57 protein-coding genes and 1 tRNA gene (2 of these 58 only partly in view) are annotated in these 56,475 nt (G+C 72.5%); 21 read left to right on the top strand and 37 right to left on the bottom strand.

Translation table 11 applies throughout. The features are described 5' to 3' along the window. The 3 genes in view from KU893_RS09380 to KU893_RS09370 are tightly spaced (at most 36 nt apart) and all read left to right on the top strand, a layout consistent with a single transcriptional unit that may run on beyond the window. Positions 1-60, top strand: partial view of a hypothetical protein gene (locus KU893_RS09380; protein ID WP_218234066.1) — the 3' end only. 306 nt of this gene lie to the left of the window's left edge; the window shows 60 of its 366 coding nt (coding positions 307-366); its start codon lies beyond the left edge, outside the window; it ends in the stop codon at positions 58-60. Between the two features lie 36 nt (positions 61-96). Then, a complete protein-coding gene (locus KU893_RS09375) occupies positions 97-381 on the top strand; it encodes a TFIIB-type zinc ribbon-containing protein (protein ID WP_218234065.1) in 285 nt (94 codons plus the stop codon). Positions 382-415: 34 nt separating this feature from the next. After that, the gene (locus KU893_RS09370; protein WP_218234064.1) at positions 416-1,804 is read left to right on the top strand and encodes a class II fumarate hydratase; all 1,389 of its coding nucleotides are present in this window, start codon (positions 416-418) and stop codon (positions 1,802-1,804) included. A 10-nt stretch (positions 1,805-1,814) separates the two neighbouring features. Here the strand turns inward: KU893_RS09370 and KU893_RS09365 are convergent, their stop codons facing one another. Continuing rightward, the gene (locus tag KU893_RS09365) at positions 1,815-2,126 is read right to left on the bottom strand and encodes a GlsB/YeaQ/YmgE family stress response membrane protein (RefSeq protein WP_218234063.1); all 312 of its coding nucleotides are present in this window, start codon (positions 2,124-2,126) and stop codon (positions 1,815-1,817) included. 131 nt (positions 2,127-2,257) lie between these two features. On the opposite strand from KU893_RS09365, the gene KU893_RS09360 reads away from it, so the two are divergent. Then, a complete protein-coding gene (locus KU893_RS09360) occupies positions 2,258-3,694 on the top strand; it encodes an acyl-CoA synthetase (protein ID WP_218234062.1) in 1,437 nt (478 codons plus the stop codon). Positions 3,695-4,112: 418 nt separating this feature from the next. Here the strand turns inward: KU893_RS09360 and KU893_RS09355 are convergent, their stop codons facing one another. The 10 genes from KU893_RS09355 to KU893_RS09310 all read right to left on the bottom strand — a co-directional run bounded on the left by KU893_RS09355 (position 4,113) and on the right by KU893_RS09310 (position 15,243). Then, positions 4,113-4,775, bottom strand: coding sequence for an aggregation-promoting factor C-terminal-like domain-containing protein (locus KU893_RS09355; RefSeq protein WP_218234061.1), 663 nt, complete (start codon positions 4,773-4,775; stop codon positions 4,113-4,115). Positions 4,776-5,033: 258 nt separating this feature from the next. Next, complete coding sequence (gene phoH2, locus KU893_RS09350) at positions 5,034-6,365, bottom strand: RNA 5'-3' helicase PhoH2 (RefSeq protein WP_218234060.1); 1,332 nt, start codon at positions 6,363-6,365, stop codon at positions 5,034-5,036. A 229-nt stretch (positions 6,366-6,594) separates the two neighbouring features. After that, a complete protein-coding gene (gene trmB, locus KU893_RS09345; protein ID WP_218234059.1) occupies positions 6,595-7,317 on the bottom strand; it encodes a tRNA (guanosine(46)-N7)-methyltransferase TrmB in 723 nt (240 codons plus the stop codon). Between the two features lie 90 nt (positions 7,318-7,407). Beyond that, positions 7,408-8,601 carry an elongation factor Tu gene (gene tuf / locus KU893_RS09340; RefSeq protein WP_218234058.1) on the bottom strand — a complete coding sequence of 398 codons (1,194 nt, stop codon included), beginning with the start codon at positions 8,599-8,601 and terminating at the stop codon, positions 7,408-7,410. A 116-nt stretch (positions 8,602-8,717) separates the two neighbouring features. Next, positions 8,718-10,841 carry an elongation factor G gene (fusA, locus tag KU893_RS09335; protein WP_218234057.1) on the bottom strand — a complete coding sequence of 708 codons (2,124 nt, stop codon included), beginning with the start codon at positions 10,839-10,841 and terminating at the stop codon, positions 8,718-8,720. 83 nt (positions 10,842-10,924) lie between these two features. Further along, positions 10,925-11,395: a 30S ribosomal protein S7 gene (gene rpsG / locus KU893_RS09330; RefSeq protein ID WP_203048417.1), complete on the bottom strand. Its 471-nt coding sequence runs from the start codon at positions 11,393-11,395 to the stop codon at positions 10,925-10,927. 1 nt (position 11,396) lies between these two features. Further along, positions 11,397-11,771: a 30S ribosomal protein S12 gene (gene rpsL / locus KU893_RS09325; protein ID WP_203048413.1), complete on the bottom strand. Its 375-nt coding sequence runs from the start codon at positions 11,769-11,771 to the stop codon at positions 11,397-11,399. A 238-nt stretch (positions 11,772-12,009) separates the two neighbouring features. Further along, complete coding sequence (locus KU893_RS09320; RefSeq protein ID WP_218234056.1) at positions 12,010-13,467, bottom strand: NCS2 family permease; 1,458 nt, start codon at positions 13,465-13,467, stop codon at positions 12,010-12,012. After that, entirely contained in the window at positions 13,464-14,804 is a 1,341-nt protein-coding gene (locus KU893_RS09315; RefSeq protein WP_257440697.1) for an MFS transporter, read from the bottom strand. The genes KU893_RS09320 and KU893_RS09315 overlap by 4 nt, the downstream gene beginning before the upstream one ends. Beyond that, positions 14,764-15,243 (bottom strand): MarR family winged helix-turn-helix transcriptional regulator, encoded by a 480-nt coding sequence (locus KU893_RS09310; protein ID WP_246592263.1) that lies wholly within the window; start codon positions 15,241-15,243, stop codon positions 14,764-14,766. The genes KU893_RS09315 and KU893_RS09310 overlap by 41 nt, the downstream gene beginning before the upstream one ends. A 58-nt stretch (positions 15,244-15,301) precedes the next feature. Here KU893_RS09310 and KU893_RS09305 point away from each other — a divergent pair, with 58 nt between their 5' ends. Both KU893_RS09305 and KU893_RS09300 read left to right on the top strand, forming a co-directional pair. Then, positions 15,302-15,595, top strand: coding sequence for a DUF2530 domain-containing protein (locus KU893_RS09305; protein WP_218234054.1), 294 nt, complete (start codon positions 15,302-15,304; stop codon positions 15,593-15,595). Then, the gene (locus KU893_RS09300; RefSeq protein ID WP_218234053.1) at positions 15,588-16,223 is read left to right on the top strand and encodes a class I SAM-dependent methyltransferase; all 636 of its coding nucleotides are present in this window, start codon (positions 15,588-15,590) and stop codon (positions 16,221-16,223) included. The genes KU893_RS09305 and KU893_RS09300 overlap by 8 nt, the downstream gene beginning before the upstream one ends. Before the next feature lie 266 nt (positions 16,224-16,489). On the opposite strand, the gene KU893_RS09295 is transcribed toward KU893_RS09300, so the two are convergent. After that, positions 16,490-17,266: a DUF3027 domain-containing protein gene (locus KU893_RS09295; RefSeq protein WP_257440695.1), complete on the bottom strand. Its 777-nt coding sequence runs from the start codon at positions 17,264-17,266 to the stop codon at positions 16,490-16,492. Between the two features lie 59 nt (positions 17,267-17,325). Here KU893_RS09295 and KU893_RS09290 point away from each other — a divergent pair, with 59 nt between their 5' ends. After that, the gene (locus KU893_RS09290) at positions 17,326-18,777 is read left to right on the top strand and encodes an MFS transporter (RefSeq protein WP_218234052.1); all 1,452 of its coding nucleotides are present in this window, start codon (positions 17,326-17,328) and stop codon (positions 18,775-18,777) included. Between the two features lie 10 nt (positions 18,778-18,787). Here the strand turns inward: KU893_RS09290 and KU893_RS09285 are convergent, their stop codons facing one another. Next, a complete protein-coding gene (locus KU893_RS09285) occupies positions 18,788-19,183 on the bottom strand; it encodes a cold-shock protein (protein ID WP_218234051.1) in 396 nt (131 codons plus the stop codon). 94 nt (positions 19,184-19,277) lie between these two features. Here KU893_RS09285 and KU893_RS09280 point away from each other — a divergent pair, with 94 nt between their 5' ends. Continuing rightward, positions 19,278-19,874, top strand: coding sequence for a GNAT family N-acetyltransferase (locus KU893_RS09280; RefSeq protein ID WP_218234050.1), 597 nt, complete (start codon positions 19,278-19,280; stop codon positions 19,872-19,874). A 22-nt stretch (positions 19,875-19,896) separates the two neighbouring features. Here the strand turns inward: KU893_RS09280 and KU893_RS23200 are convergent, their stop codons facing one another. Genes KU893_RS23200 through KU893_RS09265 form a run of 3 tightly spaced genes read right to left on the bottom strand, consistent with a single transcriptional unit; the run spans position 19,897 to position 23,397 of the window. Then, positions 19,897-21,042 carry an RDD family protein gene (locus KU893_RS23200; protein WP_218234049.1) on the bottom strand — a complete coding sequence of 382 codons (1,146 nt, stop codon included), beginning with the start codon at positions 21,040-21,042 and terminating at the stop codon, positions 19,897-19,899. Positions 21,043-21,070: 28 nt separating this feature from the next. Continuing rightward, positions 21,071-22,561: an FHA domain-containing protein gene (locus tag KU893_RS09270; RefSeq protein WP_218234048.1), complete on the bottom strand. Its 1,491-nt coding sequence runs from the start codon at positions 22,559-22,561 to the stop codon at positions 21,071-21,073. Next, positions 22,558-23,397 carry a PP2C family protein-serine/threonine phosphatase gene (locus KU893_RS09265; protein WP_218234047.1) on the bottom strand — a complete coding sequence of 280 codons (840 nt, stop codon included), beginning with the start codon at positions 23,395-23,397 and terminating at the stop codon, positions 22,558-22,560. Before KU893_RS09265 ends, KU893_RS09270 begins: the two co-directional genes overlap by 4 nt. A 51-nt stretch (positions 23,398-23,448) precedes the next feature. Between KU893_RS09265 and KU893_RS09260 the strand changes: the two genes are divergently transcribed. Both KU893_RS09260 and KU893_RS09255 read left to right on the top strand, forming a co-directional pair. Further along, a complete protein-coding gene (locus KU893_RS09260) occupies positions 23,449-25,737 on the top strand; it encodes a helicase-associated domain-containing protein (protein WP_218234046.1) in 2,289 nt (762 codons plus the stop codon). 9 nt (positions 25,738-25,746) lie between these two features. Beyond that, on the top strand, positions 25,747-27,405 hold the full coding sequence (locus tag KU893_RS09255) for a DNA repair helicase XPB (protein WP_218234045.1): 1,659 nt from the start codon (positions 25,747-25,749) through the stop codon (positions 27,403-27,405). 73 nt (positions 27,406-27,478) lie between these two features. On the opposite strand, the gene lon is transcribed toward KU893_RS09255, so the two are convergent. The 4 genes from lon to KU893_RS09235 all read right to left on the bottom strand — a co-directional run bounded on the left by lon (position 27,479) and on the right by KU893_RS09235 (position 32,469). Then, the gene (gene lon / locus KU893_RS09250; RefSeq protein WP_218234044.1) at positions 27,479-29,815 is read right to left on the bottom strand and encodes an endopeptidase La; all 2,337 of its coding nucleotides are present in this window, start codon (positions 29,813-29,815) and stop codon (positions 27,479-27,481) included. An 80-nt stretch (positions 29,816-29,895) separates the two neighbouring features. Beyond that, the gene (locus tag KU893_RS09245) at positions 29,896-30,435 is read right to left on the bottom strand and encodes a Uma2 family endonuclease (protein ID WP_218234043.1); all 540 of its coding nucleotides are present in this window, start codon (positions 30,433-30,435) and stop codon (positions 29,896-29,898) included. An 18-nt stretch (positions 30,436-30,453) separates the two neighbouring features. Next, positions 30,454-31,668 (bottom strand): DUF2786 domain-containing protein, encoded by a 1,215-nt coding sequence (locus KU893_RS09240; protein ID WP_218234042.1) that lies wholly within the window; start codon positions 31,666-31,668, stop codon positions 30,454-30,456. A gap of 348 nt (positions 31,669-32,016) precedes the next feature. Further along, positions 32,017-32,469: a MarR family winged helix-turn-helix transcriptional regulator gene (locus KU893_RS09235; protein WP_218234041.1), complete on the bottom strand. Its 453-nt coding sequence runs from the start codon at positions 32,467-32,469 to the stop codon at positions 32,017-32,019. A 64-nt stretch (positions 32,470-32,533) separates the two neighbouring features. On the opposite strand from KU893_RS09235, the gene KU893_RS09230 reads away from it, so the two are divergent. Beyond that, positions 32,534-32,875: a hypothetical protein gene (locus KU893_RS09230; protein ID WP_218234040.1), complete on the top strand. Its 342-nt coding sequence runs from the start codon at positions 32,534-32,536 to the stop codon at positions 32,873-32,875. 474 nt (positions 32,876-33,349) lie between these two features. Here the strand turns inward: KU893_RS09230 and KU893_RS09225 are convergent, their stop codons facing one another. Beyond that, entirely contained in the window at positions 33,350-33,652 is a 303-nt protein-coding gene (locus KU893_RS09225) for a chorismate mutase (RefSeq protein ID WP_203045803.1), read from the bottom strand. Positions 33,653-33,718: 66 nt separating this feature from the next. On the opposite strand from KU893_RS09225, the gene KU893_RS09220 reads away from it, so the two are divergent. After that, positions 33,719-35,077 carry a TrpB-like pyridoxal phosphate-dependent enzyme gene (locus tag KU893_RS09220; protein ID WP_218234038.1) on the top strand — a complete coding sequence of 453 codons (1,359 nt, stop codon included), beginning with the start codon at positions 33,719-33,721 and terminating at the stop codon, positions 35,075-35,077. Between the two features lie 52 nt (positions 35,078-35,129). On the opposite strand, the gene KU893_RS09215 is transcribed toward KU893_RS09220, so the two are convergent. Continuing rightward, on the bottom strand, positions 35,130-36,539 hold the full coding sequence (locus tag KU893_RS09215) for an MFS transporter (RefSeq protein ID WP_218234037.1): 1,410 nt from the start codon (positions 36,537-36,539) through the stop codon (positions 35,130-35,132). A gap of 62 nt (positions 36,540-36,601) precedes the next feature. On the opposite strand from KU893_RS09215, the gene KU893_RS09210 reads away from it, so the two are divergent. The 3 genes from KU893_RS09210 to KU893_RS09200 all read left to right on the top strand — a co-directional run bounded on the left by KU893_RS09210 (position 36,602) and on the right by KU893_RS09200 (position 39,070). After that, complete coding sequence (locus KU893_RS09210) at positions 36,602-37,093, top strand: PadR family transcriptional regulator (protein ID WP_218234036.1); 492 nt, start codon at positions 36,602-36,604, stop codon at positions 37,091-37,093. A 119-nt stretch (positions 37,094-37,212) separates the two neighbouring features. After that, the gene (locus tag KU893_RS09205; protein ID WP_218234035.1) at positions 37,213-38,394 is read left to right on the top strand and encodes an RtcB family protein; all 1,182 of its coding nucleotides are present in this window, start codon (positions 37,213-37,215) and stop codon (positions 38,392-38,394) included. A 58-nt stretch (positions 38,395-38,452) separates the two neighbouring features. Then, positions 38,453-39,070 (top strand): HD domain-containing protein, encoded by a 618-nt coding sequence (locus tag KU893_RS09200; RefSeq protein WP_257440693.1) that lies wholly within the window; start codon positions 38,453-38,455, stop codon positions 39,068-39,070. Between the two features lie 144 nt (positions 39,071-39,214). Here the strand turns inward: KU893_RS09200 and KU893_RS09195 are convergent, their stop codons facing one another. Then, positions 39,215-39,964, bottom strand: coding sequence for a hypothetical protein (locus KU893_RS09195; RefSeq protein WP_218234034.1), 750 nt, complete (start codon positions 39,962-39,964; stop codon positions 39,215-39,217). Beyond that, positions 39,961-40,275: a hypothetical protein gene (locus KU893_RS09190; protein ID WP_218234033.1), complete on the bottom strand. Its 315-nt coding sequence runs from the start codon at positions 40,273-40,275 to the stop codon at positions 39,961-39,963. The genes KU893_RS09195 and KU893_RS09190 overlap by 4 nt, the downstream gene beginning before the upstream one ends. 94 nt (positions 40,276-40,369) lie before the next feature. Here KU893_RS09190 and KU893_RS09185 point away from each other — a divergent pair, with 94 nt between their 5' ends. Beyond that, positions 40,370-40,735: a DUF8819 family protein gene (locus tag KU893_RS09185; RefSeq protein ID WP_218234032.1), complete on the top strand. Its 366-nt coding sequence runs from the start codon at positions 40,370-40,372 to the stop codon at positions 40,733-40,735. A 55-nt stretch (positions 40,736-40,790) separates the two neighbouring features. Continuing rightward, entirely contained in the window at positions 40,791-41,408 is a 618-nt protein-coding gene (locus KU893_RS09180; RefSeq protein ID WP_218234031.1) for an alpha-ketoglutarate-dependent dioxygenase AlkB, read from the top strand. Between the two features lie 16 nt (positions 41,409-41,424). On the opposite strand, the gene KU893_RS09175 is transcribed toward KU893_RS09180, so the two are convergent. The 6 genes from KU893_RS09175 to KU893_RS09150 form a co-directional block, all read right to left on the bottom strand. Then, entirely contained in the window at positions 41,425-41,823 is a 399-nt protein-coding gene (locus KU893_RS09175; RefSeq protein WP_218234030.1) for a VOC family protein, read from the bottom strand. A 47-nt stretch (positions 41,824-41,870) separates the two neighbouring features. Further along, positions 41,871-42,683, bottom strand: coding sequence for a hypothetical protein (locus tag KU893_RS09170; RefSeq protein ID WP_218234029.1), 813 nt, complete (start codon positions 42,681-42,683; stop codon positions 41,871-41,873). 14 nt (positions 42,684-42,697) lie between these two features. Then, positions 42,698-43,489, bottom strand: coding sequence for a 3'(2'),5'-bisphosphate nucleotidase CysQ (locus KU893_RS09165; RefSeq protein WP_257440687.1), 792 nt, complete (start codon positions 43,487-43,489; stop codon positions 42,698-42,700). 199 nt (positions 43,490-43,688) lie between these two features. Beyond that, positions 43,689-44,291 (bottom strand): aminoacyl-tRNA hydrolase, encoded by a 603-nt coding sequence (gene pth / locus KU893_RS09160; protein WP_218234027.1) that lies wholly within the window; start codon positions 44,289-44,291, stop codon positions 43,689-43,691. A 95-nt stretch (positions 44,292-44,386) separates the two neighbouring features. Continuing rightward, positions 44,387-44,986, bottom strand: a complete 600-nt coding sequence (locus KU893_RS09155; protein WP_218234026.1) for a 50S ribosomal protein L25/general stress protein Ctc — start codon at positions 44,984-44,986, stop codon at positions 44,387-44,389. 202 nt (positions 44,987-45,188) lie between these two features. Then, complete coding sequence (locus KU893_RS09150; protein ID WP_218234025.1) at positions 45,189-45,629, bottom strand: MarR family winged helix-turn-helix transcriptional regulator; 441 nt, start codon at positions 45,627-45,629, stop codon at positions 45,189-45,191. 78 nt (positions 45,630-45,707) lie between these two features. Between KU893_RS09150 and KU893_RS09145 the strand changes: the two genes are divergently transcribed. After that, positions 45,708-46,337, top strand: coding sequence for a maleylpyruvate isomerase family mycothiol-dependent enzyme (locus tag KU893_RS09145; RefSeq protein ID WP_218234024.1), 630 nt, complete (start codon positions 45,708-45,710; stop codon positions 46,335-46,337). 69 nt (positions 46,338-46,406) lie between these two features. Next, positions 46,407-47,570 (top strand): ATP-binding protein, encoded by a 1,164-nt coding sequence (locus tag KU893_RS09140; protein ID WP_218234023.1) that lies wholly within the window; start codon positions 46,407-46,409, stop codon positions 47,568-47,570. A 250-nt stretch (positions 47,571-47,820) separates the two neighbouring features. Here KU893_RS09140 and KU893_RS09135 read toward each other — a convergent pair whose 3' ends face one another. After that, positions 47,821-48,801 (bottom strand): ribose-phosphate diphosphokinase, encoded by a 981-nt coding sequence (locus KU893_RS09135; RefSeq protein WP_257440685.1) that lies wholly within the window; start codon positions 48,799-48,801, stop codon positions 47,821-47,823. A gap of 34 nt (positions 48,802-48,835) precedes the next feature. After that, the gene (gene glmU, locus KU893_RS09130) at positions 48,836-50,338 is read right to left on the bottom strand and encodes a bifunctional UDP-N-acetylglucosamine diphosphorylase/glucosamine-1-phosphate N-acetyltransferase GlmU (protein WP_218234021.1); all 1,503 of its coding nucleotides are present in this window, start codon (positions 50,336-50,338) and stop codon (positions 48,836-48,838) included. A 182-nt stretch (positions 50,339-50,520) separates the two neighbouring features. Here glmU and KU893_RS09125 point away from each other — a divergent pair, with 182 nt between their 5' ends. Continuing rightward, the gene (locus tag KU893_RS09125) at positions 50,521-50,733 is read left to right on the top strand and encodes a DUF5999 family protein (RefSeq protein WP_306811457.1); all 213 of its coding nucleotides are present in this window, start codon (positions 50,521-50,523) and stop codon (positions 50,731-50,733) included. Between the two features lie 5 nt (positions 50,734-50,738). Here KU893_RS09125 and KU893_RS09120 read toward each other — a convergent pair. From KU893_RS09120 to cysS, 5 genes are all read right to left on the bottom strand, one after another. Beyond that, positions 50,739-50,817: transfer RNA gene (locus KU893_RS09120), tRNA-Gln, on the bottom strand. A gap of 101 nt (positions 50,818-50,918) precedes the next feature. Then, the gene (locus KU893_RS09115) at positions 50,919-51,347 is read right to left on the bottom strand and encodes an LppU/SCO3897 family protein (protein WP_218234019.1); all 429 of its coding nucleotides are present in this window, start codon (positions 51,345-51,347) and stop codon (positions 50,919-50,921) included. A gap of 205 nt (positions 51,348-51,552) precedes the next feature. Then, positions 51,553-53,073 (bottom strand): metallophosphoesterase, encoded by a 1,521-nt coding sequence (locus tag KU893_RS09110; RefSeq protein ID WP_257440681.1) that lies wholly within the window; start codon positions 53,071-53,073, stop codon positions 51,553-51,555. Then, positions 53,070-54,044 (bottom strand): 23S rRNA (guanosine(2251)-2'-O)-methyltransferase RlmB, encoded by a 975-nt coding sequence (rlmB, locus tag KU893_RS09105; RefSeq protein WP_218234018.1) that lies wholly within the window; start codon positions 54,042-54,044, stop codon positions 53,070-53,072. Before rlmB ends, KU893_RS09110 begins: the two co-directional genes overlap by 4 nt. Positions 54,045-54,124: 80 nt before the next feature. After that, positions 54,125-55,537: a cysteine--tRNA ligase gene (gene cysS, locus KU893_RS09100; RefSeq protein ID WP_218234017.1), complete on the bottom strand. Its 1,413-nt coding sequence runs from the start codon at positions 55,535-55,537 to the stop codon at positions 54,125-54,127. Positions 55,538-55,831: 294 nt separating this feature from the next. Here cysS and KU893_RS23560 point away from each other — a divergent pair, with 294 nt between their 5' ends. Further along, positions 55,832-56,475 carry the 5' portion of a C39 family peptidase gene (locus KU893_RS23560; protein ID WP_218234016.1) on the top strand. It continues 616 nt past the right edge of the window, so the window shows 644 of its 1,260 coding nt (coding positions 1-644); the start codon lies at positions 55,832-55,834; the stop codon falls past the right edge of the window.

Below are 56,475 nucleotides of genomic sequence, written 5' to 3'. Positions count from 1 at the left end.
CGGAGCCACCTGGCGAAGTACTACCGCAAGATGGACGACCGCCCGCCCTGGGAGGACTGAGGGAACCCTCGGCCCACGCGGTCCGTTGGACCAGGCATGCGTTGCCCCATCGACGAGACCACGCTGGTGATGAGCGAGCGGAACGGCATCGAGATCGACTACTGCCCGCAGTGCCGGGGCGTGTGGCTCGACCGCGGCGAGCTCGACAAGATCATCGACCGCTCCGTCGGCATGCCGCAGCCGGCAGCCCAGCAGCCGACCGCTCCGCAGCCGACCGCGCCGTACGACGCCTACCGCGCCCCCCACCAGCAGTACCCGCCCCAGCAAGGGCACTACAAGAAGCGCAAGCGCGAGTCCTGGCTCAGCGAGCTCTTCGACTGACGCGGGCTGCGCGCGGGGTGCGTAGGCTCGTGGTGTGAGCGACGCAGCCTTCCGCACCGAGCACGACTCCATGGGCGAGGTCCTCGTCCCCGCCGCGGCCTTGTGGCGCGCGCAGACCCAGCGCGCCGTCGAGAACTTCCCGATCAGCGGTACGCCGATCGAGCCCGCGCTGGTCCACGCCCTCGGCCACGTGAAGGCGGCCGCGGCCCGCGCCAACCTGACCCTGGGTGTCCTCGATCCCGAGGTGGCCGAGGCGATCACGACCGCGGCGCAGGCGGTCGCCGAGGGCGCGTACGACGACCAGTTCCCGATCGACGTCTTCCAGACCGGGTCCGGCACCAGCTCCAACATGAACGCCAACGAGGTGATCGCCTCGCTGTGCGCGCGCGACGGCGTGACCGCGCACCCCAACGACCACGTCAACGCCAGCCAGTCGAGCAACGACACCTTCCCCACGGCGATCCACGTCGCCGCAGCGCTCGCCGTCGCCGACGAGCTGGTGCCGGCACTCGACCGGCTCGCCACCTCGCTGGAGGCCAAGGCGAGCGAGTTCGCCGACCTGGTGAAGTCGGGGCGGACGCACCTGATGGACGCGACCCCCGTGACCCTGGGCCAGGAGTTCGGCGGCTACGCCGCGACGGTCCGGTACGGCGCCGAGCGGCTGGGCGCCGTACTCCCCCGGGTGCGGGAGCTGCCGCTCGGCGGGACCGCGGTCGGCACCGGCATCAACACGCCGCCCGGCTTCGCCGCCGCTGCGATCGAGGCGCTGAGCGTGGCGACCGGGCAGGTGTTCACGGAGGCGCGCAACCACTTCGAGGCACAGGGCACGCGGGACTCGCTCGTCGAGCTCAGCGGCGTGCTGAAGACGATCGCGGTCGGCCTGACCAAGATCTGCAACGACCTGCGCTGGATGGGCTCGGGGCCGACCACCGGACTCGCGGAGATCCACCTGCCCGACCTGCAGCCGGGCTCGTCGATCATGCCCGGCAAGGTCAACCCGGTGCTGCCCGAGGCGACGTTGATGGTCTGCATGCAGGTGATCGGCAACGACGCCGCGGTCACCGCCGCCGGCGCGAGCGGCAGTTTCGAGCTCAACGTCGCGATGCCGGTCCTGGCCCGCAACGTGCTGGAGTCCGTGCGGCTGCTGTCGAACGCGTCCGTGACGCTCGCCGAGCGCTGCGTCGACGGCATCACCGCCGACGCCGAGCGGATGCTGCGCTACGCGGCCTCGTCACCCTCGGTGGTCACGCCGCTCAACAAGCACATCGGCTACGAGGCGGCCGCCAAGGTCGCCAAGCAGGCGCTCGCCACGGGCAGCACCATCCGCGAGACGGTGCTGGCGATGGGGTACGTCGAGCGGGGCGAGCTCAGTCTCGAGGAGCTGGACGCCGCGCTCGACCTGGCGTCGATGACCCACCCCTGAGGGGGCGGGCTCAGGCCTTCCTGCGCCCGGTGAGGGCCGCCGCCACGATCACCGCGACGGCGGCGACGACGACCTGCCACAGGTGACGCATCCAGTCGATGCCGTTCGTGGCGTTGTCCCAGGTGGCCGCGTGCCCGTCGAAGCGCCCGTTGTCGTTCCCGGCGATCCCCCAGTAGAGGAAGCTGCCGAGGAGCATCCCGACGATGCCGCACAGCACGGTCAGCCAGAACGGGAACTTCGTCCGGTCCCCCGGGGCGACGGCCTTGCCGATCACGCCGATGATCGCGCCACCGACGATCGTCACGATGATGGTCCACAGCATGGCGGGCTCCTCACGTCGCACGGGACACCCGCGTCCCGTCCCTGACCGCATCATGCACCCGCCGGGCGGCCAGGACGCGCACCGTGGACTCCGGGCGTCGGCGTGGCGCGGGGCCGGGAGAGAATGCTCCTGTGACCGATCTGTGGGGCGCCCTGGCGCAGGCTGATGGCCGAAGCGTCACCGTGGGCGGTACGACGCTGTCTCCTGCCGACCTCCTCGGCGCCGCGGCTGTCGTCGCCGGGCGGCTGCCCGACGTCGAACGGGTCGCGGTGCACGCGACCCCGACGATGGAGACCGTCGTCGCCGTGGTCGGTGCCCTGCGCGCCGGCCTGACGGTCGTCCCCGTGCCGCCGGACTCCGGTGTCGCCGAGGTGCGGCACATCCTCACCGACGCCGCACCCTCGTGCTGGGTGGGCGAGCCTCCGGCAGACCGCCACGGGCTCGACCACGTCGCGGTCGACCTGACCGCGCGGTCGTCGTACCCGCCTGCGGAGCGGGACGGCGAGCACATCGCGTTCGTCTTGTACACCTCGGGCACCACCGGACTGCCCAAGGGCGTGCTGCTGCCACGCCGCGCCCTGGTGGCCGGTCTCGACGGCCTCGCCGAGGCGTGGTCCTGGACGGGCGAGGACGTCTTGGCGCACGGTCTGCCGCTCTTCCACGTCCACGGCCTGATCCTGGGTGTGCTCGGGCCGTTGCGGCTGGGCGCCGGGCTGATCCACGTCGGTCGACCGACCCCTGAGCACTACGCCGACGCGGCGCGGGCGGGGGCGACCTTGTTCTTCGGCGTCCCGACGGTGTGGAGCCGGATCGCGGAGGCGCCCGAGCACGCCGCCGCCCTGGCGAGCGCCCGGCTGCTGGTCTCGGGCAGCGCCGCGCTGCCCGTCCCGGTCTTCGAGCGGATCGCGGAGCTCACCGGGCACCGCGTCGTCGAGCGGTACGGCATGAGTGAGACCCTGATCACCGTCGCCACCCGCGCCGACGGCTCGGCCCGCGCCGGTTGGGTCGGCACGCCGGTGCGCGGCGTCGAGACCCGGCTGCGCGGCGAGGACGGCACCGACGTCCCGCACGACGGCGAGTCCGTCGGCCGGCTCCAGGTCCGCGGCAGCACCCTGTTCGCCGGCTACCTGAACCGTCCCGAGGCGACCGCCGAGTGCTGGACCGAGGACGGCTGGTTCCGCACCGGCGACGTCGCCGCGATCGACGCCGACGGCCGGCACCGGATCGTCGGGCGCGAGTCGGTCGACCTGATCAAGTCGGGCGGGTACCGGATCGGGGCGGGCGAGATCGAGTCCACCCTGCTCGGCCACCCGACCGTCGCCGAGTGCGCCGTCGTCGGCCTTCCCGACCTCGACCTGGGCCAGCGGATCGTCGCCTACGTCGTCCTCCGCGACCCGGCGGCCGCCGACGACGACCTCGCCACCGAGCTCACGGCGTACGTCGGCGCGGAGCTGAGCGCCCACAAGCGCCCGCGCGAGATCCGCTTCGTCGCCGCGCTGCCCCGCAACGAGATGGGCAAGGTGCAGAAGTCACGGCTCCAGGCCGTTACGAGGAACGACGAGGGCTGAGGAACGAGCGACGCGCTCGCGCCGGCACGTCCACGGGGCGGTCATCGCGGGAAGCGAGGGCGACGGAGCGCAGAGAGCGACGAAGGAGCGACCGGAGCCGACGAGGGTGGCGCTTTCCGCGGCGCCGAACGGCGGCCGCCGCGAGAAGCCGACCTCTACACGAGCCAACCGCGTGCGCGGCAGCGCGGCGCGAGGAACGAGCGACGCGCTCGCGGCATCGGGGCATCACCACAAGGCCACCGCGGAGACGCCGCACGAGGAGGCGCAGAGAGCGACGAAGGAGCGACCGGAGCCGACGAGGGTGGCGCCTTCCGCGGCGCCGAACGGCGGCCGCCGCGAGAAGCCGACCTCTACACGAGCCAACCGCGTGCGCGGCAGCGCGGCGCGAGGAACGAGCGACGCGCTCGCGCCATCGAGCTCAGTACCAGCCGTGGCCCTGGGAGTGGCCCCACGCGCCGCAGGGGCTGCCGTAGCGGGACTTGATGTAGCCCAGACCCCAGCGGATCTGGGTCTCCGCGTTGTGTGCCCAGTCGGGCCCGGCGGAGGACATCTTGGAGCCGGGGAGCGCCTGCGGGATGCCGTAGGCGCTGGAGCTCGGGTTGTCGGCGTTGACCCGCCAGTTGGACTCGCGGGTCCACAGCGAGTCGAGGCAGCCGAACTGGCTCGACGAGAACCCGAACTCGCCGAGCAGGGCGCGGGCGATGTCGCGCGGGTCGGAGTCGGAGAGCTCACGGCGCTCGGTCATCGCGGCGGTGCGGGAGCCGGCGAGGTCGATCGACTTGGCCAAGACGGCCTCGGGCCGGCGGTCGTCGCGGGAGACGACGGGCTCGCGGCGCTCGGTGGACTCGGTCGGCAGGGCGCTGGCGCCGACGTTGGTGAACGCGTCGATGTCGGCGGCGCCCGCGGCGGGCGGCGTGGTCTGCTGGCCGGCGACACCGGCGGCGACGGATGCCCCCGTGACCGCCACGGCGACCGAGGAGAGCACGACGACGTTGCGGGCGGCCTTGCGCGGCGCCTGTGCGATGTGGGCGTGCTTCGGCGCACCGCGGTGCTTGGGCGCCGGCTTCGCGTGTTTCGACAAGTGCTCGTCTTCAGGCTCGACAGCAGGGGGGGTGCGGCCACCGCCCGATCGGGCCCGACTTCGCTGTCGTCACCGCCAGCGGCCAGCGCCCACCATGCCTGACCAGGAGGGCTCAGGCAAACCGAACGGCCGTTTTCCCCCGACCTGCTTCGGGGCATGTCGACCCATGGTTCACACGAGTCCCACGAGCCCCAGCCGACGGCCGTGGGCGCGCCGTCCGGGTGACGACGCGCCCGCCGAGGTCGCAGCGGCCCGCGGTCACACCACGACGTTCTCCAGCATCTCGGTGACGAGCGCGGCGATCGGCGAGCGCTCGGACCTGGTCAAGGTGACGTGGGCGAAGAGCGGGTGCCCCTTGAGCTTCTCGACGACGGCGACGACACCGTCGTGGCGACCGACGCGCAGGTTGTCGCGCTGGGCGACGTCGTGGGTGAGCACCACCTTGGAGTTGGCGCCGATCCGCGACAGCACGGTGAGCAGCACGTTGCGCTCGAGCGACTGGGCCTCGTCGACGATGACGAACGAGTCGTGCAGCGAGCGGCCCCGGATGTGGGTGAGGGGCAGCACCTCGAGCATCCCGCGGTCGAGGATCTCGTCGACCACGTCCTTGGACGTCAGGGCACCGAGGGTGTCGAAGACCGCCTGGCCCCACGGCGACATCTTCTCCGACTCCGAGCCCGGCAGGTAGCCGAGCTCCTGGCCGCCGACCGCGAACAGCGGTCGGAAGACGACGACCTTCTTGTGCTGCTGGCGCTCCATGACGGCCTCGAGGCCGGCGCACAGGGCGAGCGCCGACTTGCCGGTGCCGGCGCGGCCACCGAGGGACACGATCCCGACCTCGGGGTCGAGGAGCAGGTCGAGGGCGACCCGCTGCTCGGCGCTGCGACCGTGGATGCCGAACGCCTCGCGGTCACCGCGGACGAGATGCACCTGCTTGTCGGGCCCGACCCGCCCCAGCGCGGTGCCGCGGTCGGAGAGCAGCACCAGACCGGTGTGACACGGCAGCTCGCGGGCGTCGGCGAGGTCGAGCGTCGCATCGTCGTACAGCTCGTCGAGCTCGGCGCCGCTCACCTCCATCTCGGCCATGCCGCTGTAGCCGGTGTCGGAGTCGCCTGTCGTCTCGCCGCGGTACTCCGCCGCCGTGAGGCCGACGGCCGAGGCCTTGATCCGCATCGGCAGGTCCTTGGAGACCAACGTGACGTCGTGCCCTTCGTCGGCCAGGTTGCGGGCCACGGCGAGGATGCGCGTGTCGTTGTCACCGAGGCGGAATCCCGACGGCAGCGACGAGGCGTCGGTGTGGTTGAGCTCGACGCGCACGGTGCCCCCCTCCTCGCCCACGGGCACAGGCGTGTCGAGCCGGCCGTGGCTGACCCGCATCTCGTCCAGCATCCGCAGCGCGCTGCGGGCGAAGTAGCCCAGCTCGGGGTGGTGCCGCTTGCCCTCGAGCTCGGTGATCACGACCACCGGGAGAACCACCTCGTGCTCGGCGAACCGGCGCAGGGCGCCCGGGTCGGCCAGCAGCACGCTGGTGTCGAGGACGTACGTACGGCGCTGCGTCTTGGTCTGTGCCCCATCGTGACTGGTTCCCACGACTCACCTCACCGGACCGCACGCGCCCCCAGGGGCCGCCCGGCCCTATCCCTGGTAGACGGACCGGGCTGCGCGTTCGTGGATCTTCACGATCGGCCTCCCGATGTGGCCGGCTTCCCCACCTGCCACTGCTTGGGAAGGTACCCGCGCTGCCCTGCTCGATAGCGCGACACGCCCTGACGGCTGTGTGAACGTCGTGTGTCGTCGCGGCGCAGGTGGGCGGAGCCGCTCAGACCCGCCGGTAGGCCAGGTCGGTGATCACCCGGTCCTTCGCGATGCCCTTGCGCTCGAACTTCGTCACCGGCCGCTCGGCCCAGCGCTCGACGACCCCGCCCTCGAGCAGCGGCTCGGCGTCGAGCACCTCGACCATCTGCTCGGCGTAGTCGGCCCAGTCCGTGGCCAGCCGCCACAGGCCGCCCGGCGCCAGCCGGGAGGCGATCATCGCGGCGTACTCCGGGTTGACCAGGCGCCGCTTGTGGTGACGCTTCTTGTGCCACGGGTCCGGGAAGAAGGTCCACAGCTCGCTGATCGAGTCGGGCGCGATCAGGTGCTCGAGGGTCCACACGGCATCGACGCTGCTGAACCGGACGTTCGTCGCACCGACCTCGCCCACCCGACCCAGCCCCTCGGCGACGCCGGGGCCCCAGACCTCCAGGGCCAGGATGTTGACCTCGGGACGGGTCGCGGCCAGCGCCGCGGTCGCCTCGCCGACACCGCCGCCGATCTCGACGACGAGCGGCGCCTCACGGCCGAACCACTCGGCGAACGAGAAGTCCGGTAGGTCAGCCGCCTCGTCGGGAATCACCCACTGCTCGGCGTACGTGTCCCACGCGGCCTGCTGCTTCGGGGTGAACCGGCTGCCACGGCGCGTGTAGGTGAGCACCTCGCGCATCCGCCGACCGTCGTCGGTCTCCTTGTGATGCGGTCGCGCCGGCCGTACTCCCTCGTTCACGCGCCCATTCTCCCGGCTGGGCACCCGTGGCCCGAAATGCAGGAGGCCCCCGCTGCCGAAGCAGCGGGGGCCTCCCCGAAGCAGGTCAGATCACTTGGTGATCTTCGTGACCCGGCCGGCGCCGACGGTGCGGCCACCCTCGCGGATCGCGAACTTCAGACCCTCGTCCATGGCGATCGGCTGGATCAGCTCGACCGTCATGTCCGTGTTGTCGCCCGGCATGACCATCTCGGTGCCCTCGGGAAGGGTCACGACGCCGGTCACGTCGGTGGTCCGGAAGTAGAACTGCGGACGGTAGTTGTTGAAGAACGGCGTGTGACGGCCGCCCTCCTCCTTCGAGAGGATGTAGACGCTGGCCTCGAAATTGGTGTGCGGGGTGGTGGTACCCGGCTTCACCACGACCATGCCGCGCTCGACGTCCTCGCGCTTGGTGCCACGCAGGAGCAGACCGACGTTCTCACCGGCCTGGCCCTCGTCGAGCAGCTTGCGGAACATCTCGACACCGGTGACGGTGGTCTTCTGCGAGCCCTCGCGGATGCCGATGATCTCGACCTCCTCGTTGACCTTGACGATGCCGCGCTCGATACGACCGGTGATGACGGTGCCACGACCGGTGATCGTGAAGACGTCCTCGACGGGCATGAGGAACGGCTTGTCGACCTCACGCTCGGGCTGCGGGATGTACTCGTCCACGGCCGACATGAGCTCGAGGACCGACTTGCCCCACTTCTCGTCGCCGTTCAGCGCCGGGAAGGCAGCAACGCGCACGACCGGAACGTCGTCGCCCGGGTACTCGTACTCGGAGAGGAGCTCGCGCACCTCCATCTCGACGAGCTCGATGAGCTCGTCGTCGTCGACCATGTCGCACTTGTTGAGCGCGACGACCAGGGCGGGGACGCCGACCTGGCGGGCGAGCAGCACGTGCTCACGGGTCTGCGGCATCGGGCCGTCGGTCGCGGCGACCACCAGGATCGCGCCGTCCATCTGGGCGGCACCGGTGATCATGTTCTTGATGTAGTCCGCGTGACCGGGGCAGTCGACGTGCGCGTAGTGGCGCGCCTCGGTCTGGTACTCGATGTGCGCGATCGAGATCGTGATACCGCGCTGGCGCTCCTCGGGAGCCTTGTCGATCTGGTCGAACGGCGAGGCCTCGTTGAGGTCCGGGTACGCGTCGTGCAGGACCTTCGAGATGGCCGCAGTCAGCGTGGTCTTGCCGTGGTCGATGTGACCGATCGTGCCGATGTTGACGTGCGGCTTGGTCCGCTCGAACTTCGCCTTAGCCACTGGGGCTCCTCCTGGTGTGTTGTTACTTGACTCGTACTAAAGGGGTGGTGCGCCGAGGGTCTGCGTCGAGTCCCCGGATCTCCGGGGACCCACGGGGGCGATGGCCCCCGTAGGGGTTACTCGCCGCGCGCCTTCTTGATGATCTCGTCGGCGATGTTCGTGGGAACCTCGGCGTACGAGTCGAACTCCATCGAGTACGACGCCTGACCGGAGGTCTTGGACCTCAGGTCGCCAACGTACCCGAACATCTCGGACAGCGGCACGAGGGCGCTGACGACGATGTCGCCGTGACGCTCCTCCTGCGCGCGGATCTGACCGCGACGGCTGTTGATGTCACCGATGACCGTGCCGAGGAAGTCCTCGGGGGTGGTCACCTCGACGGCGAACACGGGCTCGAGGAGGACCGGCTTCGCCTGGCGGGCCGCCTCCTTGAACGCCTGGATGCCGGCGATCTTGAACGCGAGCTCGGAGGAGTCGACGTCGTGGTACGCGCCGTCCTCGAGGGCGACCTTCACGTCGACCATGGGGTAGCCGGCGAGCACGCCGAACTCCATGGCCTCCTGGGCGCCGTTGTCGACCGACGGGATGTACTCGCGCGGGACGCGACCACCGGTGACGTTGTTCACGAACTCGTAGCCGGCACCGAGGCCGGTCTCGGGGTCGATGTTCGGGCCGATCGAGATGACGATCTTCGCGAACTGACCCGAGCCACCGGTCTGCTTCTTGTGCGTGTAGCTGTGGTTCGAGACGGTGCCGCGGATGGTCTCGCGGTAGGCGACCTGCGGCTTGCCGACGGTCGCCTCGACCTTGAACTCACGCTTCATCCGGTCGACGAGGATCTCCAGGTGGAGCTCGCCCATGCCGGAGATGATGGTCTGGCCGGTCTCCTCGTCGGTCTTGACGACGAAGGTCGGGTCCTCCTCGGCGAGACGGCCGATGGCCACGCCGAGCTTCTCCTGGTCGGCCTTGGTCTTCGGCTCGATGGCGACCGAGATCACCGGGGCCGGGAAGGTCATCGACTCGAGCACGACAGGCTTGGCGTTGTCGGAGAGCGTGTGACCGGTCCGGGTGTCCTTGAGACCCATCACGGCGACGATCTGACCGGCGCCGACCGACGCGATCTCCTCGCGCTTGTTGGCGTGCATCTGGTAGACCTTGCCGATCCGCTCCTTGCGGCCGTTGCTCGCGTTGAGCACGGTCGCGCCGGCCTCGAGCTTGCCCGAGTAGACGCGGACGAAGGTGAGCTTGCCCAGGTGCGGGTCAGCGGCGATCTTGAACGCCAGCGCCGACAGCGGCTCGTCGCTGGACGGCTTGCGGACGACCTCGTTCTCCTCGGTCTCCTCCGCGCCCGGCTTGTGGCCGACGATGGCGTCGACGTCGAGCGGCGAGGGGAGGTAGTCGACGATCGCGTCGAGCAGGGGCTGGACGCCCTTGTTCTTGAACGCGGTGCCGGTGAGGATCGGGTTGACCTTGTCGGCCAGGGTCGCGCGGCGGATGGCGGCCTTGAGGGTCGGCACGTCGAACGTGTCGCCGTCCTCGAGGTAGACCTCCATGATCTCGTCGTCGGCCTCGGCGAGGGTCTCGACGAGCTTCTCGCGGTACTCCGCGGCCTTGTCGGCCAGGTCGGCGGGGATCTCCTCGACGACGTAGTCCTCGCCCTGCTGGGTCTCCCCGCGCCACACCTTGGCGTTCATCTCGACCAGGTCGACGACACCGATGAAGTCGCCCTCGGCACCGATCGGGATCTGGAGGATCAGCGGGGTGGAGTTGAGCTTCTGCACGATCGAGTCGACGACGCGGTAGAAGTCCGCACCGGTCCGGTCGAGCTTGTTGACGAAGCACATCCGCGGGACGGAGTACTTGTTGGCCTGGCGCCACACGGTCTGCGACTGGGGCTCCACGCCGGCGACACCGTCGAAGACCGCGACGGCGCCGTCGAGGACGCGCAGCGAGCGCTCGACCTCGACGGTGAAGTCGACGTGCCCAGGGGTGTCGATGATGTTGATCTGGTGCTTCTTCCACCAGCAGGTCGTCGCGGCCGACGTGATGGTGATGCCGCGCTCCTGCTCCTGCTCCATCCAGTCCATCGTGGCGCCGCCATCGTGGACCTCACCGATCTTGTAGGTGATGCCGGTGTAGAACAGGATGCGCTCGGTGGTGGTGGTCTTGCCGGCGTCGATGTGCGCCATGATGCCGATGTTGCGGACGACGTTGAGGTCCGTCGTGATGTCGACTGCCACGTGAGTCAGCGTTCCTTAGGTAAGGGGATGGAACTGGTGGACCGGAGCGGGCACCGTGGTTGACGGGCCCGCTCCGGTGAGGATCACCAGCGGTAGTGAGCGAAGGCCTTGTTGGACTCGGCCATCTTGTGCGTGTCCTCGCGCTTCTTGACCGCGGCGCCGAGGCCGTTGGCGGCGTCGAGGATCTCGTTCTGCAGGCGCTCGGCCATCGTCTTCTCGCGACGCTCCTGGGCGTAGCCCACGAGCCAGCGCAGCGACAGCGTGGTGCCGCGGTTGCCCTTGACCTCGACGGGGACCTGGTAGGTCGCACCACCGACGCGGCGGGACTTGACCTCGAGCGCGGGGCGCACGTTGTCCAGCGCACGCTTGAGGGTGATGACCGGGTCGACGCCGGTCTTCTCGCGGGTGCCCTCGAGAGCGGAGTAGACGATCCGCTGAGCGACCTGCTTCTTGCCGTCCTGGAGCACCTTCGACACCAGCTGGGTCACCAGCTGCGAACCGTAGACCGGGTCGACGTCGATCGGGCGCTTCGGCGCGGGGCCCTTGCGCGGCATGTCAGCTCTTCTCCTTCTTGGCGCCGTAGCGGCTGCGAGCCTGCTTACGGTTCTTCACGGCCTGGGTGTCCAGAGCGCCGCGGATGACCTTGTAGCGAACACCGGGCAGGTCCTTCACACGACCGCCGCGGACGAGCACGATCGAGTGCTCCTGGAGGTTGTGACCCTCACCCGGGATGTAGGCGGTGACCTCGACGCCGCTGGAGAGGCGCACGCGGGCGACCTTCCGGAGGGCGGAGTTCGGCTTCTTGGGGGTGGTGGTGTAGACGCGGGTGCACACACCGCGCCGCTGGGGCGATCCCTTCAGGGCAGGCGTCTTGGTCTTCGACACCTTGTCCTGGCGGCCCTTGCGGACCAACTGCTGAATGGTGGGCACCTGATGGTTCCCTTTCGGTCTGGTCTCTCGGCCGGGCACCGTGCCTGGCTCGGGGTGAAGCGTTGCTGCTGAGTGCCGGAGCGCTTCCCCCGCTCTCCACGCCCGCGAGGGCTGGGGGACGGAGGGCATGCTCGACGTGCCGGGTGGCCCCAGACACGAGATTCGAGATTACCGGCCGCCCCGAAGGCGGGTCAAAATGCGGAGCGCACGCCTGAGCGGGCGTGAGGCCGGCGCGACCTCAGGTCAACCAGCGGGTGATCGGGTCGATCGCGAAGTACACCACGAACAGACCCGCCACCACCCACAGCAGCGGGTGCAGCTCACGGGCCTTGCCACGCACGATCTTGAGGAAGGCGAAGGACACGAAGCCGGCGCCGATGCCGACCGAGATCGAGTACGTGAACGGCATCAGCACGATGGTCAGGAAGGCCGGGATCGCGATCTCGACGTCGTCCCAGGCGATGCCCGTGATCTGCTGCATCATCAAGAAGCCGACCAGCACCAGGGCCGGCACCGCGGCCTCGGAGGGGATCATCGCGACGAGCGGCGAGGCGAAGATCGTGGCCAGGAACAGCAGGCCGGTGACCACCGAGGCCAGACCGGTGCGCGCCCCCTCGCCGACGCCCGAGGCCGACTCGATGTACGACGTGTTGGACGAGACACCCGCCGCGCCGCCGGCGATCGCGGCGACCGAGTCGACGACCAGGATCCGGTCGGCGTGGGGCGGCATGCCCTCCTCGTCGAGCAGCTCGGCCTCCGCGCCGATGGCCGTCATGGTGCCCATGGTGTCGAAGAAGTCGGCCAGCATGAGGGAGAAGACGAGCAGCAGGACGGTGACGACGCCGACCTTGTCCCACGAGCCGAGCAGGTCGAACTCGCCCAGGGTGCCGAAGTCGGGGGCGTGGAAGTCGCCGGACCAGGCAGGGACGGTGAGCGCCCAGCCGCCGGCCTTCTCCGATGCCCGCCCCAGGTCGCCGATCGCCTCGACGACCACGGCGACGACCGTCATCACCACGATCGAGACGAGGATCGCGCCGCGGACCCGGCGGACCCACAGCGCGAGCATCAGCAACAGGCCGACGACGAAGACCAGGACCGGCCAGCCGCTGAGGTTGCCGTCGGGGCCGAGCTGGACGGGGACGGTCGTCTGCGCCGCGTCGGGGATCCGCTTGACCACGCCGGCGTCGACGAAGCCGATCAGCGCGATGAACAGGCCGATCCCGACCGAGATGGCGACCTTGAGCTGCCCGGGGACGGCCCGGAAGACCGCCGTACGGAAGCCGGTGAGGACCAGCACCAGGATCAGGACACCCTCGATCACCACCAACCCCATGGCGTCGGCCCAGGTCATCTGGCTGGCCACCGCGAAGGCGAGGAAGGCGTTGAGGCCCAGGCCGGTCGCGAGCGCGAGCGGGTAGTTGGCCGCGACGCCCATCAGGATCGTCAGCACGCCCGCCACGAGCGCCGTACCGGCGGCGATCGCCGCGAGGTTCGGCTCGCTCCCACCACCGAGGTACTTGCCGTCGACGTCGGTCGCATAGCCGAGGATCAGCGGGTTGAGCACCACGATGTAGGCCATCGTGAAGAAGGTGACCACGCCTCCGCGGAGCTCCTGGCCGAGGCTGGAGCCCCGCTCGGAGATGCGGAAGAAGCGGTCGATCGGGTTCGCGGAGGCGATGGTTTCGGCCGAGTTCACGGCCGAAGCATGGCAGGAGCCCCGAGCGGGGTCGACCCGGTGGTCGACCCGAGCGCCCGGGAGGCAGCCCGGTGGGCCGCAGCGGCGAGGCCGACGCCGACCAGGACCAGCGTCCCGCCGGCCACCAGGGTCCACCGGGCGCCGAGCTGCTCACCGATCCAGCCGATGAACGGCGACCCCAGCGGCGCGCCACCCATCACGATCGTCATGTAGATCGCCATCACCCTGCCCCGCAGGGCGGGAGCCGACTCGGTCTGCAGGATCGCGTTGCACGAGTTGAGGACCGTGATCACCGAGAAGCCGAGGAACGGGCAGAGCAGCACGAACGTCAGGTACGTCGGCACCAGGCCCGCGGCGATCTCGACCACGCCGAACGCGACCGCGGCACCCATCAGCAAACGGACCCGGACCCGGGACCGGCCGGCCGCGACCAGCGCCCCGGACAGGGAGCCGATGGCCAGCACGGAGCCGAGGACGCCGTACTCCTCGGCCCCCTTGCCGAAGACCTCGGTCGCCATGAGGGCGGAGGTGATCTGGAAGTTCATGCCGAAGGTCCCGACGAAGAAGACGAGCACGAGGATCATCAGCATCTTCGGCTGGCCCCGGAGGTAGGCGACACCCTCGCGCAGCATGCCGGGGGTGCGGGCGGCCGGCCGCGGCGAGTGGAGGGCCGCGACGTCCATCCGGCGCAGCTGGGCGATGACGGCCAGGTAGGACAGCGCGTTCGCGAGGATGACCCAGCCGGTCGCGCGCATCCCACCGCCGGCGAAACCGATGAGCAGGCCGGCCAGGCCGGGGCCGATCAGGCGCGCGGCGTTGAAGGCCGCCGAGTTGAGGCTGACCGCGTTGGCGACGTCGTCGGTGCCGACCATCTCCGAGACGAACGCCTGCCGGGCCGGGGCGTCGAAGGCGGCGCCGATGCCGAAGACGAAGGCGATCAGGTAGACCTGCCAGGTCTGCGCGACCCCGAGCACGGCGATCACCCCGAGCGCGAGGGAGGAGAGCGCCATCATCGCCTGGGTGACCTGCAGCAGGACCCGCTTGGAGATGCGGTCGGCCACCACGCCGGCGTACGGCGAGAGCAGCAGCACCGGCAGGAACTGGAGGCCGGTCGCGATGCCGAGCGCGGCGCCGCCGTTGCCGGGAATGGTCAGGACCAGCCAGTCCTGCGCGACCCGCTGCATCCAGGTGCCGATGTTGGAGACGAGGCTGCCGGCGAAGTAGAGGCGGTAGTTGGGGTGGGACAGGGAGCGGAATCGGGGGCTCGTGGGATCTCCTTCGGGTCGCGGTCGTCGGTCAGTCGGCCTCAGCGAGGCGTTGCAGGATCGGGGCGGCACGGCGCAGCACGTCACGCTCCTCGGCGCTGAGCTCCTCGAGGCGGCGCGAGAGCCAGCGGTCGCGGCGGGTCAGGTCGGCGCCGACGACGGCACGGCCCTCGTCGGTCACCCGGACGACGACCTGGCGGCCGTCGCTGGGGTGGGCGCAGCGCTCGACCAGGCCGGCGTCGACGAGGGCGGTCACCGTGCGGGTCATGCTCGGCGGCTGCACCTGCTCGCGGGCGGCCAGCGCGCCGACGGTGAGGTCGCCGTACCGGTTGAGCGCGTAGAGCACGGCCATCGACGAGACGCTGAGGTCGTTGTCGGGGTGCCGCTCCCGGGCCAGCCGGCGACGCAGGCGCATGACCGCGAACCGGAGCTCGGTCGCGACCGTTGCCACGGAGTCGGACTGGCCGGCTCGTCTCGCGCGGGGGTGCCCCCGCTTCTCCAAGGTCGGCATTTCATTAGCGTAAGTCATTACCTTCGGTAATCATTCCCGCGAGAGTAGAGTTGATTCCGTGGAGCTCCGCGACGACCAGCCGACCCAGCACGAGTTCGGGAAGCGGACCTACCTGATCGCGCCCGTCGAGCCGCTCGACGTCGACGGCGTCCGCACCGTCCAGGTCGGCACCGCCCTCTTCCTCGTCGCCTTCCTCGGCCTGCTGCCGTTCTATGGACGGCTCCGGGAGGACGGCCACACCTGGCTGCTGTGGATGTGCCTCACCGGCGTCGGACTCGGCCTCCTCGGCTCCGAGTACTGCAAGCGCCGCCGCCAGGTCCGCGCCGAGCGCAGCGTCGACACCGATGAGTGACGCCGCTCCCCCGCGCCTGCCCCCGACCCGGTGGGCGCTGGGCGGCGACCGCAACCCGGGGTACGGCGAGCGGTTCGCCCAGCTGATCGCCGACGGCACCGACGTGGTCGGCGAGGCCCGGCTGGCCGACACCCTCGTCGAGCGCGGCGCGACCATCCTCGACGCCGGCTCGGGCATGGGCCGGATCGGCGCCCACCTCCTCGCGCTGGGCCACCGGGTCATCGCCGCCGAGCCCGACCCGGTCCTGGCGACACAGTCGCGGCGCACCTTCCCCGACCTGCCCGTCGTGCCGCACGAGATCCTCACCCTGACGCCCGAGGCGCTCACCGCGGCCGGCGCCCCGACCGCCTACGACCTCGTCGTGTGCGTCGGCAACGTGCTCACCTTCGTCGCCGAGCGCACCGAGGTCGCCGTCCTGGAGCGGCTCGGGTCGCTGCTCGCCACGGGCGGGCGGATCCTGGTCGGCTTCCACCTGCAGCAGGGGCCGTCGACGGCGCGGGAGTACACCCCCGAGGAGTTCCTCGCCGACGTCGACGCAGCCGGGCTGGTCGTCCAGCACCGGTTCGGGGGGTACGACCTGCGACCGGCGGACGACCTCTACTCCGTCGCGATCCTCAGCCAACCCTGAGACACACGGCCAGCCGAGAGCTCTCCGTCGGACGCCCCCGGCAAGCCCGCGCCGCCCTTGTAACTAAGGGTTACAGCACGGATTTCAGTGCACCAGCGCCCGGGTAGTAGCAACAGCGCCCGGGTAGACACGCCCGAGGTGCCTCGAGGCCCGCCCGGGGCCGCGCCGCCAACACACGGCATCTACCCGGGCGGTGTGGCCACTACCCGGGCGGTGTTGCACCGGTTTTCCCGCTGTAACACTTAGTTACAAGAGCGCGCGCCGACTCAGAAGGTCTCGAGGTCGTCCAGCGAGATCGTGTCGACGACCGGCGGGGCCGGGGGCTGGGGCTGCTGACGCTTGCTGAGGCGGACCTCGGAGTGGCCGCCGCAACCGTGCTGGAGGGCGACGACGCGACCGTCGTCGTTGGCGTCGCCGTTGGCGCAGACACCGAACAGCTCCGACAGCGGGCCGTTGAGCCGGACCAGGAAGCCGCAGGAGTAGCAGTGGTGGGGCGCGGACTTGGCGATCGGCGCGTCCGGGCCGGCGTCGCCGTCGTACCAGCGCTCCGCGGCGGCGTCGCGGCCCTCCGGCGACAGGACGCGGACCCGGCCCAGGCCGAGGTCCTTGGCGACCTGGCGGATCTGGGCGCGCTCGTCGGTGTCGAGCGGGTCGTCGCCGAAGGAGTACGTCGGCACGAGGCGCGGGTCGTCGTCGTCGACGGGCAGCAGGTCGCCGGCCGACATGTCGCCGGGGCGGAGGCGGTCGCGGTAGGGCACCCAGGCGGGGGCGACGATCGCGTCCGGCCCGGGCAGCAGCACCACCTCGACGACGGTGACCTTGCGCTGGCGGGAGGCACGGGTGAGCGTGACCGCCCACTGCCAGCCGCGGTAGCCCTTGCGCGTGCACTCGAACAGGTGGGTGACGACCCGGAGTCCGTCGACCTGGTGACCGGAGTGCTCGCCCACGTCGCTGGCGTCGACCTCCTCGAGCAGCGCAGCGCGTGCCGCGTCGACGGCATCGGCGGTGGCGGCGTCAGTCAGCTTGCGCTCCAGGGTGGACACCGGCACAGCATCCCCCATGCCAGGCCCGGTCGTCACGTCGGGGCAGGCAAGATAGGAGGGTGAGCACCCACGGCCCCGACCCGAGCCCCCCGGCCAGCCCGCCGGGCAGCGATCTCGGCTCCGGCCCCGAGCTCACCGAGACCGGGTCGACGCGCGCCGTCGGCTCCAGCATCGGCACGGGGGCCAAGGCGACGGCCCGCGGGCTCAAGGGGGTCGCGACGGCGACCGGCCGGGCCAGCCGGGCCACCTTCCGCCAGGCTCGCAAGGCCGCGGCGGCGCAGGGCGCCGAGCGGTCCGGGCTGAACCGGCTGATCGAGCTGCACGCCGCGAACGCGGCGGGCGACTCCGCGTTCGCCATCGCCCTCGCCGGCACCGTCTTCTTCGCCGGCGCGACCAGCGGCGAGCGCGGTCCGGTGCTGTTGTTCCTCGGCCTGACCATGGTCCCGTTCGCGATCGTGGCCCCGCTGATCGGGCCCTTCCTCGACCGGTTCAGCCACGGCCGGCGCTGGGCGATCGGGGCGACCTTCGCGTTGCGCGCCTTCCTGTGCTGGGTGCTGGCCGGGACCCTGAACGACGGCTCGCCGTGGTTCTACGTCTCCGCCCTGGGCGTCCTGGTCTCCTCCAAGGCGTACGGCGTCGCGAAGGCGGCCGCCGTGCCGCGCCTGCTCCCCAGCGAGATCACCCTGGTCAAGGCCAACGGCCGGGTCGCTCTGGCCGGCGTGGTCGGCGCCTGCGTCTCGGGTCCGCTCGCCGCGGCGGCGTACTGGATCGGCCCGGAGTGGGCCTGCCGCTACGCCTTCGTGGTGTTCACCGTCGGCACCGTCGCCGCGATCCTGCTCCCGAGCCGGGTGGACTCCTCGGCGGGCGAGGAGTCGATCGACGGGCCGCGCGACGCCGCCGGCGCACGCCGCCCCACCGGGTTGCCGCCGAAGGTGGCGTTCGCGCTGCGCGCCAACTGCGGGCCGCGGCTGCTGTCGGGCTTCCTCACCATGTTCATGACGTTCGTGCTGGTCACCGAGCCGCTCGACGGCTGGGAGAGCAAGACCCGCTCCACCCTGCTGGTCGGCCTCGTCATCGGCGCTGCCGGGCTCGGCAACACGATCGGGATCGTGGTCGCCTCGCTCGCCCGGAAGATCAACCCGGCCGTGACGGTCGTGGTCGCCCTGGTCGCCGACATCGTCGTACTGGTGCTGGCCACCGTCTTCTACGGCCTGCTCCCGCTGGTGGCACTGGGGCTGACGGTCGGCCTCATGCAGTACCTCGCCAAGGTGTCCCTCGACTCGACCGTCCAGAGCGGGGTCCCCGTCCGGGCGCACGCCAGCGCGTTCGCCAAGGGCGACACCACGCTCCAGCTGGCGTGGGTCTTCGGCGGCTTCCTGGGCGTCGTGATGTCCTACCCCGCCGTCAACGGGATCGGGCTCGCCGTCGCCGCCGTCCTGCTGACGGCCTGGGCCGTGTTCGTGCTGCGCAGCGCGCCGCACCGCAGCGCGCCGAAGCAGGCGCCTGCCTGAGGCTGCGGGCTCAGGACTCCAGCTCGTCGGCCAGCGCGCGCAGCAGCTTGGCCACGGGCTGCGCCGTACGCCGGTCGGGGTGCCGGCCGTGGCGGTACGCCTCGCCGACGCCGTCGAGCAGGCGGATCAGGTCCTCGACGATCGGGACCATCTCCTCGGGCCTCTTGCGCTTGGCCTGCTGCTGGTTGCGCGAGACCGAGACGGGCGCGTCGAGGATGCGGACCTGGAGGGCCTGCTCGCCCCGGCGCCCCTGGGCGATGCCGAACTCGACGCGGGTGCCTGCCTTGAGGGTGGTCACGCCGTCAGGCAGTGCGTCAGCGCGGACGTAGACGTCCTCACCGCCCTGCTGGGAGAGGAAGCCGAAGCCCTTCTCCGCGTCGTACCACTTCACCTTGCCAGTCGGCACGGGTCCGCCCAACCTCTCTCATCGCAGGCCTACGCCCGGTCGGGCGCACGCGCGGCACATCGTAGTGTGAGTGCCGCCACCTATTCTCACTGACGTGGCAACCGAATTGACGGCCCCCGTGCTCCCGGCGCCGCCCCTCCCCCTCACGACCGAGCGCCTGGTCCTGCGCACCGTCGTCGCGTCCGACAGCACAGCCATCGGCGCCTACTGCGCCGATCCCGAGGTCACCCGCTACCTCCCCTTCCCGGCCTTGGACGCCGAGGGCCTGGCCGGCCGGATGCAGCGGCTGGTCGCGGCGACGGCGCCGTCGGTGCCGGGCGAGTTCCTCGCGCTCGCGGTCACCCACGACGACGTGCTCGTCGGCGACCTGATGCTGCGCTTCACCGACCGTCACGGTGAGACCGACCCGCCGGCGATCGGCGAGCTGGGCTGGGTGTTCGCCCCGGAGCACGCCGGCCGCGGGTTCGCCACCGAGGCGGCCCGCGCGTTGGTCGACCTGGCGTTCACGCACTACCCGCTGCACCGGCTGATGGCACGGCTGGACCCGCGCAACGTCGCCTCGGCGCGGCTGTGCGAGCGGATCGGCATGACGCGCGAGGCGCACACCCGTGAGGACTACGCCGAACGCGACGGGTCCTGGAGCGATACCGCGGTCTACGGGCTGCTGCGCCGCGAGTGGGCTGCGGCCTGACCTCGCCCGCAGGCCGTCGCGGTCAGCTCTCGCGCTCGACCCGCATCGTGCGGTCGCCGAAGCGCACCTCGTCGCCGGCCAGCAGCGTGCTCGGCCGCCCCGGCGAGAGCGAGCGCGACATGCCCTTGCGGATGACGTAGGAGCCGTTGGTGGACCCGCGGTCCATCACCACGAGCGCGCCGTCAGGGGCGACCTGGAACTGGGCATGGGTCTTCGACAGCGACATGTCGGAGGAGCGCAGCGGAACGACGTGACGGGCCTGCTCCCCCGGCCGCGGCTCCGGGCGGCGGCCGACGAGGGCGAGGCCCTCGACCACGAACGCCTCGCCGGTGTCGAACGCGACCCGCCACCGGACCGCCGCCGGGCTCGGCGATCCTGCGGCCGGGCCGGCGCCCGGCTCGGGGCGGACCCGGGTCTGCTCGACGGGGACCCGCGGGGCGGCAGGCGGTGCGACCGGCGGTGGCGCCGGTGGCGCCGGTGGCGCCGGTGGTGCCGGTGTCGGGGGTGCCGGCGGGGTGGGACGGGCATGCGGGGCGGGGACTGGCGCGGACGCCGGGGCCGCGACCGGGGTCGGGGTCGGGGTCGGGTCCGGCCGCGCCGCCGGGTGCTCCTCGACCGGCGAGGGCAGCAGCCGCATCGCGGTCAGGTTCACGATCTGCTGGGGCCGCTCGGGCTCGGGCACCGCGTCGACCACCAACGGCCGGGTATCGACGACCATGGCGTCACCGATCCGGTCGTGCAGCCCACGACGCTCGCGCGAGGGGTCCATCGCTGCGGTCCAGGCGAAGGTCGCCAGGCCGAGGCCGGCGGTGGGCAGGCCGGCGATGCCGAGCACGACGGCGCGCAGCAGGGCGGCTCCGACACCGATCGGGCGGCCCGTCGTACGCCGCACGACGCGGAGGCCGGTCGCCGCCTTGCCGGGACTCAGGCCGGTCGTCCCGGCGACGACCGCGAGGACCAGACCGGTCAGCACAGCGACGCTCAGGAACGTGAGGACGAGGACCGCGCCGCTGTCGGGATCGACGAGCCGCCACACCCCGAGCGCGATCGCCGCGGCGATGCCCCAGCCCACCGCGCGGTCGATGACGAAGGCGGTGAACCGTCGCTCCATCTCCGCCGGACGGAGGTCACCGGCGGCGAGGGATGGCGGGGTGGGGACGTGCGACATGCAGTGCGCTCCGAGTAGCGGCAGGCGGTCAGGGCCGGGTGACCTGGATGGTGATCCCGTCACCGAGGTTGATGGTCGCGCCGGGGATCAGCTGGACGGCGATACCGGGCTTGAGGTCCTCCGGCCCCAGCCCCGGCTGTACCAGGACGGTGCCGTTGGTCGAGCCCATGTCGGTCACAACGGCGGTACCGAGATCGGCCCCGGCGCCGGGCCGGACCTCGACGTGGGTGGAGGAGATCTCGTGGAGCCGGCTCGGCACCGTGACCAGCATCGGCTGCTCGGTCGAGGCGAAGCGCCGCGCCTCCGGCGCCCGGCCGATGAGGACGGCACGGTCGACGATGATCGACTGCCCGTCGGAGACCAGCAGCTTGGCGACCGGCTGGGTCACCGGCGGCGCGGCCGGCGTGCCGGGCACGGGCGGCACCAGCGGCGCCGGCGGCTCTCCCGGGCCGGCGACCGTGAAGCCGTCGTGCTCGACACCGGGTCCGGACGGTGCGGGGACGCCGCCCACCGGCTCCCAGGAGCCGACCGGCAGCGGCGGTGCGTCGGGGGCGGGGACGCCCGGCGGCGGGGGCGGCACCCAGCCCGGGGGCGCGACCTCGGTCGGGCTGCCCGGCGGCGGCGCCGGGGTGTCCCAAGGAGTCACCCAGCCGTCGGGCGCGGGCTCCTGCGGGGCATCGCCCAGCGGGTCGGCGAGCGGCTCGTCGACGCTGTCCATCACCTCGGTGGCCGGGCCGTCGTCGAGGTAGGCCGCCTCGGTGGCCGCCGCGCCACCCTCGTCGAGGGGGCTGGGCTCGTCGAGGACGGCCGGCTCCGCGGGGACCTCGGGCAGGTCGGGAGCCGCCGGTACGTCGGGCAGCTCGGACACCGGCACCGCCGGGACCTCCGGCCCGGTCGGGACATCGGGCACGTCCGGGACCTCGGGCTCGGCACTGACGGGCTCGGCACTGACGGGCTCGGCACTGTCGGGCTCGGCACTGTCGGGCTCGACGGCGGCCGGCTCCTCCACCGCGAGGTGCGCGCCGCCGACGACCGGCGCGGGCGCGGCCTCGGGGGCGGACGCCGCCGCAGGGCGGTCGATCCGGCCGACCCGGACCAGACCGGTGAGGATCGGAAAGTCGGTGTCAGCGGGAGCGGGGTCGTCCTCGCCCGTGGGCAGGTCGATGCTGAGGGCGGTGACGTCGTCGAGGCTGCGCTCGACCCAGGTGTGGCTGGCGCCGCCGTCGACGGTCACCGTCTCGCCGGCCGCCGTGACGGTGGCGACCACGCCGGCGCCGCGCAGCAGGAAGCGGGTGGGACCGGCGTCGTTGCTGACCAGCACGAAGCCGGGGATCCGGCTCAGGCCGGAGGCGAGCAGCCCGTCGAGGACGTCGTCGAAGCCCGCCCCGCCGTCGACCAGCGCCCACAGACCGACGACCTGGTCCTTCTGCGACTCCGGCAGCACGACGGCGGCCTCCGGTCCGAAGACCGCGAACCACGCACCGTTGCGGTACGACCAGGCTGTGCCGGCATCGCTCATGGGAGGGCCCCCAACTTCTGCTCCAGACTCAGCCGCTGCGCGTGCGAGTCATACGGTTCGACATTCGCCAATCCCACCACATCGACCACGACGGCCGTCGCGTTGTCGTGCCCGCCCGCGGTGACCGCGGCCGCGACCAGCGCGTCGGCGGCATCGCGCGGGTCGTCGTACCCGGCCAGGATCGAGGCGATGGTCACGTCGTCCACCATGCCACTGACCCCGTCGGAGCACAGCAGGAGCCGCTCGGCAGCGGCGAGCGGTAGGAGGTAGTAGTCGGCCGCGCCACTGACCGGGCCCGGCATCGCCGGGCCGCCGAGCGCACGGGTGACGACGTTGCGGTGGGGGTGGCCGAGCGCGTCGTCCGGGGTGATCCGGCCGGCGTCGACGAGCTCCTGGACCAGGCTGTGGTCGACGCTGACCTGCTCCAGCTCGTCCTCGTTCCACCGGTAGATGCGCGAGTCCCCGACGTTGGCGAGCAGCCAGTGCGGGCGGTCGGCGGACTGCACGAGCAGCGCGACGACGACGGTGGTCCCGGCCGCGAAACCGGCGCCGGCCCCGGCCGCGCGCTGCTCCTCGTCGTAGGCGAGCAGCCGGTCCTGCGCGGCCTCGAGGGCCGCGGCCACGGCCGTCGTCCCCTCGTCGAGGTCGTAGCCGCCGGGGGCGAGGCGGGCCAGCTCCTCGACGGCGTACCTGCTGGCGACGTCGCCGCTGTCGTGCCCACCCATGCCGTCGGCGACCGCGAAGACCGGCGGATCGGCGAGGAAGGCGTCCTCGTTGACCTGCCGGACGCGGCCGACGTCGGTGGCCGCACCGTGGTGCAGCTCGACCCGGTTCATCGACGTCCTCGGGCAGGTCTGCTCGTGCAGGCATGCCCTAGCGTGTGCACCGTGGGAGCGGGACCGAGCGGACACCGGTCGTTGGCCGACCAGCTGAGGTCGTGGCCCGACGATCGGCTCCAGCGCCTGCTCACCGCTCGTCCCGACCTGGCCACCCCTGCCCCTCACGACTTCGGACAACTCGCGTCCCGCGCTGCGGTGAGGAACTCGATCGCACGCGCGCTCGACGGCCTCACCCGAGGCGAGCTCTCGGTACTGGATGCCCTCGTCGTCGCCGGTCAAACCACCGATCCGGAAGTCGCCGCGATCGTCCGCGCCGAGCCCGGGTACGTCGCCGCGACGCTGGCCCGGTTGCGGGACCTGGCCATCGCCTGGGACTCCCCCGAGGGCCTGCGCGCGCTGAGCGGGGTGGGCGACGCGATGGTCGGCGGGCCGGACGCCGGGGTGAGCGGGCTGCGGCCGCGCTCGGCCGCCCCGCGCCCGGCCGCGGAGATCGCCGAGGTCCTGGCGGCGCTGCCGTCCGGCGCCCGGGCGCTGCTCGAGCACGTCATCGCCGAGGGCGGTACGGCGAAGACCGGGTCGGTCCGGGTCGGGCTGCGTCCGGAGGACACGGAGACGCCGGCCGAGCTGCTCGTGGCGCACCGGCTGCTGGTGCCCGGCGGCTCCCTGATGCCAGGCCTTCTGGTCGTGCCGGGCGAGGTCGGCCTCGTGGTCCGCGGCGGCCGGACGACCGCCGAGCCGGTCGACGTCGCGCCCACCGTCGCTGCGGAGGAGCGCTCGCCCCGGCTGGCGGCCAGTGCCGCGCTCGGCGCCGCCACGGACGTCGTACGACGCGTCGGGCTGCTCCTCGAGTGGTGGGGCACCCGGCCGGCGGCCGCGCTGCGCACCGCCGGGCTCGGGGTCCGTGAGCTGAAGGCGGCCGCGACCCAGCTGCAGGTGCCCGAGGCGGAGGCGGCGCTGATCGTCGAGCTCGCGCACGAGGCCGGGCTGGCCGGCACCCGCGCCGACGCGGACGGGAACCCGGTGTGGGTGCCGACGTCGGCGTTCGACGAGTGGGCCGAGCTGTCCGTCGCCGAGCGGTGGACGGTGCTGGCCCGGGCCTGGTTGTCGAGCCCGCGGCTGCCGTCGCTGGTCGGCGAGCGCGGCCCGGACCAGAAGCCGTGGAACGCGCTGACCCCCGAGCTGTCGGCCGCCGGGATGCCGGAGGCGAAGGCGATGACGCTCGCCGTGCTCGCCGACCTGCCGGAGGGGCACGGTCTCGCGGCCGGCACCGGGCTGCCGTCGCTGGTCGCCAGGGTCGCGTGGGAGCGGCCGCGCCGCCCGCGCACCCGGCCGGACCTGGTGGCGTGGGCGGTCGCCGAGGCGGCGGTCCTCGGCCTGACCGGCGCCGACGTGCTGGCGCCGTACGCCCGGGTGCTGCTGGCCGGCGAGGACCCGGCGCCGGTGCTGGCCGAGCTGCTGCCGCCGCCGGTCGACCACGTGCTGATCCAGGCCGACCTGACAGCGGTGGCCCCCGGGCCGCTCGAGCCGGACCTGGCCCGGCGGCTGCAGCAGGTCGCCGACGTCGACTCGCACGGCGCCGCGACGGTCTACCGCTTCACCCCCGCCTCCGTACGACGCGCGCTGGATGCCGGCTGGACCGCGGCCGAGCTGCACGCGTTCGTGCTCGCCGCCTCCCGCACGCCGGTGCCTCAGCCGCTGAGCTACCTGATCGACGACGTGGTCCGCTCGTTCGGCCGGCTGCGGGTCGGGCTGGCGTCGTCGTTCGTGCGCTCGGAGGACGAGGCCGCGCTGGCCGCGCTGGTCAACCACCCGAAGGCCTCCGGGCTCGGGCTGCAGCGGATCGCCCCGACCGTGGTGGTCTCCTCGCTGCCGATCGACGTGCTCCTGCTCCGGCTGCGCGAGCTCGGCCTGGCGCCCGTGGTCGAGGGCCCCGACGGCGTGGTCCGGGTCGGCGCCCCCGACGCGCTGCGCGCCCGCACCCCCCGCACCCGCGAGGTCGCCGACGCCGCCCGCGCGGCCGCGCGGCAGGCCGCCCAGGTGGTCTCGGCCGTCGCGACGCTGCGTGAGGGCGACGAGGCCGCGCGGTCGCGGCCCGCCTCGGCGTCCACCGCCGGCGGGGGCGTGCTGTCGGCGCTGCGGGAGGCGATCGAGCGCGGCGGCGCCGTCCTCATCGGGTTCACCGACAACCAGGGCGTGGTGTCCGAGCGGACGGTGCGCCCGCTCGTCGTCGAGGGTGGCCAGCTCACCGCGTTCGACGTCGACGCGGAGCAGGACGACCCGGACGCGGAGCGGCGCTATGCCGTGCACCGGATCAGCCGGGTGGTTCCCGTCTCGTAAACTCGTGCGGTGACAGACGGACCCCTGATCGTGCAGTCGGACAAGTCGCTGCTGCTGGAGGTCGACCACCCACAGGCGGCCGAGTGCCGCAAGGCGATCGCCCCGTTCGCCGAGCTGGAGCGCTCCCCCGAGCACATCCACACCTACCGGCTGACCCCGCTGGGGCTGTGGAACGCGCGGGTCGCCGGCCACGACGCGGAGCAGGTCGTCGACACGCTGCTGACCTGGTCGCGCTACCCGGTCCCCCACGCCCTGCTGGTCGACGTGGCCGAGACGATGGCCCGCTACGGCCGGCTGCGCCTGGAGAAGCACCCGGTGCACGGGCTGGTGCTGGCCTCCAGCGACCGGCCGGTGCTGGAGGAGGTGCTGCGCGCCAAGAAGATCGCCGGCATGCTCGGCGCCCGGATCGACGACGACACCGTCGCGGTCCATCCCTCCGAGCGCGGCAACCTCAAGCAGGCCCTGCTCAAGCTGGGCTGGCCGGCCGAGGACTATGCCGGGTACGTCGACGGCGAGGCCCACCCCATCGCGCTGGCCGAGGACGGCTGGACGCTGCGCGACTACCAGCGCGACGCGGCCGAGTCCTTCTGGCACGGCGGGTCCGGGGTCGTCGTCCTGCCCTGCGGCGCCGGCAAGACGCTGGTCGGCGCGGCCGCGATGGCCCATGCCCAGGCCACCACGCTGATCCTGGTCACCAACACCGTGAGTGCCCGGCAGTGGAAGGACGAGCTGGTCCGTCGTACCTCGCTGACGGAGGACGAGATCGGCGAGTACTCCGGCACGGTCAAGGAGATCCGTCCGGTGACCATCGCGACCTACCAGGTCATCACGACCAAGCGGAAGGGCGTCTACCCGCACCTCGAGCTGTTCGACGCTCGCGACTGGGGCCTGATCGTCTACGACGAGGTGCACCTGCTGCCGGCGCCGATCTTCCGGATGACCGCGGACCTGCAGGCACGGCGCCGGATCGGCCTCACCGCGACGCTGGTGCGTGAGGACGGCCGCGAGGGCGACGTGTTCTCGCTGATCGGGCCGAAGCGGTACGACGCGCCGTGGAAGGACATCGAGGCGCAGGGCTGGATCGCGCCCGCCGACTGCATCGAGGTCCGGGTCTCACTGCCGGACGCCTCCCGGATGTCGTACGCGACGGCGGACCCCGAGGAGCGCTACCGGCTGGCCGCCTGCACCCCGGAGAAGCTGGGCGTCGTCCGCGACCTCGTGGCCCGGCACGCCGGGCAGCCGACCCTGGTGATCGGCCAGTACCTCGAGCAGCTCGACGAGCTCGCCACGGCACTGGACGCGCCGGTGATCACCGGGCAGACCACCGTGAAGGAGCGGCAGCGGCTCTTCGACGGCTTCCGCTCGGGCGAGATCGGGCTGCTCGTGGTCTCGAAGGTCGCGAACTTCTCGATCGACCTGCCGACCGCCGAGGTCGCCATCCAGGTGTCGGGGTCCTTCGGCTCGCGCCAGGAGGAGGCGCAGCGCCTGGGTCGGCTGCTGCGGCCGGGCTCCCCCGGCCCGGACGGCGAGCGGAAGGTCGCGCGCTTCTACACGGTCGTCGCCCGTGACACCGTCGACGCCGAGTTCGCCCAGAACCGGCAGCGGTTCCTCGCCGAGCAGGGCTACGCCTACCGGATCGTCGACGCCGAGGACCTCACCGGCGCCTGAACGACCGCACCCCATGCGTTTTGGTCGTGAAACCGGTCGGACCGGGACCAAGACGCATGGGGTGCGGAGAACATCAGGCCGCGGCGGATCCCGCCTCCGCGACCACCAGAGCCCGCTCGAGGATCTCGGTGACCGCACCGACCGGCGTCACCCTCAGCGCCGCGAGGATCTCCGCCGGGACGTCGTCCAGGTCGGGCCGGTTGCGCTCGGGGATGAACACCTCCGCGACGCCGGCCCGCTGCGCGGCGAGCAGCTTCTGCTTCACCCCGCCGATGGGCAGCACCCGGCCGGACAGCGTGACCTCGCCGGTCATCGCGATGTCCGAGCGGACCGGGCGACCGGTCAGCAGCGAGACCAGCGCGGTGACCATGGTGACGCCGGCGGACGGCCCGTCCTTGGGTACGGCGCCCGCGGGGAAGTGCACGTGGATCGACCGCTCGAAGGCCTCGGCGGGGATGCCGAGCTCGGCGGCGTGCGAGCGCACCCACGAGAGCGCGATCCGCGCCGACTCCTTCATCACGTCGCCCAGCTGACCGGTCACGGTCAGGCCCGTCTCGCCGTCGGCGGCCGAGGTCTCGACGTACAGGACGTCACCGCCCATGCCGGTCACCGCGAGGCCGGTGGCGACGCCGGGGACCGACGTGCGCTCCTCGACGTCGGGTGTGAACCGCGGCCGGCCGATCAGCTCCACCAGTGAGTCGACGCCGATGTCGACCCGGTCCACCGAGCCCGACGCGAGCCGGGCGGTGGCCTTGCGGAAGGCCTTGGCGAGCAACCGCTCGACCTGGCGTACGCCGGCCTCGCGGGTGTAGTTCGCCGCGATCTCGCGCAGCGCCTCGTCGCTGATGCTCACCTCGTCGTCCGACAGCGCCGCCCGCTCGAGCTGGCGCGGGACCAGGAAGTCACGCGCGATCGCGACCTTGTCCTCCTCGGTGTAGCCGTCGATGGAGACCAGCTCCATCCGGTCGAGCAGCGCGGCCGGGATCGAGCCGACGTCGTTGGCGGTCGCGATGAACAGCACGTCGGAAAGGTCGAGGTCGAGCTCGAGGTAGTGGTCGCGGAAGGTGTGGTTCTGCGCAGGGTCGAGCACCTCGAGCAGCGCGGCCGCCGGGTCGCCCCGGTAGTCGGAGCCGACCTTGTCGACCTCGTCGAGCAGCACGACCGGGTTCATCGAACCGGCCTCCTTGACGGCCCGCACGACGCGACCGGGCAGGGCGCCGACGTAGGTGCGCCGGTGGCCGCGGATCTCGGCCTCGTCGCGGACGCCACCGAGGGCGACCCGGACGAACTTGCGGCCCAGGGCCCGCGCGACGGACTCGCCGAGCGAGGTCTTGCCGACGCCCGGAGGCCCGGCCAGCAGGACGACGGCGCCGGAGCCGCGACCGCCGACGACCTCGAGGCCGCGCTCGGCGCGGCGGGCCCGGACGGCGAGGTACTCGGTGATCCGGTCCTTGACCTCCTCCAGGCCGTGGTGGTCGGCGTCGAGGACGGCCCGCGCCGCGACGACGTCGGTGTCGTCCTCGGTCGTGACGTTCCACGGCAGGTCGAGCACGGTGTCGAGCCAGGTGCGGATCCAGCCGGCCTCGGGGTTCTGGTCGCTGGAGCGCTCGAGCTTGTCGACCTCGCGCAGCAGCGCCTCGCGGACCTGGTCGGGCACGTCGGCCGCCTCGACCCGCGCCCGGTAGTCGTCGCCACCGTCCGGGTCGCCCTCGCCGAGCTCCTTGCGGATCGCGGCGAGCTGCTGGCGCAGCAGGAACTCGCGCTGGTTCTTCTCCAGCGACTCACGCACGTCGGCGTCGATCTTGTCGCTGACCTCGGACTCGGCGACGAAGTCGCGGGTCCACTCGATCAGCAGCCGCAGCCGCTCGGCGACCTCGGGGGTCTCGAGGAGCTGGCGCTTGCGGTCGTCGGAGAGGTACGGCGCGTAGCCGGCCGTGTCGGCCAGCGTCGCCGGGTCGTCGATCCGGGTCACCTGGTCGGCGACCTGCCAGGCCTCGCGGCGCTGCAGCAGGCCGACGACGAGCTTGCGGTAGTCGTCGGCGAGCGCGCGGACGTCGTCGTCCACGACGCCGCCGTCGACCGGCTCGACCTCCACCCACAGAGCGGCACCGGGCCCGGGCACGCCGCTGCCGATGCGGGCGCGGCCGCCCGCCTTGAGCACGGCGGCCGGCTCGCCGCCGGAGAACCGGCCGACCTTCTCGACGCTCGCCACGACGCCGTACGACGCGTAGCGGTCCTCGAAGCGCGGGGCGAGGAGGACCTGGGCGGTCTCACCGCTCTCGCGGGAGGCGATCTGGGCGGCGTCGATGGCGGCTCGGGCGGGCTCGTCGAGCTCGACCCGCACCACCATGCCGGGAAGCACCACCACGTCGGAGAGGAACAGCACCGGAAGCTGGATCGGGTTCGTCATGCACCTTCCAATGCATTCCGGGTTTGCGGTGTTCCGGCGTTCGCCGACGGCGAACCCGGGAACTCCCCGGAGCGCAGTGCTCAGTCGAGCAGGCGCGACGGGACGAGGGTGACCTCGAACGGCGCGGAAGCGGCCCACTCCTCGTCCGCCGCGACCAGCGCTGCCACCTCGTAGCGTCCGTCCCGCAGCTCCCACGCGGTGATGCTGGGGACATCCGGGTCGAGGATCCAGTACGACGGCACACCGGCGCGCTCGTAGATGCGCTTCTTGCGCACCTGGTCGCGGCCGCGGCTGCTCGGCGAGAGGATCTCGACGACCAGCAGCGGAGCGCCCGTCAGCCCCCGCTGCTCCGGCCGATCGCGCTCGACGACGAGAAGGTCGGGCTCGACCACCGACAGCTCCTCCACCTGCACGTCGAACGGTGCCGCCAGCACGACCAGTCCCGTCGGGCAGGCGAGCCGCAGCGCGTAGTAGAGGTTGCCGGACGAGCGCTGGTGATCGAACGACGGGGCCGGCGACATGACGATCTCACCCTCGAGCAGCTCGTAGCGGTTGCCGTCGTCGGGCATCCGGTCGAGGTCCTCGCGGGTGTGGCCCGGACCGAGGGTCGGGGTGGTCATGTGCTCCATCGTGCCTCCTCACGCCGAGAGCTCGCCAGCGCGCAACCGGGCCCGGTCGGCGGCCGAGCGGCCCTCGGCGGCACCCCAGGCGTCGTACCGGCCCCCGACGTGGCGCTCGCGCAGGCGACCCGCGAAGATCCGGTCGACCTCCTCCTCGACCGCGACGGCGCGGGAGCGAAGCACCGGGAGCGACGCGCTGGAGCCCGGGTCGGCCAGGACCGCGGCCTCGACCGCCGCGAGTCGCTCGCGGATCCGGGCCGCGAAGCCGAGGTGGAAGGACTGCCGGAAGGCGGTGGACCGGGGCCGGGCGCCGGAGCCGGCGCCGTGGGCGGCGGAGGCGAGGGCGTTGCCCGCCTGCACGAGCAGGGAGGTGAAGAGGACCTCCACGGTGGCGAGGTCCTCGGCATGCCCCACGACCGCCGCGAGGTCGAGTCCGCCGAGCTCGACGGCACGGCAGCGGTTGGCCTCCGCCACCGCCACGAGGAGCACGCCCTTGGCCGCTGCGTACGGGGGCTCGAGGAGGATCCGGACCATCCCCGGGCCGCCGTCGGCCGCGGGGTCGACGAGCCGGGCCCGGTCGACCGCCTGGCGCGACATCAGCTGCTGCGCCTTCGCCGTCAACGCCTCCGCCTCGGCCTCGAACGTCGTCGACTCCGCCTTGGCGAGCAGCTTGCGGATCCGGTCGAGGACCGGGTCGGCCGCCGTGGACCCGCTGGGCGAGACGACCTCCACGACGGACGGGTCGGCCCCCGGCGGAGGGACGAGGACCGGTATCCGGGGCACACGCGCCAGCACCCGCCACACGTCGGCCGCGGTGTCGTAGCACCGGGGCCGCGCGACGCTCTCGCGACGTCGCCACTGGCGCAGCCAATCGAGCCGGGTCGACTCCGAGCAGGAGGCGAGCCGATCCACCTGACCCTGCCAGCGCGGGTCGACGGCGCCGGAGCGGCGGTCGTGGTCGGCGACGACCGCCAGGTCGACCAGCCTCCCGCCGGCACGCCCGAGCCGGCGGCTCACCGCATGGACCACCTCGGCCGGCTGCCAGCCCAGCCCGTACGCCGCGGCGACGCCCTGGAGCAGGACACGCTCCACCATCGGGTCGACGATCGCCACCGAGTAGGCCGTGAGCCGCTCCGCGTCCGCGCTCGGGACCTGCCGGCTCCCGGTCGGCCGCCACAGCAACCGTTGCAGGACCTCACGCGCCCCGCGCGCGTCGTACCGATCTCCCGTCATGGGCGCCTCCGTTCGTCGTGGAAGCACGACGCTGGCGGGAGGGGTCGACAGGGCGACGCGTCTCGCCGGCGAGGCTGTGGAGAACGGGCCACGGCACGGGGGCTGTGGAGGGCGGACGAACCCGCCGGTGACGGGCGGGACAGGTGAGACGGTTCAGGCCTCCGCCCAGTCGGGGCGGCACATCCGGCACGAGGTCGGCGAGACCTCCACGCTGGTGACCCTCGTGGCCGGCGGGCTCGGCGTGGCCGTCGTACCCGGGGCCCGGTGCGGGCGAGCTCGCCGTGGCCCAGCGGGCCGAGCGCACCGAGCCGCACCCACACGGCGCGCTGAGCGTGCTGCGCGACCTGGTCAGCGGCTGGCGGCGATCACCGCAGTGAGACGTCGGTGCAGCTCGAGCAGCTCCTCGATCGGCATCCCGAGCCGCTCGACGATGGCCGGGGGGATCGCCTCGGCCTGCTCGCGCAGCGCGCGGCCTTGCTCGGTCAGGACCACGGCGAGCGCGCGCTCGTCGCGCGGGTCGCGCTCGCGCCGCAGGTAGCCGGCCGCCTCGAGCCGCTTGAGCAACGGCGAGAGCGTGCCCGGGTCGAGCTCGAGGAGCTTGGCGAGCTCGGAGACGCGCAACGGCTCGCTCTCCCACAGGGCCAGCATCACCAGGTACTGCGGATGGGTCAGCCCCAGCGGCTCGAGCAGCGGCCGGTAGAGCGCGACCACACTGCGTGAGGCGATCGCGAGGGCGAAGCAGACCTGCTGGTCGAGCGCCAGCGGATTCTCGACGACGGGGGAATCAACGCGGGTGCTCATGTTGTTAGTGTAGCAATAGTTGTTGTACAAACTATTAGGCCACCAATCGAATCGGAGCTGCCCGATGAGCATCGACACCGCCCCCCGCCGACGCCGCCACCTGATGGACCCGGCGAACCCGGTCCGGCCGGTCAACGACCGATCGCTGACCCAGGTCCAGCGCTACGTCATGTCCACCCTGGCCGTCTTCACCGCCGCCCACATGGCGGCGGGCATGGTGGTGGCCGCCCTGGAGATCGACTCGTCGGCCACCGCCGCCCGGGTCGGGCTCAACGTCATCGCGGGCGCGTTCATGGCGATCGCGGTGGTCGGCGCACGCGCGATCCACCACCGCCCGGTTCTCACCTGGTGGCTGTTCGTCGCCCCGCTGACCACCGCGGCCGGCATCTGGCTCACCATTCCCTGACGCAGGGCCGACGGCACGCCTCCCCAGTCCGCCGGCACGGACCCGCGCCGGGCCGCAGCCGCCGACGACCTGGCCGCGCTCGACCCCGAGGGCTACGCCCGAGTGTGCGAGGCGCTCGCCGGCTTCGACCTCCGCGACGTCCGCGACCGGCTGGCCGCCGTGGGGGTTCCCCTGCTCACGGTCGCGGGCGCCGACGACGTCGCGCCCCCTCCGTAGGCGATGGCCTGGCTGCTCCTGGCCGACCTCAGCGCGCGCGAGGCCGCTTGTAACTAAGTGTTACGTGCACAAATCGGGTGCCACAGCACCCGGTGGCAGCAACAACGCCCGGGCAGACGGGCACTCCCGCGACGCAGGCGGCCTCGCCGCCCACCGTCGCCTCGTGCGGCGCAACCACCCGGGCGCTATGACCACCACCCGGGTGCTGTGGCACCGAAATTCACGATGTAACACTTAGTTACAAGCGCCGGACCGACGTCAGTCCTCGTTCTCCTCGGCGAACTGCTCGTGGTTGCGGATGACCTCCGCGATGATCACGTTGAGGATCTTCTCAGCGAAGTGCGGGTCGAGCCCCGAGCTCTCCGCCATCGACCGCAGCCGCGCGATCTGCACCGCCTCGCGGGCCGGGTCGGCCGGCGGCATCGCGGCGCGCGCCTTGAGGCGGCCGACCGCCTCGGTGCACTTGAACCGCTCCGCCAGCAGGTGCACGAGGGCGGCGTCGAGGTTGTCGATGCTCGACCGGAGTCGGTGGAGCTCGGCCCGGGCGTCGTCAGCACTCACGTGCTCCATCCTGCCCTACGATCCGGACGAGTCAGGACCGACAACCGCAGACCGAGAGGACGCCCCATGAGCGACGACCAGGTGATGTACACCCTCGAGCCGGACGAGCAGCCGACCCGCTGGTACAACATCGTCGCCGACCTGCCGACTCCTCCCCCGCCGCCCCTGCACCCGGCGACCCACGAGCCGGTCGGCCCCGACGACCTCGCGCCGCTGTTCCCGCCGGAGCTGATCGCGCAGGAGGTCACGGCCGAGCGGTACGTCGACATCCCGGAGCCGGTGCTCGAGGTCTACCGGCAGTACCGGCCGAGCCCGCTCTACCGGGCCCGCCGCTGGGAGCAGAGGCTCGGCACCAGCGCCCGGATCTACTACAAGTACGAGGGCGTCTCGCCGGCCGGCTCGCACAAGGTCAACACCGCGGTGCCGCAGGTCTACTACAACAAGATCAACGGGATCACCCGGCTCACGACCGAGACGGGTGCCGGCCAGTGGGGCACCGCGCTGTCCTACGCCAGCGCGCTGTTCGGCGTCGAGTGCGAGGTGTGGCAGGTCGGGGCGTCGTACGACACCAAGCCGCAGCGCCGCACGCTGATCGAGGTCTTCGGTGGCAAGGTGCACCGCTCGCCGAGCCGGATGACCGAGTCGGGCAAGGCGTTCCCCGAGGGGCACCCCGGCTCCCTCGGCATCGCGATCTCCGAGGCGGTGGAGGTCGCGGCGCAGGACCCGGAGGCCAAGTACGCGCTGGGCTCGGTGCTCAACCACGTGCTGCTGCACCAGACGGTGATCGGCGAGGAGTCGCTGCTCCAGCTGGCCAAGGCCGGCGAGGCCGGCGCCGACCTGGTCGTCGGCTGCGCGGGCGGCGGCTCTAACTTCGCCGGCCTGGCGTTCCCGTTCCTGCGCGAGAAGCTCGCCGGCAACCAGGCCCCGCGGATCCTCGCGGTGGAGCCGAGCTCGTGCCCGACCCTGACCCGGGGCGAGTACCGCTACGACTTCGGCGACACGGCCGGTCTCACGCCCCTGATGAAGATGCACACCCTCGGCCACGACTTCGTCCCGTCGACGATCCACGCGGGCGGCCTGCGCTACCACGGCATGGCGCCCCTGGTCTCGCACGCCGTGCACGAGGGTCTGATCGACGCGACCGCGCTGCACCAGAGCGAGTGCTTCGAGGCTGCGGTCGAGTTCGCCCGCACCCAGGGCATCGTCCCGGCGCCGGAGTCGTCCCACGCCCTGGCCCAGGTACGACGCGAGGCGCTCGCCGCGGCCGAGGCGGGCACGTCGCCGGTCATCGTGGTCGGGCTCTCCGGGCACGGCCTGCTCGAGCTCGGCGCCTACGAGACGTTCCTCAGCGGCCGCCTCGAGGACGACCCGCTGTCGGACGAGGCGCTCGCCGAGGCGCTGGCGAACGTGCCGGTGGTCGGCTGACCCGACGCCGGACGACCCGGGGACGCGAGGCGTCCCCGGGTCGTCGTACGCCTCAGGCCGGGACGGGTGCCGGCATCGGCGCCGGGAGCCGGCGCCGCACCCCCAGCAGCGCGACCCCGGCCACCACGGCACCGGCGCCGGCCACCCAGGCGATCGCCCAGCCGGTCCCCGAGGCAGCTCCGTCGCTCGCCGCGCGGCTGCGGTAGAGCGCATCGGCCGCCGCCAGCGCGACGGCGCCGACGACCTGCCGGCCCAGCAGCAGCGTCCCCATCGCCGCGGCGAGGTCGCGCGGAGCGACGGTCCGCGACAGGGCGATCTGGAGGCCGGACAGCTGTGGCCCCATGCCGAGCCCCAGCACCGCCATCGCGACCAGCGGCAGCGCGCCCGAGCTCGACGTACCCAGGGCGAGGAAGCCCAGTGCGCCGGCCCCCGTCACCGCGCTGGCGACGACGAGCGGCACCCGCAGCGCACCGCTGCCGACGAGCACGGCACCGACGTTGACTCCCACCAGGAGGGCGAGCAGGAGCGGGTAGACCCGGATGCCGGCTCCGGTCGCGTCGATGCCGCCGTCGACCTGGTACCACCGCGGGACGAGGAGCACGCACGCGTAGATGCCGGTCGTCGCGAAGGCGGCCGCGACCAGGAGCCGTCGGGACGCGGGGTCCGTGAGCAGGCGCAGCGGCACGATCGGCGCAGCCGCCGTGGCCTCCACCCGCACGAACAACGCGATGCCCAGGACTCCCAGCACAAGGGCGCCGCCGGTCGACGGCAGCAGCCAGTCACCGAGCTGCTGGTGCCGGTTGAGGGCGACCAGCAGGGCCCCGACGCCGAGGACGAGGCTGGCGATGCCGGCGAGGTCGACATCGGTGCGGCGGGACTCGGTCCGCCCGAACGAGGCCGGCAGCGCGCGGACGAGCAGCCCCATCGCGACCAGGCCGATGGGCAGGTTGACCAGAAACGCCCAGCGCCAGCCGATGTGGTCGGTGAGCAGGCCGCCGATGAGGGGTCCGGCGACGAAGCTGATCGCCATGACCGCGGAGATCGCCGCCTGTCCCGCGCCCTTCTTGCTGTCGCGCGAGAGCTCGTTGACGACGAGGAAGCTGAGCGCCTCGAGGGCGGCGGCGCCGGCGCCCTGGGTGGTGCGACCCGCCACGAGCACGGGCATCGACCCGGCCGCCGCGCACACCGCGGAGCCGGCGAGGAACAGCGCCATGCCTATCAACAGCATGTCGCGGCGCCCCGTCCGGTCCGAGAGCCGGGTGGCCACCGGCAGCAGGACGGTGGCCGGGACGAGGTAGCAGGTGAAGGCCCACACGTACCAGGACGGTCCGCCGAGGTCGGCCACGATCCGCGGCAGGGCGGTGCCGACGATGGTCTGGTCGAGCATCGCGAGCAGGAGCCCGGACACCACCGCCGCCCAGAGCATGGCCCGTCGACGCGGGCTGAGGTCGGGTGCGTTCATATGTCAAAACTGACATGTCATTTTCGACATGTCAAAAATGGAGTGCCAGGTACGCTCGGCCCATGTCGTTGCGCCACGCGATCCTGGGCCTGCTCGCTCGCAAGCCCTCCACCGGCTACGAGCTGTCGGGGATGTTCGACGCCTCGCTCCGGTCCGCCTGGCACGCCCGGCACAGCCAGATCTACCCCGAGCTGGCCCGCCTGGAGGAGGGCGGACTGGTGGAGGTCGTCGACCGCGGGCCCCGCGGCAGCAAGACCTACGCGCTCACCGACGACGGCCGGACCGAGCTGCGCCGCTGGCTCGTCGACGACGAGCCCGACCGGTCGCAGCGCAACGAGAGCGCCGTGCGGCTGTTCCTCAACCAGCTGCTCGATCCGGCCGACCGCCGCAAGGTGTTCACCCGGGACCTCGAGCACGTCGAGGCCGAGACCGCGGCGCTGCTCGACCTGCGCGAGCGGATGGACCCCGACGAGCCGTTCGCCGCCCAGATCGAGCTGGGCCTGCGGATCAACGAGGTGCTCGCCACCTGGCTGCGCGAGCAGGCCGAGCGCTGAGGCGCACGCCGTACCTGCCCGGAAATGGCCTGCACAACACATTTCCCGCCCTCTAGCGTCCTGCGCCGGGACACCCCCGAGACCGACTCACGAGAAGGGCGACGACGCAGGACATCACGATGGAGAAGATCACCCCGAAGCTCCTCAGCTGGGCTTCGATCCTCGAGCAGGGCACGCGCGACCAGGCGATGACGACGGCACGGATGCCGTTCATCCATCCCCACCTCGCGCTGATGCCCGACGCCCACCTGGGCCTGGGCGCGACGGTGGGCTCGGTCATCCCGACCCTCGGTGCGATCATCCCGGCCGCGGTCGGCGTCGACATCGGCTGCGGCATGATCGCCGTGCGCACCCGGTTCACCGCCGACCAGCTCCCCGCCGACCGGCGAGCGCTGCGGGAGGCCATCGAGCGTGCGGTCCCGGTCTCGGCCGGCGCGGCCAACCGAACGATCAGCAGGGAGCACACCGAGCGACGCCTCGCCGAGCTCACCACGCTGGCCGAGCAGGCCGGCTTCGAGCCCGGGCGGTACGCGAAGCAGTGGGAGCTGCAGCTGGGCACGCTCGGGTCGGGCAACCACTTCATCGAGGTCACCCTCGACGAGGAGCGGCGGGTCTGGCTGTTCCTGCACTCGGGGTCGCGCGGCGTCGGCAACAAGATCGCGCAGCGGCACATCCAGGTCGCCCGCGACCTGTGCGCGAAGTGGTGGGTCGACCTCCCCCACCCGGACCTCGCCTACCTCGCCGAGGGCACCGACGAGTTCTGGGCCTACATCCGCGAGATGCGGTGGGCACAGCGTTACGCCCTGCTCAACCGCGAGGAGATGATGGACCGGGTGGTCCGGCAGCTCGCCGAGTGGATGGGCCTCGGCTCGGCCGACGAGGTCGAGCGGGTCGAGGAGATCAACTGCCACCACAACTACACCGAGCAGGAGCGCCACTTCGGCGCAGACGTGTGGCTCTCCCGCAAGGGCGCGATCAACGCGGAGCGGGGGCGGCCGGGGCTGATCCCGGGTTCGATGGGGACGTCGTCGTACGTCGTCAGCGGCCTCGGCAACCCCGTCGCGCTCCACTCGGCGCCGCACGGCGCCGGCCGGGAGTACTCCCGGTCCAAGGCGCGCCGGACGTTCACCCGCGAGCAGCTGCGGGAGGCGATGGCAGGCATCGAGTACCGCGACACCGACGCGTTCATCGACGAGATCCCGGCGGCGTACAAGGACATCGATCGGGTGATGGCCGACGCGGCCGACCTCGTCGAGGTCCGGCACGTGCTGCGCCAGATCGTGAACGTGAAGGGCGACTGAGGCACCACCAGCGGGGGTTCCGGTGACAGCGGCCGGGGCGGTCGGTTTGAATACCGGGGTGGAGGACGACCATCCCGACCTGACCGACCTGCCCTGGCCGTTGACCGGCGCCGACGCCCTGCGCGAGGAGCTGCTGGCGGCCTACGGCGACCCGAGCCGGGGACACCACGGCACCCGCCATCTCGCCGAGGTGCTGCGGCGGCTCGACGAGCTCGCCGCCGCGGGCGTGACCTACGCCCGGACGCCGGTCCTGCTCGCCGCCTGGTTCCACGACGCCGTCTACGACGGCGAGCGGGACGCCGAGGAGCGCTCCGCGGCCTGGGCGGAGGACGCGCTGCCCGGCCACGCGGACCCGGCGACGGTCGCCGAGGTCGCCCGGCTGGTCCGGCTCACCGAGCACCACCGCCCCGACACCGCGGACGCCAACGGCTGCGCGCTGTCCGATGCCGACCTCTCGATCCTGGCCGCGACGCGGGAGCGCTACGACGAGTACGTCGCCGCCGTGCGCTCGGAGTACGCCCACCTCGACGACGAGGTGTTCGCCGCCGGCCGGGCCGAGGTGCTGCGCGCGCTGACCGACACCCCCGCGCTGTTCCGCACGGCGCACGGCCGCAGCGAGTGGGAGCAACCCGCGCGGGCCAACGTCGCCCGGGAGCTCGCGGGTCTACCGGCCTAGGAGTCTGCTGAACAGGACGGGCGATCGCGAGCGACGCCGGGTGCGTGCGGTCGCCAGAGCGGCGAGGACAGGCGTGGCGGGTCACTTCAACCGAGCCGAACGCAGCGAACGCTCCACCCGGCGCCGCGCAGCCGCGCGGATTGTTCAGCAGTCTCCTAGCTCCGCACGCGCCACGTCGGCGATCTTCCTCATCGCAGCCAGGTGGTCGCCCTGCTGGTCGACCCAGTCGATCACCTCCCCCTTCATGGACAAGAGCCGGTCGACGATCACGACCAGCCGCCGGGCGCCGTCGACCAGGTCGGTCACGGCGTCGAGGCCCTCGACGGCGACCTCCGCTGCGAACCCGGCCCAGCCCGCGGGCCCCGCCGCCCGCGCGAGCAGGCGGGCCATCAGCCAGGTGCCCCTCTCGACCAGCTCCACGACCAGCTCCTCGACCTCGACCGCCAGCCGTTCGGCGAATCGCGCCACCTCCTCGAACACCGGGACCGTCAGCGCCAACAGCTCGCCGGCGGCACGGGCGGCCGCGGCGTGGCGCCCCAGCCGGAGCAGGTACGACGCCGCCGCCTCGCCCTCCCAGCGCCGGCCCACGGCCAGCGCCAGCCGCGTCGTGGAGCCGGCGTAGCGGGCCAGCGCGGCGTCGGCGTACCCGATCGCCTCGGCGTTCTGCCTGATCCGGCGATGGTCTCCGGTCAATGGCAGCACGACCAGCTCCCGGAGGCTCCCCTCGGGCAGCCGGCGTAGCCCGAGGCCGAGACCGTTGAGGACGTCGATCCCGGTGTTGACCGTGTCGCGGATCCGGTCGAAGGTGCGGTCCAGCGCCCGGAACTCCGCGTCGTGGCGCAGCCGGTCGGGGCCGAGCGCCGGCTCCGGGAGCACCAGCGGCTCGGCGGTCACCGGGCCACCACCGGCATCCGGGCGACGGCCCCGGCGTCGACCGCGCGCAGGTCACGCCGGGTCGATGCGACCGCCCGGCGCAGGTCGGCCCAGTCGCCGGCGGCGAGGTCGCGGAGGTCGTCGAAGCCGTCGGCCAGCAGGTCCATCAGCTCGGCGAGCGGGCGCAGCAGGCACAGCGGGCTGGGCTCGAAGCCGGACCGCTGGCACACCCAGCGGCCGGCGTACGCCGTGATCTCGGCGACCTGGCCGGCCAACCCGGCCATCTCCTCGTCGAGGCGGTCGAGGTCGGCCCACGCGACGGACAGGGTCATGACGGTCCCCTCTCGGTGGCCCCCGCGGGTCGGGAGCGGCGACGGCTGCGATGCCCCCCTCGGGGCCGTCACCAAACCCGCGCACAATGGACCTGTGGACGACAGCGTGATCTTCCGGGCCCGAGCGCAGGTGCTGGCCGACCTGCAGGCCCGCGCCCTCGGGACGCCGGACTCCGTGACCCTGCTCGAGGACGCCTGCGCCGAGCGCCGCTGGTGGCTGGAGCAGTGGCCCGAAGGGGCGGCGTTCATCGCCGGTCTCGTGGCCCAGGACGTCCAGGACGGGCTCGCCGACCGGTTCGGCCGCCATGCCCGCGAAGGCCTGTGGCCGGTGTGCACGCACTGCGAGGACGGCCCCGTGCACGCGCTGCACATCGAACCCGACCTCGGCGGCCCGGACCCGACCTGGGTGTGCGAGGAGTCCGGGGTGGCGGTCGCGCCCCTGGGCGGCCTCGACTCCTGATCGGCGACCCGCACGTCGTACGAACACCTGTTCGATCTGGGGGTATCCTCGATCCATGACGGTGGACTTCCAGACCAGCCTGTTCGACGCCGCGGCGAGCGAGGTCACCACCGAGCGGCGCGCGCTCAGCGCGGGGGCGTGGGTCGACGTCGCGCGCGACTGGCTGCCCGACGCCGACGAGGTGTTCGCCACCCTGGTCCGCGAGGTGCCGTGGCGTGCGGAGCGGCGGGCGATGTACGACCGGGTGGTCGACGTACCCCGCCTCGTGTTCACCTACATGATCGGCGACGAGCTCCCCCACCCCGCGCTGACGGCCGCCCGCGAGCGGCTGAGCGCGCGGTACGCCGATGAGCTCGGCGAGCCGTTCCGGACCGCCGGCTGCTGCTACTACCGCGACGGGCGCGACAGCGTCGCCTGGCACGGCGACACCATCGGGCGCGGCTCGACCCACGACACCATGGTCGCGATCGTGTCGGTCGGCGACCCGCGGCGGCTCCACCTGCGCCCGCGCGATCCCGAGCGGCGCGACGAGGCGTTCGCGGTCGAGATGGGACACGGCGACCTGGTCGTCATGGGCGGCAGCTGCCAGCGGACCTGGGAGCACGCCGTGCCCAAGGTCGCCGCCGCCGGGCCGCGGATCTCGGTGCAGTTCCGGCCGTTGAACGTCTTCTAGCCTCGATGTTTCGTGGCTAGGACGCCGCGTCGAGCTCCGCCTTCGAGCGGACGATGCAGAACTCGTTGCCCTCGGGGTCGGCGAGGGTGACCCAGCCGGTGCCGGGGCCGTGGATGCCGCGGTGGTCGGCGACCTGGGTGGCGCCGTACTGCAGCAGCCGCTCGACCTCCTCGTCCCGCGTGCCGGCGCGCGGGCGCAGGTCGAAGTGCACCCGGTTCTTGCCGGTCTTGCGCTCCGGGACCTCGATGAACAGCACCTGGTGGCCGGTGTCGGGGTCGACGATCATGCACTCCTCGTGCCCCGGCTCGTTGGGGTCGTCGGGCAGGTCGGTGTAGCCGAGCACGGGCTTCCACCACTCCGAGAGCGCGAAGGCGTCGGCGCAGTCGACGGTGGTGTGCGAGATGTACGACGTCATGCCCCCACCCTTGCCGGGGCGCTCGGCCCGGGCAACCCGGTTTCGGGTCAGGGCGTCGCGGACGGCGCGGGCGACGGCGTGAGCGTGGCGGTGACGGTCTCGGTCACCGTCGTGGTCGCGGTCGGCGTCGGCGGCGTCCCGGTGGACGTCGCAGGATCGGTCGGCCCGGTGGGGACAGTGGGGACGGTGGTCACCGTGTCGCCGTCCGTCGGGGTCGACGTCGGGGTCGGAGTCGGCGTCGGCGTGGGCTCCCGCTCCGGCGGGGACTGCTTCCGGTCGCCGTCGCCCTTGCCGTCGTCGCCGAAGACGCCACCGATCGAGGTGCGGTCCTTGCCGTCGGTGCCGCCCGTGATGGAGGAGACACTCTTGCCGGCGATCAGCTCGACGGCGCTGATCACCACCAGCGACAGCACGAAGACCGCGGCGGCGAGGACGGCGATCTGCTTCCAGGGCAGCGTGGCCCAGCGGCTCGCCCCAGGAGGCTCGGCGGCGGCGTCGGCGACCGCGGCCTCCTCCTCGGCCGCCTCCTCCAGGTGGCGGTGCGCGCGGTCCAGCTCGCGCTCGGCGGCGGCGGGGTCGGAGCGGCGCGCGGCCCGCCGTACGTTCTGCTCGGCGAGGCTGACCCGCTGCATCGCCGCGGCCTGGACCTCGGCCATCCGGCGCCGGCTGGACTCGATGCCCTGCTTGTAGAGGGCAGTGCTGACCGTGGCGATGACGCTGCCGAGGGCGGCGCCGATCAGGGTGCCGGCCGCGCCGAGGGTGGAGAGCAGCAGCGCGACGGTGACCGCCGCGCCCGCGCCGGCGAAGGTCGCGGGCCAGTCGATCCGCGTCCTTCGCTCCTCGCCACCCTCGTCAGCCATGGTGCTCGCGACCGTCAGTCGGTGCCGTTCGCGGCGATGAAGGCGAGGATCTGCTCGGCGAGCTCGGGGCGGCACACGATGACGTCGGGCAGGTAGACGTCGGCCTGGTTGTAGACCAGCTCGCTGCCGTCGACGCGCGAGGTGAACAGGCCGGCGGCGCGGGCGACCGCGACCGGGGCGGCGGAGTCCCACTCGTACTGCCCGCCGGCGTGGACGTAGGCGTCGGCCACGTCACGCACCACCGACATCATCTTCACGCCGGCCGAGCCCATCGGGACCAGCTCGGCGTCGAGCTCCTTCGCGAGCGCCTCGACGAACGCCGGCGGGCGGGTGCGGGAGACCGCGATCCGCGGTCGCTGCGAGGTGCGGGTCGGCACGACCGGCGGCGTACCGGTGTTGAAGGTCTCGCCCAGCGCGGGCTGCGCGACGGCGCCGGCGATGAGCTCGCCGTCCTGCCAGAGCGCGACGTGCACGGCCCAGTCGTCGCGCGGGGGCTCGGAGAACTCGCGGGTGCCGTCGAGCGGGTCGACGATCCAGACCTTCGCCGCGGTCAGGCGGGCGTCCTTGTCGGCGGCGCTCTCCAGCGCCTCCTCGGAGAGGACCGCGTCGTCGGGGCGGTAGGTCGCCAGCAGGTCCATCAGCAGCAGGTGGGCGGCGCGGTCGCCGGCGTCCTTGAGCTCCTTGCCCTCCAGCCCCTCCGTGCGCACCTCGAGGAGGCGGCGACCGGCCTCCTCGGCCAGCCAGGCGGCGAGGAGGTGGTCGTCGGCGACGACCTCGGGAGCGGGGGTTCCGGGCTCGAAAGTCACGCGGTCAGCGTAGTGGGCGCCCGCGGAGCCGCGGCTCCCTGTCCGTTGACTTGCCGCATCCTCGCCGTTGAGCTGCCGCATCCTCGCCGTCGAGTTGCCACATCCTCGCCCGTGAGTTGCCGGCGCGCGGGTAGCCGGCCGGGGGCCGAGGCAACTCAACGGTTGGGAACCGGCGACTCAACAGAGAGGAAGGGGCAGCTCAACTGTTGAAGCGGGACTGGGTCTTCTCGAGGCCGTCGGCGATGAGGGACTCGACGGCGTCGGCGGCCGAGTCGATCTGGAACGGCAGCTCCTTGCGCTCGGTCGTCCCGTAGTTGGAGAGCACGAAGTCGGCGACCTCCTGGCGACCCGGCGGGCGGCCGATGCCGGCCCGGACCCGGAAGAAGTCGCCGGTACCCAGCGAGGAGCGCATCGACTTGAGGCCGTTGTGGCCGTTGTCGCCGCCGCCCTTCTTGATGCGCAGCGTGCCGAAGTCGATGTCGAGCTCGTCGTGGATCGCGATGACCCGGTCGGCGGGGACCTTGTAGAAGGTCGCGAGCGCCTTGACCGGGCCGCCCGACTCGTTCATGTACGAGCGGGACTTGGCCAGGACCACCCGGGGGCCGGGGGCGCCCGGAGCGCCGAGGCGGCCCTCGACGACGTCGGCACGGCCGGACTTGTGGGCGCGGAAGCCGCTGCCCATCCGGCGGGCGAGCTCGTCGACCACCAGGTAGCCGATGTTGTGCCGGTGCCCGGCGTACGACGGGCCGGGGTTGCCGAGCCCGACGACGAGCCAGACGTCGGCGGTGGTCGCGTCAGCCACGAAGGTCTCCTCGTCGGGTGCGGCGGTGCTCCCCGGCGCGGAGGTCCGCGCCGGGGAGATCAGTCGGCCCAGGAACCACCTGAGCCGGCTGGTGATCACTCGCTGTCGCCGGCCTCAGCAGCCTCGGCGGACGTCTCGGCAGCGGGCTCCTCGGCGCTCTGCTCGGTGACGTTGACGACCAGGGTCTCGGCGTCGGTCAGCAGGCTGATGCCGGCCGGGAGCTCGATCTGGCCGGCAAGGATCTGGGTGCCGGCCTCGGCGCCCTCGATGCTGACCTCGAACTGCTCGGGGATGTGGGTGGCCTCGGCCTCGACCTGGACGGTGGTGTTCTCGGTGACGACCAGGGTGCCGTTGACAGCGTCGCCGACGATGTGGACCGGGACGTCGACGGTGACCTTCTCGCCCCGCGTCACGGCGACGAAGTCGACGTGCTCGAGGACGCGGCGGACCGGGTCGACCTGGACCTGCTTGGTCAGGGCGAGCTGCGAGGTGCCGTCGAACTCGAGCTCGAGGACGGCGTTGGCGCCACCGTGCTTGATGGCCATCATCGTGTCGTGGCCCGGGAGGGTCAGGTGGACCGGCTCGTTGCCGTGACCGTAGACGACGGCGGGGATCTTGTTCTCGCGACGGATGCGGCGGGCGGCGCCCTTGCCGAACTCGGTGCGGACCTCGGCCTGGATCTTGTCGCTGCTCATGGGGAACTCCTGATCGTCAGTGGTGATGGGCGGCTGCGCCCGGAGACGAGAAACGCCGCGCTTCCCTCACCCGGTGACCGGCAGGGCGCGCGGCGTCATGAAGACAGACCGGCCCAGTCGATCACGGAGTCACAGAAGCGGGAGCTCCCTCGCCGAGGCAACCGGAGAAGACTACTCGCGGGGACAGGGCCGGACGAAATCGTCACCGGCCCGGCAACCAGGGGTCGGTGATCTCCCGCAGGTCCGCGAGGGCCTCCTTGAGCGCGGCCATGCGCTCGGCTCCCAGGTGTCGGGTCCACTCGCGCTCGATCGCCCGCTCCTCGCGGCGCGCGACGTCCAGCACCTCGCGCCCGCGCGGCGCGATGACCACGAGCCGGGCCCGGGCGTCGGCAGGGTCGGGCACCCGGACGACGTACGCCGCCCGCTCGAGCTGGTCGACCAGCACGCTCGCGCTCTGCTTGGTGATCCGCGCCTGCTCGGCCAGCTCGGTCACCCGGATCCCGTCCTCGCTCAGCCGCGCGGCGACCCGGGCCATGGCGAGGGTCAGGTCGTCGTAGCCGGCGGCCGCGATGGCCTCGGAGACGCGCTGCTCGACGTACCGCGCGCCGATGAACATCAGCAGCGCCGGGTGCGGGTCGGGCATCTGGGCTCCTCGAACCTTGACGAATTGGTCAGCCAGGCTGACGATATCAGTCAGGCAGACTGACGACCGGGAGTCGACATGGAGAAGGCCACGATCTGGGCGCACATCCACGCCGAGCGCGCCGCGCTCGCAGCGACACTGGCCGACCTCGATCCGGCGGACTGGGCACACGACACGCTCTGCCCCGGCTGGACGGTCCACGACGTGGCGGCGCACGTCATCTCGACACCGCAGATCGGCTGGACCCAGATGCCCGCGATGATGGCGCGCAACCTCGGCCGTGGCTACAACACGATGATCTACCGCGAGGTGAAGCGCCTCGGTGCCCGCGAGACGCGGGAGAGCATCCTCGGCGACTTCGAGCGGTTCGCGACCAGCACGCACCACGTGCCGACCACGACGTCGGTCGAGCCGCTGATCGACGCCCTCCTCCACCACCAGGACATCGCCCGCCCGCTGAGCCGGACGCGCACCATGGCCCCGGAGGCCGCCGCCGTCGCCGCGGACCGGGTACGACGCCTCGCGCCCCTGATGGGGACCGGGAGGCTGGTGCGGAGCGTCCGGATGGCCGCGACCGACATCGACTGGGCCCGCGGCACGGGGCCCACCGTCAGCGGACCGGTCCAGGAGCTGCTCATGCTCGCCTCCGGGCGCGCGCCCGACCCGGACCTGGTGAGCGGCGAGGGGCTGGCGCTCGTCGCTCGCTAGCCGCACGGTTGGTTGATACCGCTTTATACTTGGGCGAAGTATAAAGACGCATCACACCGGAGGCCGGTCATGGCGAGCAATCCCTACACCCCTGGCCAGGTGCCCCGGATCCTGGCCGGACGGGCCGTGGAGATGCGCCGGATCGAGGGCCTGCTCGCCCGGGTCGCGACCTACGGCGAGCTCGGTGGCCCGCTCATGGTGTTCCACGCACCCCGCGGCATCGGCAAGACGTCGCTGCTCCGCGCTGCCCAGCGGGGCGCCGTGGAGTCCGGGTTCGTGACCGCGTGGGTGGCGTGCTCCCGGCAGCAGCCCGTGCTCTCGGCCATCGCGCACAGCGTCGCCCGGGCGCTCGAACGGGCGGACGCCGTACCGACGGGGAACCGGTGGCGCGGCCAGCTGGACCGGCTCACCGTCGAGGTCGGCGTGCCGGGGGCGAAGGTGCAGGCAGAGGTGGCCCGCCGGGAGCCGGCCGCTCCCCCGCAGGCGGCGATCGGGATGCTCGAGTCGCTGCTGCACGAGGCCGCCACGTCCGTGCGGGCGCACGGCGGCGCAGGGCTGTTCCTGCTGCTCGACGAGCTCCACACCGCGTCGGCCGACGAGATGTCGGTGCTGCTCAACACCTTGCAGAACCTCGACGGCGAACGCACCGAGAACCCGCTGGCCACCGTCGCCGCCGGCCTCCCCGTCACGCCCGAGGCGCTCACCCGGGCAGCGACCTTCGGCGAGCGCAGCACCTTCGTCTCGCTCGACGTCCTCTCCGACGACGACGCCCGCGCCGCCCTCGTCGGCCCCGCCGAGGCCGAGGGCGTGGCGTGGACGGACCCGGCGCTCGCCGCTGTCGTGACGGAGTCGCGCGGCTACCCCTACCTGCTCCAGCTCCTCGGCAGCACCACCTGGGACGCCGCCGCCCCCGACGCCGGCACCCGCCTGACCCTGGCCCACGTCAAGCGCGGCCTGCCGGTCGCCCGCGACCAGCTCGCCGCCATGCACCGCGCCCGCTGGGGCGCCGCCTCACGTCTCGAGCAGCGCTTCCTCGCCGCCATGGCCGCGGCCGGCGACGGCAACGTCACCCGCGCCGCCATCGCCGCCGGGATGGGCGTCGACTCCCGCGCGATCAGCGTCCCGCGGGAGCGGCTGATCGAGAAGGGCGTGATCGAGCCGGTCGGTCACGGGCTGGTGCGGTTCACGCTGCCCGGCTTCGGCGCGTTCGTGAGGTCGCTCGAGGAAGCGTGACGCCCCCGGTCCCCGGCAGGCACCTCAACCGACCGAGCGCCAGCGAGGTCGGTTGACCGAGCGAACCGCGAGCGAAGCGAGCCCCACGCCGTCGCGACACCTCAAACGACCGAGCGCCAGCGAGGTCGGTTGACCGAGCGAACCGCGAGCGAAGCGAGCCTGGTTCGCCCGGAACGAGAAGCCGGCGAGCGAAGCGAGCTCCACGCCGTGGCGAGCGAAGCGAGCCCCACACCGTGGCGAGCGAAGCGAGCTACGCGTGACCGTCGAACATCGAGGTGACCGAGCCGTCCTCGAAGACCTCGCGGATGGCCCGAGCGACGAGCGGGGCGATCGACAGCGTGGTCAGCTTGTCGAACTGCTTCTCGGGCGAGACCGGCAGCGTGTTGGTGATGACCACCTCAGTCGCCGAGCAGTTCTTCAACCGGTCGACGGCGGGGTCGGAGAGGATCGCGTGGGTGGCGGCGATGATGACGCCCGCGGCGCCCTCGGCCATCAGCGCCTCGGCGGCCTTCACGATGGTGCCGCCGGTGTCGATCATGTCGTCGGTGAGCACGCACATGCGGCCCTTGACGTCACCGACGACGCGGTTGGCGACGACCTCGTTGGCGACGTCGGTGCGGCGGGTCTTGTGGATGAACGCCAGCGGAGCGCCGTCGAGCCGGGCCGACCAGCGCTCGGCGACCTTGATCCGGCCGGCGTCCGGCGAGACGACGGCGAGCGGCTGGTCGCCGTACTTCTCCTTGATGTAGTCGGTGAGCACCGGCAGCGCCATCAGGTGGTCGACGGGGCCGTCGAAGAAGCCCTGCAGCTGGTCGGCGTGGAGGTCGACGGTGATGATCCGGTCGGCGCCGGCGGTCTTGAACAGGTCGGCCATCAGGCGCGCCGAGATGGGCTCGCGGCCACGGTGCTTCTTGTCCTGGCGGCTGTAGCCCCAGAACGGCATGACCACGGTGATCCGCTTGGCGGAGGCGCGCTTGAGCGCGTCGACCATGATCAGGTGCTCCATGATCCACTCGTTGATCGGAGTGGTGTGGCTCTGGATCACGAAGGCGTCGCAGCCGCGGACCGACTCCTGGTAGCGGACGTAGATCTCGCCGTTGGCGAACTCGTACGCCGAGGTCGGGACCAGCGACTGGCCGAGGATCTGGACGACCTCGTCGGCCAGTTCGGGGTGTGCTCGTCCGGAGAAGACCATCAGGTTCTTCTCGGTCGTCCGCTTCAGACCGCTCACGCGCGTGACTCCCCCTGGTCGGCGAAGGTGGTACCTAGGATTCTGCCCGCTCCGCGGTGCCGCCCCCAAGTCCGGGTCCGTTTTCGGGCTGTTCATCCGTGGCGTCCGCCACAACCGCCCCGAGCGCCTCCTGGGCCGCAGCCGCCTGGGCGGTGCCGGCCCGCCGCGAGACCACCCAGCCCTCGAGGTTGCGCTGGGGCGAGGTGCTGACCGCGAGGGCGCCCGGCGGCACGTCGCGTCGTACGACGGTCCCGCCGCCGGTCGAGGCGCCGTCGCCGATCACGACGGGGGCGACGAAGGTGTTGTTGGAGCCGGTCTTCGCGTGCCTGCCGACGCTCGTGCGGTGCTTGGCGACCCCGTCGTAGTTGGCGAAGATGGTGCCGGCGCCGATGTTGGTGCCCTCCCCGATCTCAGCGTCGCCGACGTAGGACAGGTGCGGGACCTTGGCGCCCTCGCCGATCTGCGCGTTCTTGGTCTCGACGAAGGTGCCGATCTTGCCGTCGGCACCGAGCAGGGTGCCGGGGCGGAGGTAGGCGAACGGTCCGACGGAGGCGCCGGCGCCGATGACCGCCAGCTGCCCGTGGGCGCGTACGACGCGCGCGCCGGCGCCGATCTCGCAGTCCTCGAGCGTGGTGTCCGGCCCGACGACGGCGTCCTCGGCGACGACGGTCGCGCCGAGCAGCTGGGTGCCGGGGAGCAGGGTGACGTCGGGGGCGAGCACGACGTCGGCGTCGATCCAGGTGGTGGCCGGGTCCATCACGGTGACGCCCTCGCGCATCCAGCGGGTGACGATGCGGCGGTTGAGCTCGCGGCCGAGCTCGGCCAGCTGGGCACGGTCGTTGGCGCCCTCGGTCTGCAGGGCGTCCTCGACCGGGTGGGCGGTCACGACGAGGCCGGCGTCACGGGCCAGGGCGACGGCGTCGGTGAGGTAGTACTCGCCCTTGGCGTTGTCGTTGCCGATCCGGCCGATGGCCTCGGCGAGGAAGGCGGCGTCGAAGGCGAGGATCCCGGAGTTGATCTCGGTGATCGCGCGCTGGGCGTCGGTGGCGTCCTTCTCCTCGACGATGGCCTGCACGACGCCCGCGTCGTCGCGGACGATGCGGCCGTAGCCGAAGGGCTTCGCGACGATCCCGCTGAGGATGCTGACCGCGGCTCCGGCGGAGCGGTGCGACTCGGTGAACGCCCGCAGGGTGGCGCCCTCGAGGAGCGGCGTGTCGCCGTACGCGACGAGGACGGTGCCCTCCCGTGGCGCGTCGGCGAGCGCCGCCAGGGCGACCCGGACCGCGTGGCCGGTGCCGAGCTGCTCGTCCTGGACGGCGAGCACGCCCTCCGGTCGCAGCTCGCTGACGTGGGGCCCGACCAGCTCGCGCTGGTGCCCGACCACGGTCACGACCCGGGCGGGCTCGAGCGCGGCGACGGCCGCGAGGACGTGGCCGATCATGCTGCGCCCGCCGATGCGGTGGAGGACCTTCGGCGTCTTCGACTTCATGCGGGTACCGCCGCCGGCGGCGAGGACGATCACGGTCAGGTCGCTCACGTCGCCACCCTAGTGCCGCGTCCCGGGAGCCCAAGGCCGGTGGGCCCGGCCCACCAATCGGGGGTGGGGTCCTCCCCACCCCCGCGCACCGTCGACCGCCCCGTCCCCGTCCGTGGACACAGCGATTTCCACAGTTCGGCGAAAGCGCGTGCATTCGCGGCCGATGAGGCGTATCACCGGAGATGGAAAGCGAACGATGCGAAGGGAGCACGACGATGTGTGACCACTCACCCGAATGCCCGGCCGCTGGGGACCCCGACTGCTGCACCGCCCACGTGACCGCCGATCACAGCGAGCAGGGCTGGTGCCGGCTCTGCAACGGCGTCATCCTCTTCGACGACGGCGCGTACCTCACGCCTGAGGGGCGCGCGATGGCGCTGCCGCACTCAGCCTGACCGAGCTCCCCAGGTAGGAGTCGAACCTACGTCGCTTGTCCTGATTCAAAGTCAGGCGGGCCCTGCCGGCAGACCAACTGGGGAAAGCACGCCAAGCCTAGGGCCGCCCCGTCGTACCGGACGAACGGGGACGGCCCCGAGCGGTCGGGCCCCGGGAGACCCGACCGTTCGGGTCGGCGCCAGCCTCAGGCGGCCCGGCCGAGGCAGAGCAGCGTCTTGCGCTGCTTGTTCTCGAGCGGCTGCGCGCCGTTGGCGCACTCGTCGCCGGCCTTGCCGACCAAGACGACCTTGACGACCGACGAGCCGGCGCCGGCGCCGGCGCAGGCGACCTTCGTCGCGGCAGTCGACATGCTGCCGAGGTCGAAGCAGTCACCCTTCGCGGCGTTCAGGGCCAGGCAGAGGTCGGCCACGTTGCCGGAGTCGGTGGTGCCGAGCGAGATCGTGTAGTTCTGCTCGGCGTCGTCGCAGTTGCCCTTGTCGGAGACGATCTTGAACGTCGCCTCGGCGTCGCCGCAGTCGATCTCGTCGTGGTCGGCGTTCATCGACGAGCCCGTGAGGTTGACGCACTCGCCCACCTTGGGCGCCTTCGCCTCCTCCACCTTCTCCTGTCCCACGAAGAACACGAAGTACGCGCCGCCCGCGATCGCGAGGCTCAGGACTCCTCCGATGATGCGGCCGAGGGGCCCCGTCCGAGGTTGGCCATGCTGGGTTCCTTTCCGGGTCAGGGCGATCCCGAGCCACCCACGAACAAAACGAGTCGCACGTACCCGGAGGAACCATCACCAAACCTGCGGCGCGGAGAACGACCGACGGGTGGGATCAGTAGGCGAGCGCCACCCACGGGTCGACCTCGAACCGGCCGTTCGGCTGGAGCGTGATCGACTGGATGCCGGCGGCCCTGCCGTCGCGGTAGGTGACCAGGCCGATGCTGGCGGGCCGGCGGAGCTTGCTGCCGATGGCGATGGCGTACGCCGCGCCGCCGGTGGTCCCGAGCGTGTAGGTGTACCCGACCCGGCCGTCGGCGGCGGTGACCGGGACGGGGCCGGTCTGGACGTGGACGTGGCCGCCGAGGACGAGGTCGACGCAGCCGCGCTCCAGGGCAGGCTTGGCGATGTTGGCGTCGTGGACGAGGAGGGTGTCGACCCGGTCGCCGTCCTCGTCGGCGGCGCAGGCGGCGTCGGCGAGCAGGTCGGCGACCTCGCTGAAGCTGAGGCCGGTCTGGTCGCGCCAGTCGCCCAGGCCGCTGGAGCGCGGGTCGTCGATACCGAGGATCCGCGAGCCGCCCGGGCCCTCGATGACCTCGTCGTCGAAGTAGGTCCAGCCGAGGTCCTCGAGATGGCTGCGCACGAAGCCGCCGTTGTCGTGGTTGCCGGCGACCGCCCAGCGGCCGTCGAAGGACTTGAAGGTCGCCGCGAGCGAGTCGAGCGAGAAGGCCTCCCAGCGGCTGCCGGTCGAGGTGTCGTCGCCGGCGTCGAAGACGGCGGTCGCCCCGCCCGCGTCGGCGATCGCACGGGCGACCTTGTCCATGCCCACGTTGTCGTGGCGGTCCGAGACCAGCAGGACGACGGTCTCGCCCTCCTCGGGCCGGCGCAGGTCGAGCGCGGCGGCGTTCTCGGCGGCCGCGGAGTAGAAGTGCACGCTCTCGTCGTAGCTGCTGATCCCGCTCTCGATCAGCCGCCGCGACTGGGCCGTCGTCGCGTCGGCCATCACCTCCACGTCGCGGACCTCGTCGGGGAGCGGCACCTCGGGGCCCAGGAACTCCGCGAGCGGGACCCAGCTCTCGGCAGGCGGGTCGCTGCGCCCCCAGCCGTACGGCACCACCACCGCGACCACGAGCGCCACCGCGAGACCCGCCGCGGCGATGCCGCGCCGGGTCGGGAGGACCGCGTACAGCTCGCGCCGGCGGGCGCGACCGACGAGCACCCACACCAGCAGGGGTACGCCGCCCAGCACGGCGCCCTGCACGAGCGCCGCCAGCGCCATCGCCTCGAGCGTGCGCTGGGCGACCGCGACCTGGCCCTCGGGCTGGGCCGCGATCGCGGCGTACCGCGCGGTCAGCTCCTCGAGCGTCTCCGCGTCGGTCTTGCCGAGCTCGACCTCGACGCCGACCCAGGAGCCGGACGGTATCCGGAGGTCCGGCAGCACCGGGCCCATCCGCGCGACGGCCTCGCCGGAGAAGTTCGGGCTGAGCGTCGCCTCGTGGCTGGCGATCTCGACGGTCCGCTCGCTGTGGACGAAGATCGCGCCCGCGACCGCCGCGGACAGGACCAACCAGGTCCCGAAGTACGCGAGGACCTTGAGGAGGCGGCGGGCCTGCATCGTGCGGACCGGTCGGGTCACCCGCGCGCGCGGGCCTCCGCGACGGCGTACAGCGCGACCGACGCGGCGACGCCGGCGTTGAGCGACTCGAGCACACCGGCCATCGGGATGGACATCAGCCGGTCGCAGCTCTCGGCGACCAGCCGGGACAGGCCCTCGCCCTCGGAACCCACCACCAGCACCAGCGGGCCCCCGACCAGGTCGGCGTCCGCGGTCAGCTCCGGCAGGGTGAGGTCGCCGTCGGCGGCGAGGCCGATCACGAAGCAGCCGGCCTCCTGGAAGGCCTTGATCTGCCGGGTCAGGTTGACCGTCTGCGCGACCGGGCACCGGGCGGCGGCACCGGCCGAGGTCTTCCACGCCGCGGCGGTCATCGAGGCCGCACGCCGCTCGGGGATGACGACGCCGTGGGCGCCGAACCCGGCGGCGCTGCGGACGATCGCGCCCAGGTTGCGCGGGTCGGTGATCGAGTCGAGCATCACCACGAGCGGCTTCTCGCCGGCCTCGTCGGCGGCATCGAGCAGGTCGTCGGGATGGGCGTACTCGTACGCCGGGATGCGCGCGGCGAGGCCCTGGTGGACCGCGCCGTCGGTGAGCCGGTCGAGCTCGCCACGGCTGACCTCGAGCAGGCCGATGCCGTGCTCGGCCGCGAGGCGGAACACCTCGCGCAGCCGGCCGTCGCGCTCGGCGCCCTCGGCGACGTAGACCGACGTCACGGGCACCCGCTCGCGCAGCGCCTCGACCACCGGGTTGCGCCCGGCGATCCACTCGTCGCCCCCCGTCTTGCGGCGCGGGCCGCTACGGGCGCCGCCGCTGCGCTTCTCGGCGCGCTTCTTGGCCTCGGCGATCTTGTGGGCCTTGTGGTACTCGCGGTCGGTCGCCTTCGGCGTCGGCCCGCGGCCCTCCAGGCCCCGGCGGACCTTGCCGCCGGACCCGGTGCTGGCCTTCTTGTTGCTCTTGCGGATCGCGCCCTTGCGGCTTGAGTTGCCGGCCACGTCAGTTTCCTCTCTCGGTGGTCAACGTCCCGGCATCACGGCCAGAGGTCTCGAGGCTCGTCGCTTGCGCTCCTCGCACCTCAACCACCGACGCTCCAGGTGGGCCCCTCGGCGGTGTCGGTGACCTCGATGCCGGCCGCCTTGATCCGGTCGCGGATCGCGTCGGCGCGGGCCCAGTCCTTGTCGGCGCGCGCCTGGGTGCGCTCCTCGAGCAGTCCGGCCACCAGCGTGTCGACGGCGGCGGTGAGCCGCTCCTCGGCGCCGGAGGAGCCGGCACCGGCCCAGGCCGGGTCGGCCGGGTGCACGCCGAGCACGTCGAGCATCGCGGCGACCGCGGACGCCGTGGCGGTGACGTCCTCGCCGGCGGCGAGCTGGCGGTTGCCCTCGCGCACGGTGTCATAGAGGACGGCGACCGCTGCCGGCGTACCGAGGTCGTCGTCCATCGCGGCGGCGAAGGCGTCCGGCAGCACGCCCGTCGAGCCGGTCGCGCCGGTCGGGACCCCGGCCCGGTCGAGGAAGGACACGATCCGCTGGTAGCCCGCGGCGGCCTCGTCGAGCGCCTCGAAGCTGAACTCGACGTGGGAGCGGTAGTGGGCGGCGACCATGTAGAACCGCAGCTCGGCGCCGCTGACCCGCTGCAGCACCGAGGGGATCGACAGCGTGTTGCCGAGCGACTTGCTCATCTTCTCGCCGGCGGTGGTGATCCACGCGTTGTGCATCCAGTACGACGCGAACGCACCGCCCGCCGCCCGCGACTGGGCCTGCTCGTTCTCGTGGTGGGGGAAGCGCAGGTCGACACCGCCGCCGTGGATGTCGAAGGCCTCGCCGAGGTACTTGCCCGCCATCGCGGAGCACTCGATGTGCCAACCCGGCCGGCCGCGGCCCCACGGGCTCGGCCAGGACGCGGTCTCCGGCTCGGATTCCTTGCGGCCCTTCCACAGAGCGAAGTCCCGCGGGTCGCTCTTCCCTCGCGGATCGGCGTCGGCCGCGGGCTCCATGTCGTCGACGCCCTGGTGGGTCAGCTCGCCGTACGACGGCCAGGACCGGACGTCGAAGTAGACGTCGCCCGAGCCGTCGGCGGCCGGGTAGGCGTGGCCGCGCTCGATGAGGCGCTCGATGAGCTCGATCATCTCGGGCACGTGGCCGGTCGCCGCGGGCTCGTACGTCGGCGGCGCGACGTTGAGCGCGGCATAGGCCTTGTCGAGCTCGATCTTCATCGCGTAGGCGAGGTTGTACCAGGGCCGGCCCTGCTCGGCGGACTTCGCCAGGATCTTGTCGTCGATGTCGGTGATGTTGCGGATGAAGGTGACCTCGTAGCCGCGGTGGCGCAGCCAGCGCTGGAGGACGTCGAAGTTCACCGCCGAGCGGACGTGGCCCACGTGGGGCTCGCTCTGGACCGTCAGACCACACACGTACAGACCCGCCTTGCCCTCGTGGAGGGGCACGAAGTCACGCACTTCGCGGGTCGCGGTGTCGTAGAGCCGGATGGTCACGCGGCCAGTCTAGGGATCCGCGCGGGTGCGCCTCGCATCCTCGCCGCCCGCTTGTAACTAAGTGTTACGGCGTGATTTGGGGTGTCACAGCGCCAAGGTAGTGCCCACAGCGCCCGGGTAGTCGGCCCACGGCGGGCAGGCCGGTCCTATCGCGACGCGGGTCGACGCTCGGTCCGACAGGGCTCGACTACCTCGGCGCTCCGGCCACTACCCGGGCGTCGTTGCACCGAAATTCCGTAGGTAACACGTAGTTACAAGCGAGCGAGCACCACCCGTGTGACGGAAGTGACGGGTGTGACGTACCGTGAGGTGGTGCGCCGGTCCTTCCCCGTTCCCGTCGTGTCCCTCGCCCTCGCCGCCTGCCTGCTGGCCGGCCTCGCCGCGCTCGTCCTCGGCGCGACCGGCGACCCCGCCGAGCCCGGGCGCCGGCCCGAGGCCGTGGCGGCCGCCGCCGTGTCGGACCGGCGGGTCGACCTCGAGCGGTTCACCGCGCCGGGACCGTGGAAGCCGTCCGCGACGCGGAGCCGGTACGGCCGCACCTATCTCAGCGCCCGGTGGACCAGCCCCTGGGTCTCCCCCGGCTTCGACTACACCGAGCTGGTTGCCTCCTGGTCGGCCCGCACGCCGGGCTCGAGCTGGGTCGAGGTCGAGGTCCGCGGCCGGGCCGCGAACGGCACCCGGACGTCGTGGGACCGGCTCGCCCGCTGGGCCGCCACCGACAAGGTCGTCCAGCGGCGCTCCGGCGGCAGCCAGCCCGACGACGGCACCCGGGTCGCGACCGACACCTGGAAGACGGCCGGCCTGGCGTCGTACCGGGTCCGGGTGACGGTGCACCGCGAGGCCGGCAGGAAGTCGCCGCGCGTCGACCTGGCCACCGTGATGACCTCCCGCCTGCCCGCGGGCGCCGGCCCGGTCTCGGCACCGGGCGTGGCGCGCGG

This window comes from Nocardioides daeguensis, from assembly GCF_019192965.1.
Taxonomy (GTDB): Bacteria; Actinomycetota; Actinomycetes; order Propionibacteriales; family Nocardioidaceae; genus Nocardioides; species Nocardioides daeguensis.
The sequence above is the reverse complement of the archived record's forward strand: the minus strand, read 5'-3'. Positions and strand labels throughout refer to the sequence as shown.

Coding starts and splice junctions, on each gene's coding strand:
- KU893_RS09375 (WP_218234065.1), top strand. CDS start 97: ATGCGTTGCCCCATCGACGAGACCACGCTGGTGATGAGCGAGCGGAAC.
- KU893_RS09365 (WP_218234063.1), bottom strand. CDS start 2,126: ATGCTGTGGACCATCATCGTGACGATCGTCGGTGGCGCGATCATCGGC.
- rpsG (WP_203048417.1), bottom strand. CDS start 11,395: ATGCCGCGCAAGGGCCCCGCGCCGAAGCGCCCGATCGACGTCGACCCG.
- KU893_RS09310 (WP_246592263.1), bottom strand. CDS start 15,243: ATGCCGACCTTGGAGAAGCGGGGGCACCCCCGCGCGAGACGAGCCGGC.
- KU893_RS09300 (WP_218234053.1), top strand. CDS start 15,588: ATGAGTGACGCCGCTCCCCCGCGCCTGCCCCCGACCCGGTGGGCGCTG.
- KU893_RS23200 (WP_218234049.1), bottom strand. CDS start 21,042: ATGTCGCACGTCCCCACCCCGCCATCCCTCGCCGCCGGTGACCTCCGT.
- KU893_RS09270 (WP_218234048.1), bottom strand. CDS start 22,561: ATGAGCGATGCCGGCACAGCCTGGTCGTACCGCAACGGTGCGTGGTTC.
- KU893_RS09265 (WP_218234047.1), bottom strand. CDS start 23,397: ATGAACCGGGTCGAGCTGCACCACGGTGCGGCCACCGACGTCGGCCGC.
- lon (WP_218234044.1), bottom strand. CDS start 29,815: ATGACGAACCCGATCCAGCTTCCGGTGCTGTTCCTCTCCGACGTGGTG.
- KU893_RS09245 (WP_218234043.1), bottom strand. CDS start 30,435: ATGACCACCCCGACCCTCGGTCCGGGCCACACCCGCGAGGACCTCGAC.
- KU893_RS09240 (WP_218234042.1), bottom strand. CDS start 31,668: ATGACGGGAGATCGGTACGACGCGCGCGGGGCGCGTGAGGTCCTGCAA.
- KU893_RS09235 (WP_218234041.1), bottom strand. CDS start 32,469: ATGAGCACCCGCGTTGATTCCCCCGTCGTCGAGAATCCGCTGGCGCTC.
- KU893_RS09230 (WP_218234040.1), top strand. CDS start 32,534: ATGAGCATCGACACCGCCCCCCGCCGACGCCGCCACCTGATGGACCCG.
- KU893_RS09220 (WP_218234038.1), top strand. CDS start 33,719: ATGAGCGACGACCAGGTGATGTACACCCTCGAGCCGGACGAGCAGCCG.
- KU893_RS09215 (WP_218234037.1), bottom strand. CDS start 36,539: ATGAACGCACCCGACCTCAGCCCGCGTCGACGGGCCATGCTCTGGGCG.
- KU893_RS09210 (WP_218234036.1), top strand. CDS start 36,602: ATGTCGTTGCGCCACGCGATCCTGGGCCTGCTCGCTCGCAAGCCCTCC.
- KU893_RS09205 (WP_218234035.1), top strand. CDS start 37,213: ATGGAGAAGATCACCCCGAAGCTCCTCAGCTGGGCTTCGATCCTCGAG.
- KU893_RS09190 (WP_218234033.1), bottom strand. CDS start 40,275: ATGACCCTGTCCGTCGCGTGGGCCGACCTCGACCGCCTCGACGAGGAG.
- KU893_RS09180 (WP_218234031.1), top strand. CDS start 40,791: ATGACGGTGGACTTCCAGACCAGCCTGTTCGACGCCGCGGCGAGCGAG.
- KU893_RS09175 (WP_218234030.1), bottom strand. CDS start 41,823: ATGACGTCGTACATCTCGCACACCACCGTCGACTGCGCCGACGCCTTC.
- KU893_RS09170 (WP_218234029.1), bottom strand. CDS start 42,683: ATGGCTGACGAGGGTGGCGAGGAGCGAAGGACGCGGATCGACTGGCCC.
- KU893_RS09155 (WP_218234026.1), bottom strand. CDS start 44,986: ATGAGCAGCGACAAGATCCAGGCCGAGGTCCGCACCGAGTTCGGCAAG.
- KU893_RS09150 (WP_218234025.1), bottom strand. CDS start 45,629: ATGCCCGACCCGCACCCGGCGCTGCTGATGTTCATCGGCGCGCGGTAC.
- KU893_RS09145 (WP_218234024.1), top strand. CDS start 45,708: ATGGAGAAGGCCACGATCTGGGCGCACATCCACGCCGAGCGCGCCGCG.
- KU893_RS09140 (WP_218234023.1), top strand. CDS start 46,407: ATGGCGAGCAATCCCTACACCCCTGGCCAGGTGCCCCGGATCCTGGCC.
- KU893_RS09125 (WP_306811457.1), top strand. CDS start 50,521: ATGGAAAGCGAACGATGCGAAGGGAGCACGACGATGTGTGACCACTCA.